We start from the raw sequence: 49,564 nt of genomic DNA, 5'->3' as shown, positions 1-49,564 counted from the left end.
GAGTCGTCGGCAGCGTCATCTGACTATCCCCTGCGAGATGTGTATAAGAGACAGGTGGCGTACCGCCCGCGTCACGCAGCAGTACGCCACCGCACGGCCACGCCCACCGCACGGCCACGCCCACTGCACTGCCACGCCCGGCGCCCGCCCGCGCCTCGTCCCGCCCCACCGCCTCGGAGCCACCCCATGTCCTTGAAGACCGCCCCACCCCGGGGCGCGACCTCGCCGCCGCAGCCACCCGAAGGTCCGCGCCGGCCCCGCAACCCCCACCGACGCGCCTGGCAGGGCTGGGCGTACGCGAGCCCGACCGCCGCGCTCGTGCTGGTCTTCTTCGTCGTCCCGATCGTGCTCGTGTTCGTCATGGCGGGCTCCGACTGGACGCTGCTGGGCGGCAACCAGGGCAGCAACCTGCCCGAGAACTTCACCGCGGTGCTCGACCACCGCATGTTCTGGCCGGCTGTCACGTTCACGCTGAAGTACACGGCCATCGCCACCGTGCTGCTCATCGGCCTCGGTCTGGGCCTGGCGTTCCTGGTGCAGGAGAGCACCCGGTGGCGCGCGTTCCTGCGCACCGCGTTCCTGCTGCCGACCGCGCTGGGTCTGGCGTCCGCGTCGCTGCTGTTCTACGCGCTGTACTCCCCGCAGGTCGGCCCGATCACCCCGCTGCTGGAACGGCTGGGGCTGACCGACGGTCCGGTCAGCGTGCTCGGCACCGCCGACGGCGCCCTGTGGTCGACCGTGCTGCTGATCGTCTGGCGGTACGCCGGCTTCTACATGCTGCTGCTGCTCGTCGGGCTGCAGGGCATCCCCGGTGACGTGTACGAGGCGGCCCGGCTGGACGGCGCCGGCACCCGGCAGGTGTTCCTGCACATCACGTTGCCGCTGCTCAAGCCCTCGCTGGCCCTCAGCACGATCATGTGCGTCACCGGCTCGCTGCTGGCCTTCGACCAGTTCTACATCCTCACCAAGGGCGGCCCCGACGGTTCGACGATGACCCTCGTCCAGCTCGTCTACAACCTGGCCTTCGAGTCCAAGCGCGACATCGGGATGGCCGCCGCGCTGTCCGTGATCGTGCTGTTCGCCCTGGTCATCATCAACGTCGTCCAGCTGCGCATGATGCGCCGCAACCCGGACGAGTGAGGGACACCCCGTGAAGAACTTCTCCCGGGTCGTCGGGCGGACGCCGTACTACGTCGTCACCGGTGGCCTCGCCATCCTCTTCCTCTACCCGCTGATCTGGACCGCCGTGAGCTCGGTGTCGCCGCAGCCCGGTTCGGCCCAGGTCGACGGCTACGGCTTCGGCAACTACGTCACGCTCGCGCACTACCAGGCCGGCGTGCTCACGTACCTGGGCAACTCGCTGGTCATCTCGGTGACCGCGGTGGTCGTCACGGTGCTCACCGCGCTGCTCGGCGGGTACGCGTTCGCCAAGTTCGTGTTCCCCGGCAAGGACGCCCTGTTCCTGCTGACGCTCGCGATCCTCATGGTCCCGTACGCCACGTTGCTGATCCCGCTGCTCATCTGGCTCAAGCAGATCGGCCTCAACAACACCCTCGTCGGCACCGGGCTGGTGCTCGCCGTGTTCCAGCTGCCGTTCGCGATCTTCATGATGCGGATCTCGTTCGAGTCGGTGCCGCGCGAGCTCGAGGAGGCCGCCCTCGTGGACGGCTGCGGCACGCTCAGCGCGCTGCGCCGCGTGCTCGTGCCGGCCGTGAAGCCCGGGCTCATCACGGTGGGCCTGTTCGCGTTCCTCGCCGCGTGGAACGACTTCATGGTCCCGCTGTACCTGCTCGGCGGCGACAACCAGCCGCTGCCGCTGGCCCTGGTGAACATGCGCCAGCAGGTCATGGGGGTCATCGACTACGGGGCCACGCAGGCCGGGGTCGTGGTGCTCACCGTCCCGTGCGTCGTGCTGTTCCTCGTGCTCCAGCGCCACTACGTCAACGGCTTCATGTCCGGGGCCCTGAAGGGATGACCAGCACCATGGACCGACAGATCGTCGCCCCCGTCCAGCCTGCCCGGGGTGCGCTGCGCCCCCTGGGCCTCGACGAGGTGCAGATCACGGGTGGCTTCTGGGCCGGACGCCAGCAGGTGAACGGCACGGTCTCCATCCAGCACTGCGACCACTGGGAGACCCGCGTCGGCTGGATCGACAACTTCCGTCGTGCGGCCGCCGGCACGCTGCCCGAGGGCCGCACCGGGCGGGAGTTCTCCGACTCGGACGTCTACAAGATGATCGAGGCGATGGCCTGGGAGGTCGGCCGCACCGGTGACCCGGCCCTCGAGGCCCGCATCGGCGAGCTGACCGCGCTGATCGGCGCCGTGCAGGAGCCCGACGGGTACCTCAACACCCGGTACGGCCGCCCGGGGCAGGGCGCGCGGTACTCCGACCTGGCGTGGGGCCACGAGCTGTACTGCTACGGCCACCTGATGCAGGCCGCCGTCGCGCGGCTGCGCACCGGTCACGACGACGAGCTCGTGGCCATCGCGCGGCGTGCCGCGGACCACGTGTGCGAGGCGTTCGGTCCGGAGGGCATCGCGAGCGTGTGCGGTCACGCCGAGATCGAGGTCGCCCTCGTCGAGCTGGCGCGGGCCACGGGGGAGCGGCGCTACCTCGACCAGGCAGCGCTGTTCGTCGAACGCCGCGGGCACGGCACCCTGCCGGACATCGAGTTCGGCCGCGAGTACTACCAGGACGACGTGCCGGTGCGGAAGGCGACCGTGCTGCGCGGGCACTCCGTGCGAGCGCTGTACCTGGCCGCCGGTGCCATCGACCTGGCCGTCGACACCGACGACGAGGAGCTGCTGGGCGCGGTCGAGCAGCAGGTGCGCACCGCGCTCGCCCGGCGCACCTACCTGACCGGTGGCATGGGCTCGCACCACCAGGACGAGGCGTTCGGCGACGACTACGAGCTGCCACCCGACCGTGCGTACTGCGAGACCTGCGCAGGCGTCGGCTCGGTGATGGTCGCCTGGCGGCTGCTGCTCGCGTCCGGCGACGTCCGCTGGGGGGATGTCGCCGAGCGCGCGCTGTACAACGTGGTCGCGGCCTCGCCCGCGCAGGACGGCCGCGCGTTCTTCTACACCAACCCGCTCCACAAGCGGGTCCCCGGTGAACCTGCGGCCCCCGACGAGGTCAGCCCGCGGGCGCTCGCCCGGCTGCGGGCACCGTGGTTCGAGGTGTCGTGCTGCCCCACGAACGTGGCACGCACCGTGGCCCAGCTGGCGGCGTACCTGGCCACCGCCTCGGACGACGGTGTCCAGCTGCACCAGTACGCCCCGGCGCGCATCGCCACCAGGTTGGGTGACGGCAGCGAGGTCGGGCTCGAGGTCCGCACCCGCTACCCCGACGAGGGCACGATCACCGTGCGGGTCACGAATGCCCCCGGGCGCGCGTGGGAGCTCGCGCTGCGCATCCCCGCCTGGGCGACGGGCGCCACCCTGGACGGCGAGCCGGTCGAGGGACCCGTCGCCCGGGTGCGTCGGGTGTTCGCCGTCGGGGACGAGGTCACCCTCCACCTGCCCGTGCGCCCGCGCGTCACGCTCCCCGACGAGCGCATCGACGCGGTGCGCGGCTGCGTGGCCGTCGAGAAGGGGCCGGTCGTGCTGTGCATGGAGTCGACCGACCTGCCCGACGGGCTGCAGGTCGACCAGGTGCGGCTCGACCTGTCCGGCCCCGTGGTGGACGACCCCGCCGGGGCCGTCGGCCTGGGCGTGCGGGTGCAGCAGACCGACGACGCGTGGCCGTACCGCGAGGTGTCGGCGTCGACGGTGGGCGAGCCGTTCGCGGTGCGCCTCGTGCCGTACCACTCGTGGGCCAACCGCGGGCCGAGCACCATGCGGGTGTGGGTCCCGGCCGGGTGACACCGCCGGGGGGTGGCTGCGCGAGAGGTCTCGCACCCACCCCCGGGCGGCACCGGATCACGGCGCGAGCGTGAACCGTCCGACCAGGCCGGCGAACTCCTCGCTCATCGTCGCCAGGTCACGCGCGATGGCCTGCGTGCCGACCACACCGTCCGACGTCGTCCCGGCGGCCGCCGCCACACCGTCGATGGCTGCCGCGATGCTGCTGGCACCGTCGGCGGACTGGTTCACCGCACGGGACATCTCCTGCGTGGTCGCGGTCTGCTCCTCGACCGCCGAGGCGATCGTCAGCTGGTAGTCGTTGATCTGCGAGATGACGTCGAGCACGCCCACGATCGCTCCGGCCGCCGACGAGCTGTCCGCCTGGATGGCCTCGACCTGCGCGGCGATCTCACCGGTGGCCTGAGCCGTCTGCTGCGCCAGCTCCTTGACCTCACCGGCCACCACGGCGAACCCCTTGCCGGCCTCCCCGGCGCGCGCCGCCTCGATCGTGGCGTTCAGGGCCAGCAGGTTGGTCTGCTCGGCGATCGAGTTGATGAGCTTGACGACCTTGCCGATCTGCTGGCTGGAGTCCGCCAGTCGCGCCACCGTGTCGTTGGCCGATCCGGCGTCCTTCACGGCACGCGCGGCGACCTCCGCCGCAGCCGAGGCGTTGCTGGCGATCTCCTGGATCGAGGCGCTCATCTGCTCGGCGCCGGCGGCCAGGGCGCCGACGGACTGCGAGACCTGCGTGGCACCCGCGGCCGCCGTGGTGGCCAGACCTGTCGCCTCCGTCGCGGACCCGCCGATGCTCTCGGCCGTCGCGGTCAGCTGCTCCGCACCGGCGGTCAGGGTGTCCACGCTGCGCGCCGTCCGCACCAGCGTGTCGTTGATGGTGGCGACGGCCTCGTCGAGCCGACGCGACATGACGCCGATCTCGTCGCGGCTGTCGACACCCGCGCGCTGCGTCAGGTCACCCACGGCCAGTGCGTCGACGACGCTCATGACCCGCCCGAGCGGCGCCCGCACCGAGCGGCGCACGTACCAGCCGAGCACCGACCCGGCCACGAGCGCCACCAGCAGGAACACGGTCATCTGCGTGATGGCACGGCTCACGGTGGCCTGCGTGTCGGCCACCAGCTCGGCGGACAGGGCCTGGTGCTCGTCGGCCTCGGCCTGCAGGTCCTCGACGATCACGGCCATCCGCGGGGCGGCCTCCTCGTCACGGAGCCGCTGCACGAGCGCCAGGTCACCGGCCTCGCTGGCCGGCAGGTACTGCTCGTCGATCAGGGCGCGGTAGTCGTCCACCAGCACCCGCACCTCCTCGATCGCGGCACGCTCCCGTGGGTCGGCCTGCGCCACGAACGCGTCGAACGCCTCGTCGGTGACCACGCGTGCGGCCAGCAGGCCCTGCGCGTGCTTGTCCTTGGTGGCGGCGTCCACGGACGAGGCGTGCGACAGGATCGCGATGCGCTCCTTCAGCAGCCCCGCGCTCGCGGCGTTCAACGACACCATCGGTTCCAGCGCCTCGGACTCCAGGCGCTCGACGTCGGAGCGGGCGGTCACCAGGCTGAACCCGGCCGTGACGGTCAGGGCGGCGGAGACCGCCAGCAGCACGGCGGCCAGGACGGCGATCTTGGCACCGACCGACAGGTCGGCGAAGCGGCGACGAGACATCGGCGATCCGTTCACGAGGTGGGCCCCTGTGCTCCATCCATCGCGGTGCAGGTCGCGGCGCTGAGGCCTCACGTCGACCGTGACCGGGGTCATACCGACAAGACGTCGGGATCCCTCCGCGCGGACACCTGGCACCCCTGACCTTCGTCCCCGTCATCGGGTGAACTCCGGGTGCGGGTGGGGTTGTCCCCCCGAGAGGCCCGGGGGCGCCCTGCATTCACCCGAGGTCGTCGGGTCCGCGACGGTGGACGTGCCCACCCGCACGACCTGTCGAGGAGAACCCATGCCCGTCCTCTCACCGCCCCGGCGCCCCGGTCCGACACGCGACGCCGCCTGCGGACCAGGGGCCGGGCACCGCCTGCCCGCCGCCCGCCGGCTCGCCCGCTGGAGCGCCACCCACCGGTGGACCGCCGTGCTGCTGTGGCTGCTGCTCGTCGTCGTGGCCGTCGGCGCGGGTGGGGCGGTCGGCATGCGCACGCTCACCGGTGCCGAGTCCGGGGCGGGCGAGTCAGGGAGGGCCGACCTGCTGCTCGAGGACGCCGGGTTCCCCGCCGACGCCACCGAGCACGTGCTGATCCAGGCGCCCGTCGGGCACACGCTGGCGCCGGCCGAGGCCGAGGCGGTCGCCGCCGAGCTGCGGGACGGCTTCGGGCGGCTCGACGAGGTCGGTGCGGTCGGCGACGTGGTGCTCGCCGAGGACGGCCGCTCCGCGATGCTGCCCGTGACCATCGACCTCGGTGACGCCACCGGCACCGCGGCCTCCGACCTCGCCGGCGAGCGGGTGCCGGCGCTGCTGGCCGTCACCGCGCAGGTCGCCGACGACCACCCGGACCTCACCGTCGCGCAGGCCGGCGACGCCTCGGTGAACGTCGGCATGAACGACCGTGTCGCCGGCGACTTCCGGCGCGCCGAGCTGCTCAGCCTGCCCATCACGTTCGGCATCCTGCTGCTCACCTTCGGTGCCCTGTTCGCCGCGGGTGTGCCCGTGCTCCTCGCACTCTCGGCGGTCGGCACGGCCATCGGCCTGGCCTCCCTCGTCTCGCAGGTGATGCCGGCCACCCAGACGCTCAGCAGCGTCGTGCTGCTCGTCGGCATGGCCGTCGGCGTCGACTACTCCCTGTTCTACGTGCGGCGCATGCGTGAGGAGCTGGCGCACGGTGGCACCCGGTCCCACGCGATCGACGTCGCCGCGGCCACCAGCGGACGCGCGGTCGTCACCTCGGGCATCGCCGTGGTCGTCTCCATGTGCGGTCTGCTGCTGTCCGGGCAGGCCGTGTTCACCTCGATGGCCATCGGCACGGTCCTCGTCGTCGCCGTCGCGGTGCTCGGCTCGCTCACGGTGCTCCCGGCCGTGCTCAGCCTGCTGGGAGACCGCATCGACCGGCCACGCATCCCGTTCCTGCACCGCAAGGCCACCGGCGACAGCCGGTTCTGGGCCACGACGATGCGCGTCGTGCTGGCCCGCCCCGCGATCTCGCTCGCCGTGGCTGTCGGGGCGTTGCTGGCGCTCGCGGCCCCGGCGCTCGGCATCCGCCTCGGGGAGTCGAGCATCGACTCCATGCCGGCCGCCGTGCCCGCGGTCGCCGCCTACCAGGGCCTGACGGAGGCGTTCCCGCAGACCGGCTCGTCGCACACGGTCGTCGTGTCCACCGGCGACCGTGCACCGCTCGACCAGGACGCCGTCAGGGTGGCCGTCGACCACCTGCTCCTGACCGCCCAGGCCAGCGGGCGGTTCGCCGACCTGAGCGCCACCACGACCGTGTTCGCCCCCGACGGCGCCACCGCCACCGTCGACCTGCCCATCCCCGACGCGTCCGGCGACACCCGGGCCGAGGGGTCGCTGACGTTGCTGCGCGACGAGCTCGCACCCCAGCTGCGGAGCGACCTGCGCGAGACCGCGCCCGACGCGGACGTCCTGGTCACCGGCGGCACCGCGTGGGCTGTCGACTTCAGGGACACGCTGCGCGAGCACCTGCCGTGGGTCGTCACGTTCGTGCTCCTGGCCACCTTCGTGGTGCTCGTCCTGGCGTTCCGCTCGGTCGTCGTCGCCGGGACCGCCGTGGTGCTCACCCTGCTGTCCGTCGGTGCCGCGTACGGGCTCCTCGTCCTCGTGTTCCAGCACGGGTTCGCCACCGGCCTGCTCGGCGTGCAGCACAGCGGGTTCGTCGTCGACTGGCTGCCGCTGTTCCTGTTCGTCATCCTGTTCGGCCTGTCCATGGACTACCACGTGTTCGTCGTCAGCCGGATCCGCGAGGCCGCGCAGGAGGGCCTGCCGACCCGGGCCGCCGTCGCCCGCGGCGTCACCCGGTCCGCCGGGGTCGTCACCAGCGCGGCCGCCGTCATGGTCGGGGTGTTCGCCATCTTCGGCTCGCTCTCGCTCGTCGAGTTCGAGCAGCTCGGTGTCGGCCTGGCCGCCGCGGTGATCCTCGACGCGACCCTGGTCCGCGCCGTCCTGCTTCCCGCCGCCATGGCCGTGCTCGGCCGCTACAACTGGTGGCTGCCCGGCTGGCTCGACCGCGTGCTCCCCGCCGCACACGGCGAGCAGGTGCCCGCCGCGGTCTGACACCCGCACCCCGGTGCCGTCCGCCCCTGTCCCCGGGGCGGACGGCACCGGTGCATCATCGGGGGATGACCCGTGCGCTGATCGTCGTCGACGTCCAGAACGACTTCTGCGAGGGCGGTGCCCTGGCTGTCACCGGGGGTGCCGCGGTGGCCGGTGCGATCACCGGGTACCTGCGCGAGCACGCCGACCGGTACGCCGCGGTCGTCGCGACGCGCGACTGGCACCACCCGCTGCCGGACACCAACGACGGGCACTTCGCGGCCGGGGCCGACCCGGACTACGTCTCGACGTGGCCGGAGCACTGCGTGGCCGGCACTCCCGGCGCCGAGCTGCACCCTGAGCTGCAGCTGCCCGACGGGGCGCTCGCGGTGGTCAAGGGGGAGGGTCGGCAGGACTACTCGGGGTTCTCGGGCCGGGTCGTCGGCGCGGCGCAGCCGGACCTGGCGGAGACGTTGCGGGCGGCGGGTGTGACCGACGTGGACGTCGTGGGGCTCGCCACCGACCACTGCGTCACGGCGACCGCGGTGGACGCCCGCGCGGCGGGGTTCGACGTGCGGGTGCTCACCGACCTGACCGCGGCGGTGGCCGCGCCGACGGCCGTCGCAGCGCTGACGCGGCTGGCGCAGGACGGGGTGGAGCTCGCGACGAGCTGACCGCCGGGCGCCTCATACCTGACGCCCAGGTGCGGCCCAGCGCACCTGCAGGTCGGCGCGCCACGATGCCTGGGCCGACCCGCCCCGGTGCCGCAGCGATGCGCCCGGCCGTCCCTCTGGAGGGGCACCCCCGCCATGAGCTACTCCACCGCGAAGAAGCACGAGCGTGCCCGCAAGCAACGCCGGGCGCTCGCCCGCGAGCAGGAGAAGCTCGAGCGGCAGCGGCGCGCCGCCAGACGCAAGCGGCGTCGGGTCGTGCTCGGCGTGGGGCTGCCGCTGGCCGCCGTGGCCACGGCGGCGGGTGTCGTGCTCACCGTCCGTTCGCGGGCCGAGGCAGCCGAGGCGGCCGAGCGGGCGGCGATCCGGGCCGCCGCGGTCGGCCCGCAGAACATGCTCAGCGACGGCATCGTCCTGGCCGGTGACGGCACCACCATGGCCGCGGTGCCCACGGCAGCGATCGACGCGGACGCCGCCCCCGTGGCGACCACCGTCGACCGGACCAGCGGAGTCCTCGACATCGTGATGTACGCCGACTACCGCTCGGCGGACGCGGCCACGTTCTGGACCGCGGTCTCCACCGACCTCGAGTCCTGGGTCACGGGAGGCCAGGCGACCCTGGAGCTGCACCCCCTGGCACTCGACGGCGACGACTACGCGCTGCGCGCTGCCGGCGCGATGGGCTGCGTCGCGGACACCACACCTGACAGTGCGTTCGTGGCGCACGCCGCGCTGCTCGCCGCGCAGCCGGACCTCGACGAGGACGGGCTCGACACGGCCGGTCTCGAGACGCTCCTGTCGGGTGTGGGTGTCGACACGAGCCTGGTGAGCGACTGCCTCGAGCAGGGCGACTTCGCCGACTGGGCGAGCGAGGCGACCGCCCGCGCGGCGGCCTCCGTGCCGTACGACCAGGTCGGGCAGGTGACGACCTCGCCGGTGGTGCTCGTCGCAGGCGTGCCGTACACCGGCGACCTGGCCGACGCGGACGCGTTCGCGGCGTTCGTCAGCCAGGTGTACTCCGACCTGTCCACCGGCGGCTGATCAGCGGCCGTCCTGCGGTTCCGCCGTTCGAGTGGTCCGTTATGTCCGATCTTGTGCGCAGGCGCGCTCGGCCGGACGATGGGCAGATCGCGTGCCGCCACCGGGTACGTGGTGATCCGCCCACGGCCCGAGGAGAACCGCCATGCGCGACACCGACGACCCTCGCCCGCCCGCGACGGAACCCGCCACCGATGCCGCCGCAGCACCCGGCCGGGTGACGGGCGGGCACGACGTGGCCGCCGATCGCGAGCGCATGCGCCGCCGACGTGTCTACCGGGCCGCCGCCGTGGTGCTGCTGCTCGAGGCGTACGCCATCGGTGCCGCCCTCACGGGTCGGCCGCTGCTGCCCGTGCCCACGATCGACCCGATGCTCGCCGTCCCCATCCTGTTCTTCGCGGCGTTGCTGGCCATCCTCATCGGCACGCAGATCGGCACCGCCCGCTCACCGCACCTGACCTACCGGCCCGAGCAGATGGACGTGAGCCTGGACGACGTCATCGGCATCGAGCCCGTCAAGGAGGACGTGCGCCGCTCGATCGACCTGTTCCAGACCCACCGGCAGTTCGCCGACCTGATGGGCGGCACCCCGCGGCGCGGCCTGCTGTTCGAGGGGCCTCCCGGCACCGGCAAGACGATGACCGCCAAGGCGATGGCCGCCGAGGCGGGTGTGCCGTTCCTGTTCGTGTCGGCCACCTCGTTCCAGTCGATGTACTACGGCGCGACGGCCAAGAAGATCCGCGCGTACTTCAAGGCGCTGCGCAAGGCCGCGTGGGCCGAGGGTGGGGCCATCGGCTTCATCGAGGAGATCGACGCGATCGCGATCCGTCGCGGAGGGGTGGCCGCGGCCGTGACGGGGCCGAGCGTGGCGGGGTTCGGGCTGGGCTCGTCGTGCTCGTGGTCGTCGGGTGCGGCGGCAGGTGCGGTGCTCGGGGCGGTGCCCGGAGCTACGCCCGGGGTCGTGACCAACCAGGTGATCAGCGAGGGCACCGGGGGTGTTGTCAACGAGCTGCTCGTGCAGATGCAGTCGTTCGACGAGCCGACCGGGTTCGACCGGCTCTACAACCGTGTGGTCGCCCGGATCAACCTGCTGCTGTCCGCCGACCGGCAGCTCCGCCTGCGTCGCCCCGGCCGTGCACCGATCCTGCTGATCGCGGCGACCAACCGTGCCGACTCGCTGGACCCGGCGCTGCTGCGGCCGGGCCGGTTCGACCGTCACCTGACGTTCTCCGCCCCGGACGCCCAGGGTCGGCGGGCGCTCGTCGACCACTTCCTGACGCGGCGGGCCCACGAGGCCGACCTGGACGAGCCGCACACGCGCGACCGCATCGCCGCCGCAACCAACGGCTGGACCCCGGTGATGGTCGAGCACCTGCTGGACGAGGCGCTGGTCAACGCGTTGCGCCGCGGGTCGCAGGCCATGTCGTACGCGGACGTCGAGCACGCCCGCATCACCGAGATGGTCGGCATCGGGCAACCGGTCACGTACACGCGCGCCGAGCAGGAGCTCATCGCGACGCACGAGGCCGGGCACGCCACCGTCGCCTGGCTCGTCGCGCCGAACCGCACGCTGGAGGTGCTGACGATCATCCGGCGCGGTTCCGCCCTGGGCATGCTCGCCCACGGGGACTGCGAGGAGGTCTACACGCACACCCGCTACGACCTGGGTGCGCTGGTGCAGATCGCGATGGGCGGTTGGGTAGCCGAGGAGCTGTTCTTCGGGCAGACCACCACCGGCCCGGCCAGCGACCTGGCGGCCGCCACCCGCACCGCCGCGCAGATGGTCGGAGCCACCGGGATGACGGGTTCGCTCATCTCGTTCGCCGCGACCGGGCACGAGCTGGTGTCGGCGGTCCTGTCCGACCGGGTCGCCAGGGACCAGCTCGAGCAGGTGCTCGACGACGCGCGCAGCACCGTGCGGCGCCTGCTCTCCCGCAACAAGCACCTCGTCGAGGCGCTGCGCGACGCCCTGCTCGAGCGGCACGAGCTGCTCGGTGAGCAGATCACCGACGTGCTGGAGCAGGCGCGCGACGCCCACGACGCGCGCGCCGAGCAGCCGCCCGTGCCGAGGCTGCAGCCCGTCTGACGGACCCCTCACGTACCCTCGGCGCGTGCCCGAGGGTCATACCGTCCACCGCATCGCCCGTCAGCTGACGCTCGACCTGGCTGGTCGCGCGCTCGCGGTCAGCTCGCCGCAGGGCCGGTTCGCCGCAGGGGCGCGGCGGCTCGACGGGCAGATGATGGTCGGGGCGGACGCGGTCGGCAAGCAGCTGTTCGTGACGTTCGCGTCGGGTGACGTGCTGCGCGTGCACCTGGGCCTGTACGGCGCGTGGGACCTGTACGGGAGGGTCACGCCGGTCACCGCCGGGCAGGGCGCTGTCGGCAGCATGGGTGCGCCGCGGCTGCGTCGGGCCGTGCGGATCGGCGAGCAGGAGCGCGCCCTGCCCGGTGCCGACGACGGTCCGGGCGGCGCGTTCCCACCGCCTCCCGTCGGTCAGGTGCGGGTGCGGCTCGCGACGGACGAGACCGTGGCCGACCTGCGCGGACCCTCCGCGTGCGAGGTCCTGGACCCCGATCAGGCTGCTGCGGCCGCGGCCCGGCTCGGCCCCGACCCGGCCACGGTCGACGACCTGCCCGCCGCCCGGGCCACCGTGGTCGACCGCATCACGTCGCGCGTGGTGCCGGTCGGCCAGCTGCTCATGGACCAGTCCGTCGTGGCCGGGATCGGCAACATCTACCGCGCCGAGCTGCTGTTCCGCGCGCGACTCGACCCGTGGACGCCCGGCCGTCAGGTGCCCACGGAGGTCGTCGGCGCGCTGTGGGACGACTGGGCGGTGCTGCTCGCCGACGGCATCCGCACCGGCGTGATGCTCACCCGTGAGGACCTCGACGAGGACGGCCGCAGCCGGGCGCTCGCCGACCCGACGGAACGGCACTGGGTGTACGGACGCCCTGGGCTGCCCTGCCGGGTGTGCGCGACCCCGGTGCTCGTCGAGCCGATGGCGGCCCGCAAGCTGTACCGCTGCCCGTCCTGCCAGCGCTGAGCGCGCGCCGTCAGTCCGTTGCCGTGACGGGGTCGGCGGCGGCCAGCAGTGCACGCTGACCGGCCTCCCAGCCGCTGAGCTCGTCGATCACGAAGCAGAACTCGTTGTCCTCCGGGTCGGCGAGCACCACGTAGCCGTCGCCCTGATCATCGAGCGTCGGCCCGCTCAGCACCCGTGCCCCGAGCGCCACGGCCTGCGCGACAGCAGCCCGGGCATCGGGCACCTGCACGTCGAGGTGCAGCCGGTTCTTCGGCGACGACTTGGGCTCGGGCACGCGCTGGAACGCGAGCATCAGAGGCCCGGCGTCGACGGTCGCCCACGACTCGTCGCGCGCGGCCCACCGGGTGCCCATCACCGCCGCCCAGAACGCGGCGAGCGCGGCCGGCTCGGCACAGTCGACGACGACTTCCTGGATGCGGATCGGCATGTCAGGACCATAGGCGCCCCCACCGACACCCGGGCGGGGTGCCGGCTCACGGCCTACGCGTCGAGCCCGAGCAGGGCCCGCCAGGCCCGATGGTGCTCGACGGTGACGCCCTGGTATCCGGTGAGCCCGCCGAACGCGTCCGCGACCAGCGCGGTCTCCTGCTCGAGCACCGCCGGTCCCTCGTCGACGAACGTGTACTGCGCGCCGCCGGCTACCTCGGCGGTGTCCGTCTCGACCCCGACGGTGAACGGCCGCCCCGCCATGCTCGCGGCGACGACTGCCGGCCCGGCCAGGGCGATGATGCCGTCGGGCCCGTCCGCGTGGTCGATGAACGCGACGACACCCACCCGGTCGCACCGCGCGAGCACGGCGTCGAGCAGCGTCGCCCCCGTGCCCGTCGGGTCAGGCTGGTACGCGAGCCACCACGGCGCGTCGACCCCGAGCCCGACGCCGGAGGGCAGCGAGGCACGCACGGTCTCCAGCACGCCCAACCAGCGCAGCGTGACGCCCGTGCGGTCCTGCTCCCATGCGGTGGTCGTCCACGGCTCCACGTCCAGCTGCACGGCGTCCGGTGCAGCGCCGGCGACGTGCGCGGACGCGAGCGCGGTGGTCGCCCAGGTGACCGCGAGCGACGGCTGGTCGATCCACGGCGGGTCACCCCCGAGCACGCTCACCGCGACCCCGGCCTGCTGCAGCGCCAGGCACGCCGCCCCGAACCACGTGCCCACCGGGCCCTCGTCGGCGGCCCACGGCGCCCCGAGGAACACGCGGTCGAGGCCGCGGTCCAGGCAGAACGCGGCCAGCGCGTCGGGCTCGGCGGGGGCGTAGGAGCGCCCGCGCGCGTCGAGCGCCGGGTCGACAGGGTTGTGCCACGCCCACATGGACGTCAGCGCCGACGTGCCGGTCATCGCATCCCCCTCGGCCCCCGTGAGCGCCGGGCCACCGGCGCACGCCGCCGACGTTACCGGCGTGTCGTGCTGCCGGCCCGCCGCCGTGCGACCCGGTCGCCGCCGCGTGCGAGGGTGGGGCCATGGATCTGCGCATCTTCACCGAGCCCCAGCAGGGCGCGACGTACGACGAGCTGCTCACGGTGGCGAAGGCCACCGAGGACCTCGGCTTCGACGGCTTCTTCCGCTCCGACCACTACCTGGCGATGGGCTCGGGCGACGGCCTGCCCGGCCCCACCGACGCCTGGACCACGCTGGCCGGCCTGGCCCGCGAGACCAGCCGCATCCGCCTGGGCACGCTCGTGTCGTCGGCGACGTTCCGGCACCCGGGCGTGCTGGCCATCCAGGTCGCGCAGGTCGACCAGATGTCCGGCGGGCGCGTCGAGCTGGGCCTGGGTGCCGGCTGGTTCGAGCAGGAGCACACCGCGTACGGCATCCCGTTCCCGCCCAAGCGGTTCGACCTGCTCACCGAGCAGCTCGAGGTCGTCACCGGGCTGTGGGGCACGCCCGTGGGTGGCCGGTTCGACCACGCAGGCGAGCGGTACACGCTCACGGACTCCCCGGCGCTGCCCAAGCCCGTGCAGACCTCCGCGCTGGACGCGTCGAAGGCCGGTGTGCCGGTGATCGTCGGCGGCCTGGGTCCGAAGCGCACGCCGGCGCTCGCGGCCCGGTTCGCCGCCGAGTTCAACCTGGCCTTCCCGCCCCTGGCCGATGTCGCCGACCACGTGGCCCGCGCACACGCGGCGTGCGAGGCGATCGGCCGTGACCCGCGCTCGCTGATCATGTCGGCGGCGCTGGTGCTGTGCGTCGGCCGCACGGACGCCGAGGTGGACCGTCGGGCCGCCGCGATCGGCCGCGACCCGCTCGAGCTGCGCGAGGTCGGCCTGGCGGGCACCCCGTCGGCGCTCGTCGACCGGATCGGCATGCTGGCCGAGCAGGGCCTGCAGCGCGTGTACCTGCAGGTGCTCGACCTGCACGACCTCGACCACCTCGAGCTCGTGGCGAGCGAGGTCGCCTCACAGCTGGGCTGAGGCCTCCACGAGGTGGTGCGTCGCGGGGCGGCGCACCACCTCACGGACCAGCTCGCGGGCGCTGTGCACCAGCAGCACCACGAGCGCGACGTTGCGGGCCACGAGCACGAGCGTCACAGAGGGTGTCCCGCCCAGGATCCAGTCGTACCCCCACGGGAAGACGCCCTGCGTGGCCGCCGCGATCCCCAGCACCAGGGCCGCGGTGCGCCGCCAGCCCGGCAGCCCGAGCGCGAGCGCGACGGCCACGGGTGGTCCGAGCCAGCCGATGTACTGCGGCGACCCGACCTTGTTGAGCACGATGAGGGCCGTGGCGATCAGCATCGCCCCGCGCACCACGAACGCCAGGCGCAGCTCGTCGTCGGCCCAGAACGCCGCACCGGCCCGCCGCCGGACCCACCACAGCAGCGCCGCGCACGCCACGAGCCCGAGGGCGAACAGCGCACCCAGCACGTCGGCCATGCCCTGCGCGCCGGGCCCGTGCAGCTCGAACGTGACGATCTGCGCGTTGTAGGCGCGCTCCACCTGCGGTGTCCACAGCGCGGCGATCAGCCACGGCGTGCCACCCACGGACTCCAGCTGCAGGCCGCGCCCGTCCTGCTCGCCCAGGAACGACAGCAGGTGCGAGCCGCCCCCGCCGACGAGCACCGAGCCGACGACCACGGTCGAGACGACCGCGGCGGGCAGCACCACGTCGCGCCACGGCCGCCGGGCGGCCAGCACCACCGGCAGCAGCAGCGGCCCGGGTGCCACCTTGATCCACGCGCCGGCGGTCAGCAGCGCCGAGGACGTGCGGGTCGAACGCAGCGCGAGCACGAGCGCGACGACCACGAGCGGGGCGACGACCGCGTCGAGCCGACCGATGGCGACCGGTCCGAGCAGCACGGTCACGCCGAGCCAGCACCAGGCCCCGCCGCTCGGGTGGGGCCCCCGACCTGGTCGGGGTGCGTGCAGCAGGACCGCCAAGGCGACCGCGTCGAGCACGGTCACCATGACCGACCAGGCGATCGCGTACCCGGACCCCTCGGTCGTGCCGCCGACGGCGGCGGCGAGCATCGGCACGGTCGCCCCGGCCGGGTACACCCAGTCGCCGGCGAGCGCCGGCCACTGGCCCTGCTCGAGGCCCTGCCACATCCAGTACCGGTAGAGCGTCAGGTCCCAGAACGCCTTGTCGGGGATCGCCACGACGCCGAGCCACACGATCCAGGCGTGCACGGCCACGAACGCCGTCCACACCGTGGACGGCCGGCCGACGAAGCGGTGCAGGAGGACCTCCGGGTGGGATGCGGGGGGTGCTTTCGTCGCTACCCTGCGGTCGGAACGAACCGTACCGCCGATCGGACGGCGGGCGGCCACGTCGCTCAGGCGGCACTCGTCGAGGAGGAACTGGTGAGCAGCATCGGATGGCGCGTGCACGGCGACGGGCGCAGGGTCACGCCCGGCGAGGTCGTCTCGCCCGACGAGCGGCTGACGTGGCCGCGGACCGTCGGGATCGGCCTGCAGCACATCGTCGCGATGTTCGGGGCCACGTTCCTGGTGCCCCTCATCACCGGGTTCTCGCCGCAGACCACGCTGTTCTTCTCGGCCATCGGCACCGTCGGGTTCCTGCTCATCACGGGCAACCGGCTGCCCAGCTACCTGGGTTCCAGCTTCGCGTTCCTGGCCCCGATCGGGGCGGCCACCGCCTCCGGCGGGCAGTCCGTCGCGGTCGGCGGCATCCTCGTGACGGGCATCGCGCTGGCCCTGGTCGGTCTGCTGGTGCACGTGGTGGGCGGTCGGTGGATCGACGTCGTCATGCCCCCGGTCGTCACGGGCACGATCGTCGCGCTCATCGGCTTCAACCTGGCCCCGGCGGCGTGGACCAACGTGCAGGCCGCACCGGTCACGGCGACCGTCACGCTGGCGTCGATCATCCTCATCTCGGTGCTGTTCCGCGGCATGCTCGGGCGCCTGGCGATCCTGCTCGGTGTGCTGGTCGGCTACGCCGTGGCGCTGGTGCGCGGCGAGGTCGTGTTCGACAAGGTCGAGGCAGCGTCCTGGTTCGGCCTGCCGGACTTCGTGACCCCGACGTTCGACGTGACGGTGCTCGGCCTGTTCCTGCCCGTGGTGTTCGTGCTGATCGCCGAGAACGTCGGCCACGTGAAGTCCGTGGCGGCGATGACCGGCAAGAACTACGACGACCTGACCGGCCGGGCCCTGCTGGCCGACGGCCTCGCCACCACGCTGGCCGGTCTCGGCGGCGGTTCCGGGACGACCACCTACGCGGAGAACATCGGCGTCATGGCCGCGACCCGCGTGTACTCGACGGCCGCGTACTGGGTGGCCGCCGGTGGGGCGTTCGTGCTGGCGCTCTCGCCGAAGTTCGGCGAGCTCATCGCCACCGTGCCGGTCGGTGTGCTCGGCGGTGCCGGCACCATGCTCTACGGGATGATCGGCATCCTCGGCGCGCGCATCTGGGTGCAGAACAAGGTGGACTTCTCCGACCCGGTGAACCTGACCACGGCCGCCGTCGCGCTGGTCATCGGTGTCGCCAACTTCACGCTGCAGGCCGGTGACCTGCAGTTCGCGGGCATCGCGCTGGGCACCGGCGCCGCGATCGGCATCTACCACCTGATGCGCGTGATCACCCGCTGGCGCGGCACCGGCCACGAGCCGGCGAGCCCGGCGTCCGTGCCGGGCGGCGACGAGCTGGTGCACTGAGCCTCCCGCACCTCCACGGTGTTGCAGGGGTGGGGTCGGCTGCGGTCGGCACCACCCCTGCGCCGTCGGACCGTCGGACCGTCGTGCCGCCCGGTTGTCCGGGGCGTGCGGGCTCAGCCCTCGGCGGCAGGCGTCTCGACCGGGGTCTCCGCCGTCGTGGGTGCGGTGGTCGCCTCGGCCAGCAGCTCCTCGACCGGCTTGCAGCCCTCGGGCCCGGTCAGTGCGACCGCCGGGTCCAACGTGACCGCCTCGACCGCCACGAGGCCCTGGAACGTGGAGCCGACGGTCACGTCGACGGCCGCGTCGTCACGGGCGACGAACGTCAGGATCGGGTCGGTGAACTGCGCCGCCAACGTGTACGCGGCTGCGATGCCGTTCACGCCGAACGACAGGCGCACGGTGCCGTCCAGCTGGGTGGTGGCGTTCCCCGTGCCGGCGATCACGAAGCCCCGGGTGGCCAGTTCTTCCGCCGTCTGACCGGCCACGCCCGCGGCACCCGAGCCGTTGAGCACCGTGACGGTGATCTGGTCGTAGCCGACGGGCAGTGCGCCCGCAGGCGGGCACACGACCTGGTCGGCCGTGGTGGCGGTCGGTGACGGCGAGCTGAACCCCCGGTCGAACGCGCCCAGGTCGATCGTGTCGGTGTAGACCGCGGCGGCGCCGACCCCGGCGACGGCAAGCCCGGCCAGCAGCACACCGAACACCACGGCCTGCCGCTCGTGCATGTGACGGCGGCGCAGCTGGCGCCCCCGGTTGCTGTCGCTCACTCGATCACCAGGACCCTCGCGTGCAGGATCGGCCGCTGCTGCAGTGCCGCGCGCACGGCACGGTGCAGGCCGTCCTCCAGGTACATGACGCCCTTGTACTGCACCACGTGCGCGAAGAGGTCGCCGTAGAAGGTCGAGTCCTCCGCCAGCAAGGCGTCGAGGTCCAGCGTGCGCTTGGTGGTCACGAGCTCGTCGAGCCGCACCTGGCGCGGCGGGACCTCGGCCCACTGCTTCACCGTCACGAGCCCGTGGTCCGGGTAGGGCCTGCCCTCGCCCACCGCCTTGAAGATCACGGGGCGAGTCTAGGTGCAGCGCCGGGCGGCTGGCCCCGCAGGCACGCGGAGCGGATGTGAGCGACCTGTGCATGTCCCGGACGCACGAGAGCCCCGGTCCACGGGGGACCGGGGCTCTCGTTCAGACGCGTGCGTCAGGCCTGTTCAGGCCGAACGACAGGTCAGAGAGGCGTGATGTTGGACGCCTGCGGGCCCTTGGGGCCCTGCGTGACGTCGAACTGCACACGCTGGTTCTCCTCGAGCGAGCGGTAGCCGCTCGTCGCGATGGCCGAGTAGTGGGCGAAGACGTCGGGCCCGCCGTCCTCGGGGGCGATGAAGCCGAAGCCCTTCTCGGCGTTGAACCACTTCACGATGCCAGTAGGCATGGGTACTCCTTCTACGGAAAACGGGACGACCCCGATGTGGCCGGGACCGGTGAATCACGGTGGTCGTCGTCCGTTCCGGAGGAACGTGGGTGCCCGGTCTGGCCGAGCGTGACAAGCGAAACACAATGACTACGCGAGCCAGCGTACGCGACGGAGGCGCTCAGGGCCATGGCAAACGGGCGAAGAAACCCCTCGGGGTGTCGCGGAGGGGGGTCTCACCCCTGGTGAGGGGCCCCCTCGGGGTCGCCCGACGGGTCCGAGGACCGCCGGGAACCGGTCGCACCCTCCGCACGGTCGCGGATGCCGCGCAGCATCCGCTGACTCATCACGAAGCTCACCAGCGACACGGGCTCGACCACCAACGCCGACCAGCCCGAGCGGTACGCGTACCGCTCGCGGACCACCAGACGGGTGGTCCGGTCGGGGGCGGCCTGCAGCACGAACGCCCAGGTGAAGTCGTACGGCGCCCCCGGGCCGCCACCCTGCGGGGAGCGCAGCACCAGGGCGTGCCCCGGGTCGGCCACGGCCACCTGCAGCGGTGCGCCCGGGGCCAGCAGGACCTGGTCGCCGACCGTCAGGTCCTGCCACGCCGGCTCGATCCGGTCCGCGCTGTGGATGCCCAGGCCGAGGAGGTTCTCCAGCGCGTCGTAGCTGTAGAAGCCCCCGCGGTCCTGCCCGAGCTGCACGAGCCACGGCCACACGTCCTCGGGCGGTGCCAGGATCGTCACGGCGCGCGTGGACCGGTGGTCGACCGCGGGCAGCAGGTCGTCGCCGGGCAGGGCCGCGTCCAGCTCGGCCTCGCGGGTGCCCCACTGCAGCGACCAGGTGCGCAGCACGGGCAAGGACGCCAGGACGGCCGCACCGGCGAGGAACGCCCGGGTGCGGGTGGACGGGTGGCGCGGCGTCATGCCCTCAGCCGAACAGGCGTCACCGCCGACCCGACAGTGACCAATGTCCCGAGGTGTCGCTCGGGTCGGCCGGGCGTTCGCAGGCCTCGCGCCGCGCGGTGTACCGGTCGTACAACGTGACGACCAGGGCGACCAGGTAGCCGAAGAACAGCACGTCGCCGACGGACACGGTGCCCCGCCGGCCCGTCGCGAACGCCGCGAACACCAGGATGGCGACCACGGAGATCGCCGTGTTCGCGCCGACCTGCACGCCGAGCGGCAGGCGTCCCACGCGCGGTGCGTGCCCGCGTGCCCGCCACACCGACACCCCGGCGTGCGCGACCACCGTCGCGCCCACCACCAGGGCGACCGTGGTCGGCGAGCTGTCGATCCGCGGGTACGACTCCACCATGATCATGGTGACCAGCGCGGCCAGGGCGACCTTCTCCAGCAGGTGGCCGACGCCGCGCGGTGCCACCGCCACCGGGCCGCGCGGCACGAAGCCCGTGAGGGTCGAGACGCGGTCGGCGTCGAGCGTCAACGGCCAGTCCTGGGCGGGCAGGCGGCGCCGCAGCCACCGCCAGCCGAACCACAGCGCCACGACCAGCACGAGCAGCAGCACGACGACCCACGGACGGTACGCGAACCCTTCCGACCACGTGTCGGTCGGGTCGACGCCGAGCACGACGCGCTTGAACTCGTCGGTGAAGTCCAGCTGGGCGACGTGGATCCACCACTCCTGCGGCAGCTTGACGACGACCCAGATGAGCGCGGCGGTCCACACCAGCGCCCTCCGGGACAGCCGGCCCGCGTCCCAGCGGGTGCGGACCACCTCGATCGCGATGACGAAGTACTCGAAGGTGTTGGGGAACACCATGAGCAGCCACCGCTCGCCGGTCAGCTCGAACGCGAGCACGCCGACCAGCCGGTAGTACCAGAGGCCCGCCGCGAGCCGCAGCGAGAACGTCGACCGCCAGTTCCGGATGACCGCCAGGTAGGCGATCGTCAGGTAGTAGATGTCCAGCGCCTTGTCGTACGACTGGTAGTTGTCCAACGGCAGGTCCGTGAACGTGGCGAACACGGTCTGGTCGACGCCGTCGATCACCAGCGCCGCGATCAGCGCAGGCAGCGGGAACCGCGGGATGAACAGCGGGACCACCAGGCGCAGCCCGAGGACCAGCACGAACACGGCCAGGTCGAGCTGCGAGGCGTCCCCCATGGCGCGCACTCTAGGGCCGGTGCGCGCGCAGCGCGTGCGGAGGCAGCCGGGTCGGGCCACCATCTGTGCAGCACGTCGACGGCGACGGGCACCCACGGAGAGGCAGGGCCGGTGGAGCGCATCACGCACTGGATCGGTGGGTGCGCCGACGACGGCGGGTCCGCAGCCGTCGAGCCGCCGGACGGCGCCGGCCCTGCACGGACGATCCCGGTGGTCGACCCGGCGACGGGGCGGCAGCGGGCCGAGCTGGCCATGGGTGACGCACAGACCGTCGACCGCGCCGTGCAGGCCGCGACGCAGGCCCAGCGCGCGTGGGGTCGCAGCTCGCTGGTCACACGGACCGCGGTCATGTTCCGGCTGCGCCAGCTGCTGATCGACGAGACCGAGACGCTGGCACGGGTCATCTCGGCCGAGCACGGCAAGACCGTCGAGGACGCCGTGGGCGAGATCCGGCGCGGCCGCGAGACCGTCGACTTCGTGTGCGGCATCGCGGCCGCCAGCAAGGGCGAGTTCACCGCCGAGGCGTCCACCGGGGTGGACGTGCACCAGTTCCGCCAGCCGCTCGGCGTGGTCGCAGGCATCACACCGTTCAACTTCCCGGCGATGGTGCCGCTGTGGATGCACCCGGTGGCCATCGCCACCGGCAACGCGTTCGTGCTCAAACCTTCCGAGCGGGACCCCTCGGCGTCGATGGTCGTCGCCGACCTCTACCGGCGTGCCGGGCTGCCCGACGGCGTGTTCTCGGTGGTGCACGGCGACAAGGAGGTCGTCGAGGCGATCCTCGACCACCCGGGGATCGCCGCGGTCTCGTTCGTCGGGTCGACGCCCGTCGCGCGGTCCGTGCAGCAGCGCGGTGTCGCCGCCGGCAAACGCGTGCAGGCGCTCGGCGGGGCGAACAACCACGCCGTGGTGCTGCCCGACGCCGACATCGCGTTCGCGGCCGCGCAGATCGCCTCGGGGGCCTTCGGCTCGGCAGGGGAGCGGTGCATGGCCGTCCCGGTGGCCGTCGCCGTGGGCACGGCCGCGGACCCGCTGGTCGAGGAGCTGGCGCGGTTGGCCTCGGCGGTCGTGGTCGGGCCCGGGGACCGGCCCGGTGTCGAGATGGGCCCGCTGATCACCCGGGCGTCGCGGGACCGGGTCGTCGAGCTGGTCTCGCAGGCCGTCGACGGCGGTGCGCACACCGTGGTCGACGGGCGCGGGCTCGTCGTCGAGGGGTACGAGGACGGGTTCTTCGTCGGCCCGACCGTGCTCGACCGCGTCACCCCGCCGATGCGCGTGTACCGCGAGGAGGTGTTCGGGCCGGTGCTGGCCGTGGTGCGGGTCGAGACGTTCGAGGACGCCCTGGACCTGGTGAACGCCTCCCCGTTCGGCAACGGCGCCGCGGTGTTCACCGCGTCGGGCGAGCACGCCCGCCGGTTCACCCACGAGGTGCAGGCAGGCATGGTCGGGGTCAACGTGCCGATACCCGTGCCCGTCGCGTACTCCTCGTTCGGCGGGTGGAAGCAGTCGCTGTTCGGCGACCACCACGCGCACGGGCCCGAGGGGGTGCGGTTCTGGACCCGGCAGAAGGTCGTCACGACCCGCTGGCCGCAGCAGCACGGCGCGGGGGGCGACGGGGTGGGCGCCACCTCGCCGGTGGTGGCCGACCTGACCTTCCCGCACGGGCCGGCCTGACCGCCCGCCCGGTCACTCGTCCTCAGTCCGCGGTCCGCACCTGGTCGCGGCCCGCTGCCTTGGCGCCGTACAACGCCCGGTCGGCCGCCGCCATGGTCGCCGGACCGTCGCGGGTGCCGTCGTGCGCGGCGATGCCCGCCGAGAAGGTCACCGCCGGGTCCCGGGCCAGCCACGCCATGCGCAACGTGTCGACGGCGTCGAGCGCCTCCTCGGGCGAGGTCTGCGCGAGCACCAGCGCGAACTCCTCTCCGCCGTACCGGGCTGCGTAGTCGTCGGTCAGCAGCACCCGGCTGACCGTCGAGCCGAACAGGGCGATCATCTCGTCGCCGGCGGCGTGCCCGAACGCGTCGTTGAGGTCCTTGAACCGGTCGAAGTCGCAGATGACGACGCAGTCGCCGGGCGCCAGGCGGGACAGTCGCGCCTCGAGGCCGCGCCGGTTGCCCAACCCGGTCAGCGGGTCGATCCGGCTCAGGGCGGCCAGCCGGGCGCGCGAGACGCGCTGGTGCGCACGGAGCGTCGCCAGGGCCACACCGCTGAACGACCAGGCGATGCCGTGCACGAGCAGGCGGTACACCTCGGTGACGGACAGGTCCCGGAACCCGCTGCTCTCGGCCCACCAGGCCAACGGCAGCAGGGCCAGCGACGCCCATCGCTGGTGGAACAACCCGGTGTAGGCGAAGGTCAACGGGATCAGGCCCGACCACAGACCCTCGTCGTGACCGATGGCCGCACCGGCGGCACCGAGCGCGACCAGGGCGCCGGCCGGGTACAGCATCGTGCTCCACCGCTCCCATGCCCGCCCCGAGAGGTGCACGAGCAGGGCGGTGACCACGAGCGCTGCGGAGATCCACCACGCGCTGAAGTCCGGGGGAGGCTCGGGCGCGTCCGGCGGGTGCTGCCGGGCGAACGGCAGGCTGGTGAGGACGACCACCCCGACGAACGCGCACAGCAGGCGTCCGGCTGCGATCGCCGGCCCGCGGGCGTGCACCCACCGCGGGGTGTGCCGCAGCAGTGGCGCGACGAGGAGGTCGTCCGCCCACGCCGAGCCCGCGTCCGGCTCCGTCGGCGTCGCCCGCACCCTGGGCGCCGGGTCGCCCGCACGGGCGCCGGTGCCGGGGGCGGCGTGGCCGGAGGAAGGGGTCACCCAGTCCTCATCGGCGGGCGACGACCACCTCTGAGGGCTCGGGCTTCTGCGGGTCGGGCGGCGAGCCCCCGTGCGGCGTAGCGTCGGTGCCGGCGGCTGGTCGGCGACCGCCCGCACCGACGACGCAGGAGGGGACGATGGGGAACCACCGGCAGTGGAAGGACCTCGGCGCAGGCCGCAAGGTCGGGATCGTGGTGATGTCGGCCGCGCAGGTCGCGCTCGCCGGGGCGGCCTTCCGGGACCTCGCGCGGCGCCCCGCCGACGAGATCGACGGACCGAAGCTCGCGTGGGGGCTCGCGCTGCTCGTCAACTGGGTGGGGCCTATCGCGTACTTCCTGAAGGGGCGTCGACCGGCCGCGTGACGGCCGGCGCGTCGGGCGGCAGGAGCCTGCCGCGGACCGCCAGCACGATCGTCTGCACCACCAGCGCCAGCAGCAGCGCCGTGGACGCGGCCACGAGCGCGACGGCGAGCACCTGCAGCCCGGTCGTGCTCGTCGCGTGGTCGAGCCGCAGCGCGGTGTTCGCCATCGCCGCCAGCCCGAACGAGAACGCCCACAAGCCGGGGCTGAACCCGCCCTGGAAGAACCACGGGACGAGCCGGGCGAGCAGCACCAGCTGCAGCAGGCCGTACCCGAACAGCACCAGCGCGAACGCGTCGAACCGACCGCCGTTCACCGACAGGTACGCATAGCAGGCGACGAACGGCGGAGCCAGCTGCACGCCGATCACGGCCCGCGCCTTCGGGGGCATCTCCGGGCCCGTGCGCAGCCGGTGCGTCACGAGCGGCTCGAGCGTCAACCACGAGATCAGACCGGCACCGAAGAACATGTACCCGAGCTCGGGGTGCCCCGCCGGGCCGAGGGCGATCGCGCAGATGAAGTTCGCGGCGACCGTCGGCAGGTAGAAGCCAGGGGTGGTCGCGTCGAGCGGCTGCGTGCCCCGCCACAGCGGCGCGCACCGCACCGCGGAGAACGTCAGCTGCCCGAGGATCCCGCCGACGAGCAGCACCCCGGACACCACGGGCACGTACGGGCGCACACCCGCCGAGACCAGCACCGCCCCGGCGGGCAGCAGGCTGATGAACGCGAACTGCCCGGCGTCGCGCCACTCGGCGAGCACGCGCTCGCGGGCGGTGAGGAACCGGTAGGCGTAGATGAGCGCCAGCACGAGCCACACCGCGCAGCCGGCCAGCACCCCGACCTCGCCCACCCAGTGGGGCACCAGGCCGATGGTCCCGGCGTACCGCCAGGCCGAGCCGAGGCCGAACACCCCGAGCACCATGCCGAAGAACCCCACGGGCACCCGCTGCAGCGTCCTCATCAGTCCCGGTCCTCCGTCGTCCCGACGCCGCGCCGACGTCGTCGGGACGACCGTAGCGGGGGTGGCCCGGTGCACGCGGCCGCCGGCCGGCCCGGCCCGCACCGGGCCGGAGTAGTCTCGAGGAAGCCCGGCTCCGCGACCTCCCGCACGAGGTGGTGGCCCGGATCCAGCACCGGAGGGCACCATGCCCGTCCAACCCACCCCGCCGTCACGCCGTGCAGCGGGCGGTGCACGAGATCCCAGGACGGCCTCCATGGCCCCCGCCGTCGCGATGCCGCTCATGTCGTCCGCCTCGTTGCGCACGGGGGAACGCCTCGACAGCAGACGGTCGGCGGGCGCCTGGTTCGGGATCCTGCTCGCCGCCGGGCTGGTCATCGCACTGGTGGTTGCCCTGGTCGTGCTCGTGCTGCAGAACCCCGAGCCGGTCGATGTCACGTTCCTGGCGTGGACCGGTTCCGTCCCGCTGTCCCTCCTTTTCCTCGGTGTGGCCGTGGGAGTGGGTATCGTCGCGTCTGTCATCGGGTCCCTCCGGACCGCGCAGCTACGCCGCCGTCTGGCGGAGGAGCGCACGATCACGATGCCCGGGCGCCTCCCGCGCCGATGAACCGCCCCACCGGGGCCGGCAAGGAAGTGGGACGACGATGACGGCGACCGATCCGACCTCACCGCAGGTCAGCGCCACACGCACCGCGCCACGGCGCGAGCAGTACGTCAGCGACTTCACGGCCCTGACGCAGCGCGTGCAGCAGGCCGGGTACATGCGTCGCGCCTACGGGTACTACTGGACGAAGCTGATCGGTCTGACCGCTGCGGGCCTGGCCCTGGCCGTCGCGTTCGTGCTGATCGGCGACACGTGGTGGCAGCTGGTCACCGCGGCCGTGCTCGCCGTGCTCATGACCCAGATCGCGTTCCTCGGCCACGATGCCGCCCACCGGCAGATCTTCGTCTCCGGCGGCTGGAACGAGTGGGTCTCGCTCGTCGTGGTCAACCTGTACGCCGGCATGGGCCTGGGCTGGTGGCAGCACAAGCACACCAAGCACCACGCCGCCCCCAACATGATCGGCACCGACCCCGACATCGACCCGGGGATCGTCGCGTTCACCCCGGAGGCCGTCGAGGCGCGCCGCACCCCGGTGACCCGGTGGCTGACCGCGCGGCAGGGCTGGTTCTTCTACCCCCTGCTGCTGCTCGAAGGCCTCAACCTGCACGTGCAGGGCCTGCGGCGGGTGCTGGGCCGCCGTCCGGTCAAGCGGCGCGGCGTGGAGCTGACGTTCATCCTCGTCCGGCTCGTCAGCTACGTCGTGCTCGTGTTCCTGGTGCTGCCCCCTGGCAAGGCCGTCGCGTTCATCGGCGTGCAGCTGGCGGTCTTCGGGCTGACCATGGGGCTGGCCTTCGCGCCCAACCACATCGGGATGCCCGTGGTGCCGCGAGGCATCAAGGTCGACTTCCTGCGCCGCCAGGTGCTCATGAGCCGCAACATCTCCGGCGGTCGCTGGGTCGACACGCTCATGGGTGGCCTGAACTTCCAGGTCGAGCACCACCTGTTCCCCTCGATGGCGCGCCCGCACCTGCGCCGGGTGGCCCCGCTGGTCCGGGCGCACTGCGAGGAGATCGGCGTGCGGTACACCTCGACGACCCTCGCTCAGGCCTACCGGGCCGTGACCAGCCACATCAACCAGGTCGGCCGCGGGGGCACCGACGTGTGGGCCTGCCCGGTCACCGCGCAGCTGCGCGTCTGAGGCCCCCAGAACCGGACTCACCCTCCGCACGTCTTCATCGCGGGCCGGCCCTCAGGCATCCTGACGGGCGTGCTCGACCACTTCGACCAGGTGCTCGCGCGGGCGCGCGCCGGGTCGGGTGACGCGTTCACGTTGATCTACCAGGACCTCGCACGCCCCGTCGCGGCGTACCTGCGCGCCAAGGGCGTGCCCGAGGTCGAGGACGTCACCAGCGACGTGTTCCTCGCCGTGTTCACCGGTCTGGGTCGGTTCACCGGCGACCAGGCGCAGTTCCGCTCGTGGGTGTTCACGATCGCGCACCGCCGCGTGGTCGACGGCTGGCGACGAGGCGGGCGGACCCCGACGCAGGTGCCCTACGAGGCGGCGGACGACACCCGCACCACGGTCAGCGCCGAGACCGACGCGCTCGCCGGCCTGGGCACGCAGCGCGCGCTCGCGCTGCTGGCCACGCTCACCGAGGAGCAGCGGGAGGTCCTGGTGCTGCGCATCGTCGCGGACCTCACGGTGGACGAGGTGGCGGAGGTCGTGGGCCGGCGCGCAGGGGCGGTCAAGGCCCTGCAACGTCGGGGGCTGGCCAGCCTGCGACGACAGCTCGAGTCGGAGGGCGTACCCCTGTGAGCCCTCTCGACGATGACCTGGACGTGCAGGCACGGATGGACGAGCGCCTTCTTGCGGGTCGCCCGAGCGGCGAGGACCCGGCCCTCGTCGACCTCGTCGCAGCCCTGCGCGCGTCCGTCGACCCCGCGACCAGCCCTCTGCCACGCCCGAACCCGGCGTTGCAGGCCGTCCTGCGCGACGGGCTGACCGCGGCGGCCGCGCCGGTGCCCGTACCGTCACGGGCGGAGCGGGTCGCGGTCCTGCGGCGGCGGGTCGTGCGCTGGGTGCTCGGCCTGGGGCTGACCGCCAAGCTCGCGCTGGGAGCCGGGGTGGCCTTCGCCGCCGTCGGTGGTGCCGCCGCGGTGGACGCCGTGCCCGACGTGGTCCAGGTACCCGCCTCGACCGTGGTCTCCGGTGTGCTGGACCTGCTCGGGCTCGACCCCGGTGCGGCGCCCGCCCCTGCTCCGTCGACCGGTGCACCTGGCGGGTCTCCGACGGAACCCGGTGACCAGGGTGGTCAGGCGGTGGAGCCCGACCCGGGTGCCACCACCGCACCGTCCGACGGCGGCGCGACCGGCGGTACCGGCACCGAGCGGGCGCCCGGCTCGCAGCGGTCGCAGAGCGGCGAGCAGCACTCGTCGTCCGCGGGGTCGGCAGCTCCCGCCGACCCCGCGAACCCGGCCGGTCCGGCCACCCGAGCCGTCCCCGCGACGCCCGGAGAGGGGTCGCAGGCGACGCCGGCGACCCCTGCCGTCCCCGCGGACCCCGCCCGGGGATCGGGGACGGGGAACCAGGGCGACGAGGCCGCAGCGCCCGGGCAGCCGACCGCTGAGCCCGGCGCACCGGGGCGCTCCGCGGCCGCCGCCCAGAAGTAGTCCGCAACTCGTCCACCCCCGGCCGTACCCCTGGGCGGGGGCCCGGCGATGACCACACCGGGTGCGGCGCTCGGGCAGCACCCGTGGGGCGTCTCCGGCCCCGACGAGGAGGTGTTCCATGAGCGTGACCGCACTGACGACCGTCCTGGCCAAGTTCGCCGGCCTGCACGTCGCCGCCAAGGCCGGCGTGGGTCTGGCCGTCGCCGCCGGTGCCGTCGGCGCGGCCGCCGGCACACCTGTGGTGATCGAGGAGCTGACCGGCCCGCAGGACGTCCAGGTCGCCCCGGCTGCGACCGTCTCGCCGAGCAGCGAGTCGACTGCCGAGGCCACGGCGGAGGCCTCCGCGGCGCCGACCGACACAGCGACCGAGCCGACGGGCGCGCCCACCGTCGCGCCGTCGGGCGACCCCACCACGTCGTGGCAGGACGCCGAGACCTTCGGCGCGTGGGTCTCCCAGGACGCCCGCGACGGCGGTGTGGACGGCCAGGAGATCTCCGCGGCCGCCCGCGAGCGCGCGGCCCTGCGGCACTCCGGCGGCGAGCAGACGGCCGCACCCGTGCCGACGGCCGAGCCGACCTCGGAGGCGGACGTGCCCGCCGAGGACGCCCCCGAGGTCGAGCCCCCGGTCGAGGCACCTGACGCGGGTGCCGCCGAGGTCGTGTCCCGGGGCAACGGTGCGGCCGCCCCGGGCCGCGACAAGTAGACGTGCTGCCTCCCTTCAGGTAGCTCGACGGGCGGCCCTGCTGCTCTTGAGGCCCGTGGTCCGGTGCCGACCGGACCGCGGGCCTTCTTCGTCCCAGCAGGCCGGTCCGCGTCGGGTGCGTCCGCGTCCGGGGTGCCGTGGTGGGCGGCACCTGACCCGGTTTCACCCGCCCTGCGCGTACCCGTGGGCGCGCGCGGGGCGATGACCGAGGTGAGTGCGGCGCATGGGCCGCACCGACTGGTCGGGGCAGGTCGAGCGCGGTCTGCCACTCGGGAGGGGTCCGACGTGAACGCTGCTGTCCTGACGACCGTGCTCACCGGGTTGCACGGCCTGGTGGACGAGCCGACCGGTGGTCCGTCGCCGGCGGGGGAGGCCGGGTCCGAGGTGCGGGTGTCGGTCTGCGAGGCACGGAGGATCGCCGGCGAGCGCCGCCCCACCAGCAGGGGCGTGGGTCAGGGCATCATGGGCCGGTGAGCCCGTCGCCGTCGGAGGTACGCACCGCGCGGCTGCTCGTCGCCGCGCAGGGGGTGCTCCTCGTCGGGTGGGTGCTGCTGCCGGGCGGGGACGCGTGGCCGGTGCCCGGGTGGCTCCGGGTGGTGTGCATGGTCGCGGTGGCGGTCGGGCTGGTCGTCATGGTGCTGGCCGGCACGGCGCTGGGCCGCGGGCTGACGGCGGTGCCGTTGCCGAACCGGCATGCGGTGCTGCGCACGGGCGGCCTGTACCGAGCGGTGCGGCACCCCATCTACAGCGGGCTGCTGCTCACGACGGGCGCGTTCACGGTGGTGTCGGGCAGCGTGCCGCGCCTGGTCGTGTTCGCCGGTCTCGTGGTGCTGCTGCAGGTCAAGGCCCGGTGGGAGGAGACGCGGCTGACGCGTGCCTTCGCCGGGTACCGCGCGTACGCCGCCCGCACGCCCCGGTTCGTGCCGGGACTCGTGCCGGGGCTGGTGTCGCGCCGTGAAGGTCGGCCGCGGGGTCGCCGCGGCTGACGTCAGGCCTTGGTGGAGACCGTCACCGTGAACTTGCTGTTCCTGGCTGCCTGGCGGGTCGGGCCGACGGTCCGCTCCAGGGCGGGCCGGTACAGCAGGTGCGAGTTCCACACGGTCCACAGCTCGCCGCCGGGTCGCAGCACGCGGGCGGCGGCGGCGAACAGCTTGTGCGCGACGCCCGTGTGCACGGACGCCCCCACGTGGAACGGCGGGTTGAGCACCACCAGGTCCACCGAGGAGTCGGGCAGCGTGGAGGCGGCGTCGTCCCGCACCACCTCGACGCGGTCGGCCACCCCGTTGGCCCGGGCGGTGGCCAGGGCGGAGGCGACGGCTGCGGCGGAGTCGTCGGTCGCGACCACGTGCAGCGTCGGCCGGGCGAGGGTGAGCGCCGCGGCGACCACCCCGGTGCCGCAGCCCAGGTCGACGGCGCGGGCAGCCCGCGGCGCCATCGCGTCGAGCGAGCCGAGCAGGAACCGGGTGCCCAGGTCGATGCGGGTGCCGGCGAATGCCGAGCCGTGCGCGCAGACCGTCAGGCCCAGGTCGGCGTGGTGCTCGGACGCCGGCCAGGTGCTCGTGGGGCGTTCGCCGGCCGGGCGCGGGCCAGTGGCGACCAGCACGCGTGACTTCTGCCGGGCGAGCCGCGCCTCGACGGTGGCCAGGTGGCGGCCCAGCACCTCGTTCATCGCGATCGACATGTGCTTGACCCGGCCCCCGGCGACGACCACCACGTGCGGGTCGGCGTGCTCGGCGACCAGGGCGGCGATCTCGTCGAGGGCGTCCAACGACCGCGGCAGCTGCAGCAGGACCACCCGCGCACCGGACAGCAGCGTCGAGTCGAGCGGGTGCGAGGTGAACGTGCCGGTCAGGTCGCAGCGTTCGGCGTTGGCGGCCAGCGCCTGCTCGCCGGTCAACGCGTCCTGGTGCGTGCGCACGGCACCCGCCCCGTGCAGGGCGATCGCGCCGAGCGTCAGGGCGCCGTACCGGTCGCCGATGACGACCACGGTGCCGGTGGGGGCGGAGGAGATCGCCGCGGCGGCCTCGTCGAGGATCAGCCGGTCGGAGGCGTCGACGGCCACCAGGTTGGGCGCCTCGACGTCGGGGTAGCGGCGCAGCGCCTCGAAGGTGAAGTCGGCCATGTGATGCTCCCAGTCGTCTGTCCGCCCGGGTCGGACATCGACACCTGGCGCCCGAGAGTACCCGTCCGCCCTGACCGGCCGGCGGGCGGCGGAGCTCCTCCGGGACGGTTCGCCACCGCCCGGGCACCCGAGGATGCTGGTCCCGTCGTACGCATCCGCACCTCAGGAGGGGTCGATGACCTCGAAGGACGATCGCCGCCGCTCGGGCGCGGGCCGGCGTGCCGGGTACGCCGTGGCGCTGCTGGTGAACGTGCTGCTGCTGGTCGGCATTCACGTGGTCCCGGGGTGGCAGGTGCTGCCGTTCCTGACGGACGAGCTCACCGAGGTGCTGCCGCTGATCGACGCCTCGCTGGTGGCGGGGGCCGTGGTCAACCTGCTGTACCTGGTGCACGACGGTCCGGCGTTCAAGGCGTTGACGCAGGCGGGCGTGGACGTCATCTCGCTGCTCGCCTCGTTGCGGCTGCTGCAGGTGTTCCCGTTCGACTTCACCGGCTCGACGTTCCCGTGGGAGCCGGTGGTGCGGGTGGTGCTCGTCGTGTCGGTGGTCGGGACGGCGATCGCGGTGCTGGTCGAGGTCGTGCGGTTCTTCCGCGCGCTGTTCGGCTCGCGCACCCAGCCGTGAGCCCGGCCGCTCAGCCGCCGGTGACGGTGCGGGTGGGGTTGCCCGGACCCAGCGAGCGCAGCGTGGACCGCAACCGGAGCGGCAGCCCGCTGACCACGTTGTCGTAGGAGTCCTCGACGAGCTCGGCTGCGAGGGCACGGTCGCCGCCGGGGGCGAGCACCACGCTCACCCAGTGCTTCTTGTTCATGTGGTACCCGGGCAGCACACCGTCGTGCTCGGCGACGAGCAGCGGCACCTCGTCGGGTTCGGCCTTGAGGTTGACGATCAGGTGCTCGCTCACGTGCGGCACGTGCATGAGCAGGGCGAACACCTTGCCGTGCACCCGGAACACGTCGGTCTGCGGCCCGAACGGGTTGTCCTGCGTGGCACCGGGCAGGGCCAGGCAGGTGCGATGGCACCAGTCGGCGGCGTCACGCTGGGTGGGGTGCACCCGGACATCATGCTCGGGGCCACCCACAGGCGCACTAGCCTGCGCGGGTGCGCACGCTCACGATCGCCGTCGTCCAGCACGCTCCGACCTGGGGTGACGTCCCCGCCGCGGTCGCCCACCACGTGGCCGCGGTCCGCGGGGCCGCCGAGCAGGGGGTGCGGCTGGCGCTCTTCCCGGAGCTGTCCCTCACGGGGTACGACCTGGCCTTCCTCACCTCCGACGCAGGGGCCGGTGCGTGGCTGCACCCGGACGACCCGCGGCTCGACCCGCTGCGGGCGGTGTGCGCCGACACGGGGGTGACGGCGCTGGTCGGAGCCCCCGTGCGCGTCGGGTCGCAGAGGGTGCTCGCGGCCGTCCGTGTCGAGCCCGACGGCGGCCTGCACGTGCACGGCAAGACGCACCTGCACGGCGCCGAGCACGCCGTGTTCGACGCGCAGCCCGCGTCCGCGCCGTTCGACCTGGACGGCTGGCGCGTCGCCGCCGCGATCTGCTTCGACCTGGCGACCCCGGCGCACGCGGCCGCCGCGGCCGAGCGCGGCACCGACCTGTACGTTGCGGGCGTCGTGTACGACGCGGGCGACGAGCGCCGGTTCGACGTGCACGGTGCCGCCAGGGCGATGGACCACCGCATGGTCGTCGCAGCCGCCAACACCGTCGGCGACCGGCCCGGGGCCACCTCGTGCGGGGCGAGCGCCGTGTGGCACCCCGACGGTTCCGTGCTGGCCCGAGCGGACACCGCCGCGCAGACGCTCGTCGTGGAGCTCGACCTCGACGAGGTGCGCGCCTACCAGGCCCGGGACCGCGCGGTCCGCGCATGACCGCCATGGCGCCCCCCGGGTCTGCCGACCCGTGCCCGTGCGGGTCGGGCGACCCGTGGTCCGCCTGCTGCGGCCCCGCGCTGGACGGGTCGCGCCCCGCCGCGACGGCGGAGGCTCTCATGCGCTCGCGGTACAGCGCGTTCGCGGTCGGGGACGCTACCTACCTGCTCGCCACCTGGCACCCCTCGACGCGCCCGGGTGACCTCGACCTCGACGACGACGTCGAGTGGCGGCGGCTGACGATCCTGGGCACGACGGCCGGGGGGCCGTGGGACCAGGTCGGCACGGTCGAGTTCGTCGCCGCGTACCGCACGGCGGACGGGCGCGGCCGGCTGCACGAGCTCAGCCGGTTCGTCCGCGAGGGTGGTCGGTGGCTGTACGTGGACGGGGGCGTGCAGGCCTGACGCGGGTCCCTGCCCCGGTGCCCGACGCCGGGTCAGGTGTCGATCGGGCGGGTGAGGACGAGCACGGCGCGGGCGAGCGTCCCGCTGAGGATCTCGTCGTCGGCGTCCTGTCCGGCGAGGACGGCGCTGCGCAGCGCGTCGTCGTAGATCGCCGTGATCATCTGCAGCGCCTGCTGGGTGTCGAGCACGAACTCGCGGCCGGCGCGGTCCAGGGCGCGGTGCACGATCGGCACCAGGGAGGCCCGGAACCGGTCGCGGTAGGTGAGGAACTCGGTGGAGACGGCCGGGTCACGCATGGCCAGCAGGGCGAACTCTCCGGTGACCAGGCACCACTGCCGGTTGTCGAACGGGCCGCGCATGAGGGCCAGGACGAGCGAGCCGATGGTCGGTTCGTCGAGGGGTTGCACGGCGGCCTCGAGCTGGGGTCGCAGCGCGTCGACCTGCTCGTCGAGGCTGGACAGGCGCAGCGTGTGCTCGCGTTCCATGAGCGCGAAGAACAGCTCTTCCTTGGTGGAGAAGTTCGAGTAGAACGCGCCGCGGGTGAACCCGGCGCGTTCGCAGACCTGCTCGACGGTGGCCGCATGGACGCCCTGCTCGGCGAAGACCTCGTACGCTGCATCGAGTAGGCGTTCGCGCGTGCGTCGGCGGCGTGCCGACTCGGGGGGCGCGACGGGGGAAGCAGCAGGGGGAGTGGCAGGGGAACCGGCAGGGTCGCCGGTGCCGGCGTCGTCGTGGCCGGTCATGTCCTGCACCTCGATCCTCTGACGGAGGCTCCTCGGTCGCGTGACCCGCCCCCTGCTCGTCCCGCCCCGCGTGCTGTCGCGTCGGCACCGTCAGTCTAGTTGCCGATGCACGAATGTATCGGATACGTTCCCGTATCGGATACGACGGCGTATCGAACAGGGGGTCGCCGTGCGGCCCCGCCTTCCTCACACCGGGAGCAACCGTGTCCTCCGTGCTCTACCGCCTCGGCCGTGCGGTGTTCCGTGCCAGGCGCAGGGTCGCCGCCCTGTGGATCGTCGTGCTCGTCGTCGTGGGGGCCGGTGCCGCGCTGTTCAACCAGGGCACCGACAACACGTTCTCCATCCCCGGCACCGAGTCCGGCGAGGCGCTCGCCCAGCTCAGCCGCACGTTCCCCCAGGTCAGCGGCACCTCGGCGAGCCTGGTCGTGGTGGCCCCCGACGGGCAGGACGTGCGCGAGGACGCCGTGCAGACCCCGGTCGAGACCGCCGTCACCGCCTACGGCCAGGTCGACGGCGTCTCCGCGGTCACCGACCCCTACGGCGACACTGTCACCGGCACCATCTCCGACGACGGCCAGGCCCTGGTCGTCACCATCCAGGTCGACGGGCAGAGCAACACCGTCAGCACCGAGCTGCTCGACTCGGTCTCCGCGATCACCGACACGCTCGAGGGCGAGCTGCCCGACGGCTCCCAGGTCTCGCTCGGAGGCGACCTCTACGGCAATCAGGTGCCGACCGTGAGCATCACCGAAGGCCTCGGCGTGCTCATCGCGCTCGTCGTCCTCATCATCACGTTCGGCTCGTTCCTGGCCGCGGGGATGCCGCTGCTCACCGCGCTGCTGGGCGTCGCACTGTCCATGTCCGCGATCTACCTCGCCACCGCGTTCGCGACGATCTCCTCCACGACCCCGCTGCTCGCGCTCATGCTCGGCCTGGCCGTCGGCATCGACTACGCGCTGTTCATCATCTCCCGGCACCAGGGCCAGCTGCGGGCCGGCATGGACCCCGAGGAGTCGACCGCCCGGTCGTTGGCCACCGCAGGCTCCGCGGTCGTGTTCGCCGGGCTCACCGTGATGATCGCGCTGGTCGGCCTGGCCGTCGCGCGCATCCCGTTCCTCACCGTCATGGGCGTCGCCGCCGCGGTCGGGGTCGGCGTCGCCGTGATCATCGCGCTCACCCTCACGCCCGCGCTGCTGGGCTTCGCGGGCGACCGGCTGCGACCGGGGTACCGCCGCGACCGCAAGGCCGCCCGACGGGCGCAGCGGGCCGCCGCCCACAAGGCCGCGGGATCCGCAGCGGCCACCGAGGCGTCGCCAGGCACCGCGGCGGGAGCTGCGCCCGTCGACCACCGGCACGACCCCGTCGTCGCGCCCGAGGGGCACAACCGCTTCTTCCTCGGCTGGGTGCGTGCGGTCACCCGCTGGCCCGTCGTGACGATCCTGCTCGTCGTCCTCGGGCTCGGTGCCCTCACGCTGCCCGCCCGCGACCTGCGCCTCGCGCTGCCCGACGCCGGCTCCCAGCCCGAAGGGTCGGCCGCCCGCGTCACCTACGACCTGCTCGCCGAGCACTTCGGCCCCGGCTACAACGGACCGCTCATCGTCACCACGACGATCGTCGGCTCCACCGACCCCCTCGGGCTCATGGCGGACCTGCAGTCGGAGATCGAGCCGATGGACGGCGTCGCCGCCGTGCCGCTGGCCACGCCCAACCAGAACGCCGACACCGGCATCGTGCAGGTCATCCCCGAGGGGGGACCCGACTCGCCCGAGACCAAGCAGCTCGTGCAGGACATCCGCGACCGGCACGACGAGTTCCGGGAGAAGTACGGCGTCGACATCGCCGTCACGGGTATGACGGCCGTCGGCATCGACATCTCGACGCTGCTCGGCGCGGCCCTGCTGCCGTTCGCGATCTTCGTCGTCGGGCTCTCGTTCGTGCTGCTCACGATGGTGTTCCGGTCGCTGTGGGTGCCGCTCAAGGCGACCGTCGGCTACCTGCTGTCCGTCGGTGCCGCGTTCGGCGTCATCGCGCTCGTCTTCGAGCAGGGCTACGGCGCCGACGCGCTCGGCGTCGACCGGCTCGGACCGGTGATCAGCTTCATGCCGATCGTGCTCATGGGTGTGCTGTTCGGCCTCGCCATGGACTACGAGGTGTTCCTCGTCTCCCGGATGCGTGAGGACTACGTGCACGGCGGCGACGCGCGCCGCGCCGTGACCACCGGGTTCGTCTCGTCGGCCAAGGTCGTCACGGCCGCCGCGATCATCATGTTCTCCGTGTTCGTGGCCTTCGTGCCCGAGGGCGACGTGAACATCAAACCCATCGCGCTCGGCCTGGCCGTCGGCGTCGCCGTCGACGCGTTCATCGTCCGCATGACGCTCGTGCCCGCCGTGCTGCACCTGCTCGGCGACCGGGCCTGGCACATGCCGCGCTGGCTCGACCGTCTGCTGCCCTCGTTCGACGTCGAGGGCGAGAGCCTCGCGCGCGAGATCACGCTGGCCGACTGGCCCGAACCCGGAGCCACCGACGCCCTGGCCGCCGACGGGCTGCGGCTCGACGCCCCCGACGGGCACCCGCTGTACGCCGACGTGTCGTTCCGGGTGCCCGAAGGTGGGGTGCTCGTGGTCGCCGGGCCGCACCGCAGCGGACGCACCGCGCTGCTGCTCACGCTCGCCGGACGCGCCCACGCCGACTCCGGGACGCTCAAGGTCGCCGGGTTCGTCGCCCCCGAACGGGCACCTGCCATCCGGGGACGGGTCGCCGTCGCCCCCCTCGCCCGGGCGCTCGACCCCGTCGGCGTGCTGCACGAGGCGTTCGCCACGACCGCGCCGATCGTCGTCATCGACGACCTCGACACCGTCGCCGATCCGGCGCAGCGGCAGGACGTGGCACGGGTGCTCGACGCCGCACGGGTCGATGCCGCAGCTGCCGACCGCCCCCTCACCCTCGTCGTCAGCTGCCTGGCACCCGACGGCCTCGCGGGCCTGCTGCCCGCCGACGTCCGCCCGACCGACGTCGTCCTCGTCGACCGCACCGACCTCGCGAAGGCGCTCTGATCCCCATGCCGCAGCTGTCCACGATCCTCATGCAGCCCGAACGTGCACGGACCCACGGCCGCGCCGGCTGGGTGTCCCTCCTCGGGCTCGTCCTCGTCCCGCTCGTCGTCGGCGGGCTGCTCACCTGGGCGCTCTGGCAGCCCACCGAGCACCTCGACCGCATGCAGGCGGCCGTGGTCAACCTCGACACCCCCGTGCAGCTCAACGGGCAGACCGTGCCGCTCGGGCGGCAGCTGACCTCCGCCCTGGTGACCTCGACCGGGTCCGGCGCCAGCGAGGACACCGACGCGGTGCCGGACGTCGCCGGATCGAGCTCCACCGAGAACTTCACCTGGGTCATCACCGACGAGGAGGACGCCGCCGAGGGCCTCGTCGACGGCCGCTACGCCACGGTCGTGACCATCCCGTCCGACTTCTCCGCCGCGGCGACCTCCGCCGCCGGCGGGGACGCGTCGGCCGCCGTGCAGGCCACGATCGACATCGCCACCAGCGAGCGCTCCCGGCTGGTCGACAGCGCGGTCTCGCAGGCCGTGACCAGCACGGCCGTCAGCCTGCTCAACACCCAGCTGACCAACGCGTCCCTCAACAGCGTGTTCCTCAGCTTCACCACGCTGCACGACAGCCTCGGCCAGGCGTCCGACGGCGCCGCCCAGGTGGCCGACGGTGCCGGGCAGCTCGCCGACGGCACGACCCAGCTGGCCGCCGGCACCGTCTCGCTCGCCGACGGCATGGCGCAGCTCGCCTCGGGTGCCGACGGCCTCGCGCAGGGAGTCGGTGCGCTCACCAACGGCGCCGACGACCTCGCCGACGGGCTCGACCAGATCGCCGCGCAGACCTCGTCGTCCGCACAGACGGCGACCGCCGCGGTGCCGCAGGCCCAGCAGCTCGGTGCGGGCATGGACGCGCTGAACGCGGGGATCAACGGGAGCCCGGGGGTCGCGACAGGGGTCAGTGGGTTGGCCCAGGGCACCGCAGGCGTCCAGCAGACCGCGGCCGGCGTGCTCGACGCCCTGCACGCCGCGACCCAGGCCTGCCTGGCTGGGGTGCCGGACACCTGCCAGGCCGCCGCGAACATCGTCGTCGCCCAGCAGGGCACGACGCCCGTCGACGGGCACGCCACACTCACCGCGCTGTCCGCCCAGGTCGCGGCGGGTGCGGCAGCCCTCAACACCTCGGTGAACGTCGGCTCGGCGACGACCCCGCCGCTGACCAGCAGCGTCACCCAGCTGACGGCTGGCGTGCACCAGCTCGTCGACGGCGTGTCCGCCTCCGCCACCGGTCTGGGCACCCTCAGCGGGTACCTGCAGCAGTCGGCCGACGGTGCCGGTCAGCTGGCCGACGGTGCCGGTGAGGCCGCCGAGGGTGCGGCGCAGCTCGCCTCGGGCATGCACGCCGCCGCGACCGGTGCCACCGACCTGTCGACGGGTGCCGCCCAGCTCGGCTCGGGTGCGAGCGACCTGTCGTCCGGCACCGACGAGCTCGCCTCGGGCCTCGACCAGGCCGTCGAGCAGGTGCCGACCTACACCGACGACGAGGCGCAGACAATGGCCGACGTGCTCGGCACCCCCGTCGTCGCCGACGACGGCGAGCAGGACCAGGCGTCCCTGTTCGGCTCCACGAGCGTGCCGTTCCTGGCAACCGTCGCCCTGTGGCTCGGCGCGCTGGCCACGTTCGTCGTCATCGGTGCGGTGGGCCGCAAGACCCTCGGATCCACCCAGCCTTCGGCCGTCATCACGCTGCAGCAGTTCGCCCCCGGCGCGCTGGTCGGCATCCTGCAGGGGCTGGCGATCACCGCCGTGATGGCCGGTGCCCTCGACCTGACCCCAGGGGGGTGGGTCGCGTTCGCCGCGGTGGCGGTGCTGGCCGGAGTCGCGTTCGCCGCCGTCAACCAGGGGCTCGTCGCGGTGCTGGGCGGGATCGGCCGGTTCGTCTCGGTGGTGATCGCGGTGGTCGGCCTGGCCACGGCCGTGATCTCGACCGTGCCGCCGGTGCTCGTGGACGTCGCCGGCGTGCTCCCGCTCAACGCCGCCCTCGACGGGTTGCAGGGCGTGGTGCTCGGCGACGGCGGGGTCGGTGGCGCGATCGTGCTGCTGCTCGTGTGGATGCTGTTCGGGCTCGCCCTGACGATGTCGGCCGTCGCCCGGCGTCGTGTGGTCCCCGCCGGTCAGCTCGCCCGCTGGACCCGCGCCGCCTGACCCTCGTGGCCGGACGACCGGTCCGGGCTGCGTCCGCCCAGGTCACGGACACATCCCGATCCTCAGTTCGCGCACAGGAACGCGCGCGCGTCGTTACGCTCGCCCCATCCGCGAGGGTCTCGACCCTCGTCCGAGCGCGCTCCAGGGGGTCGTCGTGGGTGTGGGTCCGATGTCGTCGGCAGGGGCCTGGTGGGCCTCGTGGATGGTCCGGCTCGTCGCTGTCGTCGGGGCGTTCTGCCTCCTGGTGACGGTGGCCGCGGGGTCGCCGGCCCGGGCGCACGAGCGGCACGCGTCCGCCGCGACCGGCGGGAAGATCGTCGGTCGCATCACCGACACCGCCCGGCACGGGGTCGCCGGTGCCCGGATCGAGGTGCTCGAGCTGCTCGACCCAGACGGCGAGACGCGCCTGGTGGCGTCCGCGACCACCGGCAAGGACGGCCGGTACGCGGCGACCGCCGTGCCGGCCGGGACGTACCGGGTGCACGTCGTCCCCCGCACCGGTTCGGGTCTGGCCGCTCAGTACCAGCCCGCTGCATCGAGTGTGCTGGAGGGCGACGAGGTGGTGGTCCGTGCCGGGCGGACCGTCCGGCACGTCGATGGCGTGCTCCCGCCGGAGTCGATGATCGTCGGGTTCGCGCAGGACGCGTCGGGTGCCGCTGTGCCGGGCATCCAGGTGACTGTCGAGCTGTTCCGGGACGGCGTCGGTGTGTGGCTTCCGACAGGGACCGCCACGACGAGCGTCCACGGCACGTACACCGTGCGCAGTCTTCCCGCAGGCACCTACCGGATCGGGTTCACGAGCCTCGCGACGCCGCCGGCGTTCTCCGCCCAGTACTACCCGGGCGCCGGCACGCAGTGGCAGGCGGCCGCGGTCGAGGTCGGACCGGGGCAGGCGGTCACCGGCATCGACGCCACGCTCACGGCACCGGCGCGGATCACCGGGACCGTCACCGACGAGCAGGGTCTCGTCGTCCCGGGCACGCACGTGACCGCGTCCGTCGAGGACGGCGGCTACTTCTCGACCGTGGCGCAGACGACCACCGCCGAGGACGGCACCTACGTCATCGACGGGCTCGCGCCCGGCGCCTACCAGGTCTCCTTCGCCCCGCCACCGTCGGGGTCGTACAGCCAGCACTTCTACCCGGGCGTGACCGACCCGCACGAGGCGACGACGCTGGCGGTCACCGCCGGTGCGCACCTGACCGGGATCGACGTGGTTTTCCGGCCGTGGGACTGGGGCACCGACGATCCTGGTGAGGAGCCCGACGGCCTCGGCGCGCTGTCGGGCACGATCACCGACCTCGACGGTCTCCCGCTCACCGGCATCGGCGTCACCGTGTTCCGGGCCGCCGAGACGGAGGTCGGCGTTGTCCTGGAGTACGCCGGCTACGCCTCGACCACCGCCGACGGCACGTACACGATCGGTCTCGCGGACGGCACGTACCGGCTCTGCGCCAGCGACATGGCAGGGGCGTACGTGAGCACGTGCTTCCCGGCGGTACCCGACCTCGAGTCGGCGGTCTCGGTCGGGGTCGTCGACGGCGCGGTGGTCTCCGGTCTCGACCTCCGACTGGCCACCACCATCGTCCCGACCCCATAGCGCCCAGCCACCCCAAGCCCCCGGAGGAGCGACGTGCACCAGATCAGACCCGCGCTGGCATTCGGCAGGCGACGGCGAACGGCTCACGTGACGATGGCGCTGCTCGTCGTGTTCGCGTTCGTGTGGTTCACCGGGTCCCTCGTCGCGCTGGTCGTCGAGATCGGGCATGGCGCGACCGGCACGGCCGAGTACCGCGGCAGGACGTTCCCGGCGTGGGTGGTGTACGCGGTCGGCATCGTGCTCGGCGGGTGGTTGGTCGTCGATGGTGTGGCCGGGTGGCGTGCGACCGGTCCGCGGCACGGGGTGCTGGACCAGGTGCTCGAACCGACCGGTGTGCGACTGCTCCGACCGCGCAAGTGGGGTCGACCGCAGGAGCTGCTGGTCGAGCGGCGTGAGCGGCTCCTGATCGAGGCCGAGCTGGTCTACTCGGGCAGGGCCGGGCAGGACCGCTCCTACCGGTTCACGGTGTCGGGCGCGGCCGGCACGCTGCGCTTCGACCAGTCGGTGCACATCGAGGCGCTCACGCTCGCACCGCTCGAGGACACGGCGCGGGCGCTCGGCATCGAGATCGTCACGACGGGTGCTGCCGAGGAGATCCAGCGCGGGGCGGCGACAGGCGTCCTGCGGTACTGACCCTCGTCGCGGCGCCGCGCGCTGCTCGCGCGCCTGGGGGCGGGCCCGCACCGCCGGAGCCCGCGCCGGTAGGGTTTCCTGCCGAACCGCACGAAGCGGACATGCCCGGCGCGTCCGGTGCCCGGGTGCGACCACAGGAGGTAGCCAGTGATCGACTTCGAGAACGCCTCGTTCAAGAAGCTGACCGAGTGGGACGCGGACAAGGCCCGTGAGGACCTGCAGGACCTGCTGGTCGCCGACGAGGTCGTCCAGCTGGCGTTCAAGGGTGTGCGCGACTCGGTGACGTTCACGAACCGGCGGATCATCGCGATCAACACCCAGGGCATGACGGGCAAGAAGAAGGACATGACCTCGCTGCCCTACGGCAAGGTCCAGGCGTTCTCCATCGAGACGGCCGGCACGTTCGACCTGGAGTCCGAGCTCGAGCTGTGGTTCAGCAGCCTCGGGCGGGTGCGGCTCGAGTTCGGCCGCGGTGTCGACATCCGCGGGGTGAGCCGCATCCTCGGCGAGCACGTGCTCTGATGCCCGACCGGTCCGTGCCGCCGGCGGTGCCGTCGAACCCGTACGCCGCCCCGCACTCCCCGGGGGTGCTGCCGCAGCGACCGGCGCCGGGGTCGCAGCCCGGCCAGCCGTTCGTGCCGGGTGTGGTGTTCAACGGTGCGAACCTGCAGGCCCCGCCCCCGTCGGCGCAGACGCCGTGGGGGTGGGGTCGGGCGCGTTGGTGGTGGGCCCTTGCGGTCGTGGCCCTGCTGGTCCCCGCAGTCGGCGGGCTCCTGCAGCTCCCCCGGCTGGTGCAGACGGCCGACGTGTCCGACCTGGTCCAGGAGCAGCCGTCGGACACCTACTCGATCACCGACCGCCCCGGGTGGAACCCGCTCGTGGAGCACGGTCAGCGGCTCAGCGACACGTACCTGGCCAAGATGGACGACGGCACGATCTTCGAGATCGTCCCGCAGACGCAGGAGGGCGTGAACTACGCCCACGACTTCCTGGTGCTGCTCGCCGACGAGAACAGCGCGCTGCTGTTCGCCACCCAGACGAGCGACGACCCCGCCGAGCTGGACGCCGTCATCCAGGAGACCCGCGACCGTTTCGACGAGCTCGAGCGCATGTTCCTGGCGGGCGAGGACTTCGACGTCGACATCAGCATCACCCGTTCCGATGGCACGACGTACACCTCGGACGGCAACAACCACGCGGACGACGACGCCAGCACGCCGTAGCCCCTGGGGTCGTCTCTCGGCTCAGCCTGGCGGGCGTCGAGCCTGCGCAAGGTACTCGACGCAGCCGTCGATCGTGACGATGCGCCCGTAGTCCTGTTCGGGGACCTCCACGCCGGTGGCCTGGAAGAGCCCGATGGCCAGGTTGAGGATGTCCATCGAGTCCAGGTCCAGCTGGTCGCGCAGGTCTTCGGCCGGGTCCACCGCCGCCACGTCGACCTCGGGCGCGACCTCCCCGAGGATGCGCAGCACGGTCGCCCGCAGGGCACGTGCGTCCATCACCTCGTCCATCACAGGGCCTCCGGTTCCTGAAGCAGGCGGTCGAGGGCGGTCAGGAGCACCGCGCCACGGTGCCCGTCGGTGACCCGGTGGTCCGCCGCGAGGGTCGCGGTGACGACCGGGCGGACGGCGAGCATGCCGTCGACCGCCCACGGACGCGGGCGCACCCTGCCGAAGCCGACGATGGCGACCTGCGGCGGGTAGATCACCGGGTGCACCACGTCGACCCCCTGGTCGCCGAGGTGGGTCACGGTGATCGTCGGGTCGGAGGCCTCGGACGACCGCAGCCGACCGGTGCGGGCCCGGGCGACCAGGTCGCGCAGCCCCTCCATGAGGTCGTCGAGCGGACGGCGGTCGGTGTCGTGGAGCGCCGGCGCCACCAGACCACCCCCGCGCAGGGCGATCGCCACGCCGACGTGCACCGCCTCGGCGGGGCGGAACGCGTCGGCGTCCCAGAACCCGTTCAGGTCGGGTGTCTCGTGCAACGCCAGGGCTGTGGCCTTGAGCAGGACGACGACGGGCAGCAGGCGTTGCGTGACGGGGACGTCGGCGTTCCGGGCGTCGAGCCAGCGCACCATGCGGGACAGGTCGATGTCGGTGGCCAGGTAGTAGTGCGGGATCTCCCGCTTGGAGCGGGCCATCGAGGCCGCGACGGCCCGCCGCACGGCCTGCCGGCGCTCGGGACCGCTGGGCGGCGTGGGCGTCGGCGCAGGTCCCATCGCCGGTGGCGGTGGCGGTGGCGGTGGCGGCTCGTCGGCCGGTGCGGCGTGCGGCGGGGGTTCGGCGTGCGACGTCGCGTGGTGGTCGACGTCGCTGGTGGTGATCGCGCCACCCGGCCCGGTGCCGGTCACGGCCGACAGGTCGACCCCCAGCCGTTCCGCGTGGCGGCGCGCCAGCGGCGAGGCGAGCAGGCGGTCCGCGGAGGCCGGCGCAGCAGGCGCGGCCGTCGTGGCAGGCCCCGCACCGTCCTCGGCGATGATCGCCAGCGGTGTACCGACGGGCACGCGCGAACCCTCCTCGACGAGCAGCTGCTCGACGGTGCCGGTGGTGAAGCACTCGACGTCGATCACCGACTTGTCCGTGTCGACCTCGGCGACCACGTCCCCGCGGGCCACCCGGTCACCGACCGCGACGTGCCACGCGACGACCGTGCCCGACTCCATGTCGGCGCCCAACGACGGCATCCGGAACTCAGCCACGGCTGCTCACCAGTTCCCGGGCGACCCGTGCCACGACGTCGGGCTGCGGCAGGGCCGCCTGCTCCAGCTGTCGGGCGTACGGGATCGGCACCTCGGCGCTGCACACCCGGGCGACCGGGGCGTCGAGCTCGTAGAAGGCGCCCTCCATCACGCGGGCGGACACCTCCGCCGACAGGCTGCCGCTGCGCCACCCCTCGTCGACGACGACCAGCCGGTGGGTCCTGGTCACCGATCGCATGACCGTGTCGATGTCCAGGGGTCGCAGCGTGCGCAGGTCCACGACCTCGGCCTGCACACCGTCCGCGGCGAGCAGGTCCGCGGCGGCCATCGTGCGCGGGAGCGAGCCGCCGTACGTGACGAGGGTGATGTCGTCGCCCTCACGGCGCACGGCCGCGTGGTCGATCTCCACCGGTCCGGCGTCGGGTGCCAGCTCGCCCTCGATGCCGTACGACGCACCGTGCTCGAACAGCAGGACCGGGTCGGGGTCCTGCAACGCCGTCCAGAGCATCCCCCGGGCGTCCTCGAGGGTGCCGGGTGCGAGCACGCGGATGCCGGGGATGTGCGCGTACCAGCCCTCCAGGCTGTGGGAGTGCTGCGCCCCGAGCTGACGGCCCGCGCCGGTCGTCATCCGGATCACCAGGGGGACGTTGATCTGACCGCCGGACATGTGCAGCATCGAGGCGGCGTTGTTCATGATCTGGTCGAGCGCCAGCAGGCTGAAGTTGACCGTCATGACCTCGACCACCGGGTGCATGCCGTTGATGGCCGCACCGATGCCTGCCCCCACGAACCCCGACTCGGACAGCGGGGTGTCACGGACGCGTTCGGGGCCGAACTCCTCGAGCAGGCCCTGGCTGACGCCGAAGCACCCGCCGTAGCGGCCGACGTCCTCACCCATGAGGAACGCCAGCTCGTCGCGGCGCAGCGCGTCCCGCAGGGCTTCGCGGTACGCGGCGCGGAACGTGGTGGTGGTCATGGCAGCGCTCGCTGGTAGACGAACCGGGTGAGGTCCTGGACGGGTTCGAGGCTGCCGGCCTCGGCGAACGCGACCGCGTCGTCGATCTCGGCGGCGACCTGGTCCTCCAGCTGCTCGAGGTCGGTCGCGGTGAGGAGCCCGGCGTCGGTCAGCCGGGTGCGCAGCGCCTCGATCGGGTCGCGGGTCTTCCACCGGTCGACCTCGTCCTTGCTGCGGTACAGCTCCGGGTCGTACATCGAGTGGGCGCGGAACCGGTACGTGCGGTACTCGACGAAGCACGGGCCGCCCCCGGCGCGGGCGATGTCGACCGCCCTGCGGGACGCGTCCCGGCAGGCCAGGACGTCCATGCCGTCGACCGCCCAGGAGGTCACCGCGTACGCGGAGGCCTTGAGCGCGAGGTCGGTCTGCGACTCCGAGCGGGCCAGGGCGGTCCCCATGGCGTACAGGTTGTTCTCGCAGAGGAACACCACGGGCAGCGACCACAGGGCGGCGAGGTTCATCGACTCGTGGAACTCGCCTTCGGCCATGGCGCCTTCGCCGAAGAAGCAGGCGGTGACGCGGTCGAGGCCGCGCATCCGGTCGGCGAGCGCCAGGCCGACGGCCACGGGCAGGCCACCGGCGACGATGCCGTTGCCGCCGTAGAACCGCTTGTCGACGTCGAACAGGTGCATGGAGCCGCCGTGCCCCCGGCTGCACCCCTCCACGCGGCCGAACATCTCGGCCATGACCGAGCGCGCGCTCAGCCCGTGCAGGAGCGCGTGGGCGTGCTCACGGTAGGTGGAGACCACGGCGTCGTCGGGGCGCAGCGCCCGGCTCGCACCCACGGCGACGGCCTCCTCCCCGATGTACAGGTGCATGAACCCGCGGATCGCGGAGGCGCTGTACAGCTCGACGCAGCGCTCCTCGAACCGGCGCACGCGCAGCATGTCGCGCAGCAGCTCGGGGCCGTCCGCCAGCTGTGGCACGGCGAGGGTCGAGGTCATGTCGGGTCCTCTCCTTCGAGGGTGGACAGGTCGCCGATCGCCAGGCCGAGCTCCCGGGCGCGCAGCAGGCGGCGCATGATCTTGCCGCTGCGGGTGTGCGGCAGGTCCGCCACGAAGCTGATGGTGCGCGGGGCGACGGCCGCACCGAGCCGTGCGCGGGCGAACCCGACGAGCTCGCGGGCGAGCGCGTCGTCGGCGATGCTGCCGGGCCGCAGCACGACGAAGGCCTTGACGACCTCCCCGGCGAGCGGGTCGGGTGTGCCGATGACCCCGGCCTCCGCGACGGCGGGGTGCTCGAGCAGCGTGCTCTCCACCTCGAACGGGCCGATGAGGTGCCCGGAGGACTTGATGACGTCGTCGGAGCGGCCCAGGAACCACAGGTACCCGTCGGCGTCGCGGGTGACCAGGTCGCCCGTCAGGTACCAGCCGCCGACGAAGCAGCGGCGGTAACGCTCGTCGTCGTGCAGGTAGCCGCGGAACATCGACGGCCATCCGGGTCGCAGCGCCAGCTCGCCCTCGACGCCCGGAGGCACCTGCTCGACGGCACCGTCGGTGGCGGTCACGCCCTGCGGTCCGCGGCGCAGTACGGCGGCCTCGACACCGGGCAGCGGCAGACCCATCGAGCCGGGGCGGATGTCCGCGGCGATGGTGTTGGCGATCATGATCCCGCCGGTCTCCGTCTGCCACCAGTTGTCGTGCACGGGCAGCCCCAGCACGTCACGGCCCCACTCGACGGCCTCCGGGTTGAGCGGTTCGCCGACGCTGGCCACGAAGCGCAGGGCGCTCAGGTCCGCCTGCCGGGCCAGGTCGTCACCGAGGCGCATGAGCCGCCGGACGGCCGTCGGCGCGGTGTACCAGACGCTCACGCGCTCGCGCTGCAGGATGCCGTACCACCGTTCGGCGTCGAACTCGGCCTCGTCGACGATGCTGGTGACCCCGTGCGTGAGCGGCGCGACGATGCCGTACGACGTCCCGGTGACCCAGCCCGGGTCGGCCGTGCACCAGTAGACGTCGTCGGGGTGCAGGTCGAGGGCGAACCGGCCGGTGGCGTGGTGCATGACGACGGCCTCGTGCACGTGCACCGCGCCTTTGGGGGTGCCCGTGGTGCCGCTGGTGAAGTGCAGCAGCGCCGGCTGTTGCGGGTCGGTGGGCCCGATCACGTACGTGTCGGGGGCGTCGGCGAGGAGCGCGGCCAGCGACAGCGTCCCGGGGGGTGCCGAGGCCGCGTCGGGGACGTCGGTCAGCAGGACGTGCTCGAGGTCGGGCAGGGCGTCCCGGATGCCGGCGATCTTGCGCTCGTAGGCGGGCAGGGTGGTGACGAGCACGCGCCCCTGACCGATCGCGAGCCGCTGCCGCACGGGTTCGGGGCCGAACGCGGAGAACAGCGGGCTGAGCACGGCGCCGGCCTTGAGGGTCCCGAACGCGACGGCGTACAGCGCCGGCACCCGGCCGGTGAGCGTGAACACGGCGTCGCCCTGGTGCACCCCGAGTCGTTCGAGGGCGTGCGCGAACCGGTTGGTGCGACGCCGCAGGTCGTCGTAGGTGACGTCCTCCCGTGCACCGTGCTTGCCGAGCCAGCGGATCGCGGTGCGTGTGGCCGTGGGGCCGACGGCGTGCCGGTCGACGGCCTCGTGGGCGATGTTGAGGCCTTGGCCGTCGGGCAGCCCGTCGAGCCACGACCGGGCCACGTCCCACGAGAACGACGTGCGTTCGGGTGCGTCCCGGGGCAGCCGTGGCGGCACCCGCCAGTCGGCCGGGCCCTTGTGGATGGTCGGGTGGCTCATGGCAGCTGCTCGATCCTGCGTGCGGTCGGGGTGGCGACGACGACCGCGAGCGCGTGCGTGGTGTCGTGGCTGAGGCTCACCGCCCACCGGTCGAGCCCGCGCGCGTCGGCCAGGGCGCGGGCGGCTCCGGCCAGGGTCAGGTGCGGTGCGCCGGACGGGCCGGTGCGGACCTCGACGTCGCGCCAGCCGACGGGGCCGATCCCGGTGCCGAGGGCCTTGGCGGTGGCTTCCTTCGCGGCGAGACGGGCGGCGAGGCGGGGCACGGAGCCGTGGCACTCGCCGAGTTCGCCCGCGGTGAAGACCTGCCCGCCGAGCGTGGGTCCGCGCAGGCGCAGCACCCGGCGCAGCCGTGCCACGTCGACGACGTCGACCCCGAGTCCGATCTCGGGGTGTCGCACGGACTGGGGCTTCGCCATGGTGGCGCCTCCTGCACGGGCCTGCTCCCCACGTTCCCGGTCGGGGCACCGGTGCGCAACTCAGGACGCAGCTCGGTGCGCGACTCGGTGCGTGACTCAGGGCGCGGCACGAGGGGCGGGGGGCACGGGCACCACCAGGACGGGCACCGTCGCGAACTCCAGGACCCGCTCGGTCTGGCTGCCGAGGTACGGCAGGGCGTGCCCGGGCCGGTCGACCCTGGCCATGACCACGAGCGTCGCGTCGACGGCGCGCACCTCGGCGAGGACCTGCTCGGCCACGTGCCCGCGCCGACGGACCGCGGTGCACGGCACACCCGCCGCGGCGCACAGGGCAGAGACGTGGGTGAGGGCGGCGGTCGCGGCGAGCACCCGTCGGTCGTCCGTGTCGGGGGTGGGTCCAGAGGTGGTGCCAGGGGCCGGCCCGTGCGGTGCGTCGAGCCGCAGGCGCAGGTCGGAGTCCTCGACCACGGACACCAGGTGCAGCCGTGCGCCCCACCGCAGGGCGTGGGTCACGGCGACCGCGGCGGCACCGAACGCCGCCGCGGAGTCGCTGACCGCCACCACGAACGTGGGTGTCACGGTGCGGC

The 49,564-nt window shown here is 73.4% G+C and carries 50 protein-coding genes (2 of these 50 only partly in view); 28 read left to right on the top strand and 22 right to left on the bottom strand.

Features of this window, described 5'->3' with window-relative positions; genetic code table 11:
* Window positions 1-186 precede the first annotated feature (186 nt).
* Genes ACTHAM_RS15520 through ACTHAM_RS15510 form a run of 3 tightly spaced genes read left to right on the top strand, consistent with a single transcriptional unit; the run spans window position 187 to window position 3,864 of the window.
* Window positions 187-1,140: a carbohydrate ABC transporter permease gene (locus tag ACTHAM_RS15520; RefSeq protein WP_440689068.1), complete on the top strand. Its 954-nt coding sequence runs from the start codon at window positions 187-189 to the stop codon at window positions 1,138-1,140.
* Between the two features lie 10 nt (window positions 1,141-1,150).
* A complete protein-coding gene (locus ACTHAM_RS15515) occupies window positions 1,151-1,975 on the top strand; it encodes a carbohydrate ABC transporter permease (RefSeq protein ID WP_440689066.1) in 825 nt (274 codons plus the stop codon).
* A complete protein-coding gene (locus ACTHAM_RS15510) occupies window positions 1,972-3,864 on the top strand; it encodes a glycoside hydrolase family 127 protein (RefSeq protein ID WP_440689064.1) in 1,893 nt (630 codons plus the stop codon). The genes ACTHAM_RS15515 and ACTHAM_RS15510 overlap by 4 nt, the downstream gene beginning before the upstream one ends.
* A gap of 57 nt (window positions 3,865-3,921) precedes the next feature.
* On the opposite strand, the gene ACTHAM_RS15505 is transcribed toward ACTHAM_RS15510, so the two are convergent.
* Window positions 3,922-5,520, bottom strand: coding sequence for a methyl-accepting chemotaxis protein (locus ACTHAM_RS15505; RefSeq protein ID WP_440689062.1), 1,599 nt, complete (start codon window positions 5,518-5,520; stop codon window positions 3,922-3,924).
* A 283-nt stretch (window positions 5,521-5,803) separates the two neighbouring features.
* On the opposite strand from ACTHAM_RS15505, the gene ACTHAM_RS15500 reads away from it, so the two are divergent.
* The 5 genes from ACTHAM_RS15500 (at window position 5,804) to ACTHAM_RS15480 (ending at window position 12,815) form a co-directional block, all read left to right on the top strand.
* Window positions 5,804-8,083, top strand: coding sequence for an MMPL family transporter (locus ACTHAM_RS15500; RefSeq protein WP_440689060.1), 2,280 nt, complete (start codon window positions 5,804-5,806; stop codon window positions 8,081-8,083).
* A gap of 65 nt (window positions 8,084-8,148) precedes the next feature.
* On the top strand, window positions 8,149-8,736 hold the full coding sequence (locus tag ACTHAM_RS15495; protein ID WP_440689058.1) for an isochorismatase family protein: 588 nt from the start codon (window positions 8,149-8,151) through the stop codon (window positions 8,734-8,736).
* 135 nt (window positions 8,737-8,871) lie between these two features.
* Window positions 8,872-9,774 (top strand): DsbA family protein, encoded by a 903-nt coding sequence (locus ACTHAM_RS15490; protein WP_440689056.1) that lies wholly within the window; start codon window positions 8,872-8,874, stop codon window positions 9,772-9,774.
* Between the two features lie 142 nt (window positions 9,775-9,916).
* Window positions 9,917-11,857, top strand: a complete 1,941-nt coding sequence (locus ACTHAM_RS15485; RefSeq protein WP_440689054.1) for an AAA family ATPase — start codon at window positions 9,917-9,919, stop codon at window positions 11,855-11,857.
* 25 nt (window positions 11,858-11,882) lie between these two features.
* Entirely contained in the window at window positions 11,883-12,815 is a 933-nt protein-coding gene (locus ACTHAM_RS15480; RefSeq protein ID WP_440689052.1) for an Fpg/Nei family DNA glycosylase, read from the top strand.
* 10 nt (window positions 12,816-12,825) lie between these two features.
* Here the strand turns inward: ACTHAM_RS15480 and ACTHAM_RS15475 are convergent, their stop codons facing one another.
* Both ACTHAM_RS15475 and ACTHAM_RS15470 read right to left on the bottom strand, forming a co-directional pair.
* Window positions 12,826-13,242, bottom strand: coding sequence for a VOC family protein (locus tag ACTHAM_RS15475; RefSeq protein WP_440689050.1), 417 nt, complete (start codon window positions 13,240-13,242; stop codon window positions 12,826-12,828).
* A gap of 53 nt (window positions 13,243-13,295) precedes the next feature.
* On the bottom strand, window positions 13,296-14,150 hold the full coding sequence (locus ACTHAM_RS15470; RefSeq protein ID WP_440689048.1) for a hypothetical protein: 855 nt from the start codon (window positions 14,148-14,150) through the stop codon (window positions 13,296-13,298).
* A 122-nt stretch (window positions 14,151-14,272) separates the two neighbouring features.
* On the opposite strand from ACTHAM_RS15470, the gene ACTHAM_RS15465 reads away from it, so the two are divergent.
* Window positions 14,273-15,220: an LLM class F420-dependent oxidoreductase gene (locus ACTHAM_RS15465; RefSeq protein WP_440689046.1), complete on the top strand. Its 948-nt coding sequence runs from the start codon at window positions 14,273-14,275 to the stop codon at window positions 15,218-15,220.
* On the opposite strand, the gene ACTHAM_RS15460 is transcribed toward ACTHAM_RS15465, so the two are convergent.
* On the bottom strand, window positions 15,206-16,438 hold the full coding sequence (locus ACTHAM_RS15460) for a glycosyltransferase 87 family protein (protein WP_440689044.1): 1,233 nt from the start codon (window positions 16,436-16,438) through the stop codon (window positions 15,206-15,208). The genes ACTHAM_RS15465 and ACTHAM_RS15460 overlap by 15 nt on opposite strands.
* A gap of 168 nt (window positions 16,439-16,606) precedes the next feature.
* Between ACTHAM_RS15460 and ACTHAM_RS15455 the strand changes: the two genes are divergently transcribed.
* Window positions 16,607-17,917 carry a uracil-xanthine permease family protein gene (locus ACTHAM_RS15455; RefSeq protein WP_440689042.1) on the top strand — a complete coding sequence of 437 codons (1,311 nt, stop codon included), beginning with the start codon at window positions 16,607-16,609 and terminating at the stop codon, window positions 17,915-17,917.
* A 113-nt stretch (window positions 17,918-18,030) separates the two neighbouring features.
* On the opposite strand, the gene ACTHAM_RS15450 is transcribed toward ACTHAM_RS15455, so the two are convergent.
* The 5 genes from ACTHAM_RS15450 to ACTHAM_RS15430 form a co-directional block, all read right to left on the bottom strand.
* Window positions 18,031-18,684, bottom strand: a complete 654-nt coding sequence (locus tag ACTHAM_RS15450) for a LytR C-terminal domain-containing protein (protein ID WP_440689040.1) — start codon at window positions 18,682-18,684, stop codon at window positions 18,031-18,033.
* Window positions 18,681-18,977 carry a type II toxin-antitoxin system VapB family antitoxin gene (locus ACTHAM_RS15445; RefSeq protein WP_440689038.1) on the bottom strand — a complete coding sequence of 99 codons (297 nt, stop codon included), beginning with the start codon at window positions 18,975-18,977 and terminating at the stop codon, window positions 18,681-18,683. Before ACTHAM_RS15445 ends, ACTHAM_RS15450 begins: the two co-directional genes overlap by 4 nt.
* Window positions 18,978-19,138: 161 nt before the next feature.
* Window positions 19,139-19,342, bottom strand: a complete 204-nt coding sequence (locus ACTHAM_RS15440; protein ID WP_146953184.1) for a cold-shock protein — start codon at window positions 19,340-19,342, stop codon at window positions 19,139-19,141.
* Window positions 19,343-19,557: 215 nt separating this feature from the next.
* Window positions 19,558-20,250, bottom strand: a complete 693-nt coding sequence (locus ACTHAM_RS15435; protein WP_440689035.1) for an SRPBCC family protein — start codon at window positions 20,248-20,250, stop codon at window positions 19,558-19,560.
* 19 nt (window positions 20,251-20,269) lie between these two features.
* Window positions 20,270-21,448, bottom strand: coding sequence for a hypothetical protein (locus tag ACTHAM_RS15430; protein ID WP_440689033.1), 1,179 nt, complete (start codon window positions 21,446-21,448; stop codon window positions 20,270-20,272).
* 111 nt (window positions 21,449-21,559) lie between these two features.
* On the opposite strand from ACTHAM_RS15430, the gene ACTHAM_RS15425 reads away from it, so the two are divergent.
* A complete protein-coding gene (locus ACTHAM_RS15425; protein ID WP_440689031.1) occupies window positions 21,560-23,122 on the top strand; it encodes a CoA-acylating methylmalonate-semialdehyde dehydrogenase in 1,563 nt (520 codons plus the stop codon).
* Window positions 23,123-23,144: 22 nt separating this feature from the next.
* Here ACTHAM_RS15425 and ACTHAM_RS15420 read toward each other — a convergent pair whose 3' ends face one another.
* The gene (locus ACTHAM_RS15420; RefSeq protein WP_440689029.1) at window positions 23,145-24,266 is read right to left on the bottom strand and encodes a GGDEF domain-containing protein; all 1,122 of its coding nucleotides are present in this window, start codon (window positions 24,264-24,266) and stop codon (window positions 23,145-23,147) included.
* 137 nt (window positions 24,267-24,403) lie between these two features.
* On the opposite strand from ACTHAM_RS15420, the gene ACTHAM_RS15415 reads away from it, so the two are divergent.
* The gene (locus tag ACTHAM_RS15415) at window positions 24,404-24,628 is read left to right on the top strand and encodes a PLDc N-terminal domain-containing protein (protein ID WP_440689027.1); all 225 of its coding nucleotides are present in this window, start codon (window positions 24,404-24,406) and stop codon (window positions 24,626-24,628) included.
* On the opposite strand, the gene tehA is transcribed toward ACTHAM_RS15415, so the two are convergent.
* Window positions 24,588-25,586, bottom strand: coding sequence for a dicarboxylate transporter/tellurite-resistance protein TehA (gene tehA / locus ACTHAM_RS15410; protein ID WP_440689024.1), 999 nt, complete (start codon window positions 25,584-25,586; stop codon window positions 24,588-24,590). The two genes, ACTHAM_RS15415 and tehA, sit on opposite strands and share 41 nt — an antisense overlap.
* Window positions 25,587-25,839: 253 nt before the next feature.
* On the opposite strand from tehA, the gene ACTHAM_RS15405 reads away from it, so the two are divergent.
* The 7 genes from ACTHAM_RS15405 to ACTHAM_RS15375 all read left to right on the top strand — a co-directional run bounded on the left by ACTHAM_RS15405 (window position 25,840) and on the right by ACTHAM_RS15375 (window position 30,486).
* The gene (locus ACTHAM_RS15405) at window positions 25,840-26,190 is read left to right on the top strand and encodes a lipopolysaccharide assembly protein LapA domain-containing protein (protein WP_440689022.1); all 351 of its coding nucleotides are present in this window, start codon (window positions 25,840-25,842) and stop codon (window positions 26,188-26,190) included.
* 37 nt (window positions 26,191-26,227) lie between these two features.
* Window positions 26,228-27,325: a fatty acid desaturase family protein gene (locus tag ACTHAM_RS15400; RefSeq protein WP_440689020.1), complete on the top strand. Its 1,098-nt coding sequence runs from the start codon at window positions 26,228-26,230 to the stop codon at window positions 27,323-27,325.
* 69 nt (window positions 27,326-27,394) lie between these two features.
* Complete coding sequence (locus ACTHAM_RS15395; RefSeq protein WP_440689018.1) at window positions 27,395-27,943, top strand: RNA polymerase sigma factor; 549 nt, start codon at window positions 27,395-27,397, stop codon at window positions 27,941-27,943.
* Window positions 27,940-28,797, top strand: a complete 858-nt coding sequence (locus ACTHAM_RS15390) for a hypothetical protein (RefSeq protein WP_440689016.1) — start codon at window positions 27,940-27,942, stop codon at window positions 28,795-28,797. Before ACTHAM_RS15395 ends, ACTHAM_RS15390 begins: the two co-directional genes overlap by 4 nt.
* 118 nt (window positions 28,798-28,915) lie before the next feature.
* Window positions 28,916-29,500: a hypothetical protein gene (locus ACTHAM_RS15385; protein WP_440689014.1), complete on the top strand. Its 585-nt coding sequence runs from the start codon at window positions 28,916-28,918 to the stop codon at window positions 29,498-29,500.
* Window positions 29,501-29,785: 285 nt separating this feature from the next.
* Window positions 29,786-29,974 carry a hypothetical protein gene (locus ACTHAM_RS15380; protein ID WP_440689012.1) on the top strand — a complete coding sequence of 63 codons (189 nt, stop codon included), beginning with the start codon at window positions 29,786-29,788 and terminating at the stop codon, window positions 29,972-29,974.
* On the top strand, window positions 29,971-30,486 hold the full coding sequence (locus ACTHAM_RS15375; RefSeq protein ID WP_440689010.1) for a methyltransferase family protein: 516 nt from the start codon (window positions 29,971-29,973) through the stop codon (window positions 30,484-30,486). Before ACTHAM_RS15380 ends, ACTHAM_RS15375 begins: the two co-directional genes overlap by 4 nt.
* Before the next feature lie 2 nt (window positions 30,487-30,488).
* Here the strand turns inward: ACTHAM_RS15375 and ACTHAM_RS15370 are convergent, their stop codons facing one another.
* Window positions 30,489-31,622 carry a class I SAM-dependent methyltransferase gene (locus tag ACTHAM_RS15370; protein WP_440689008.1) on the bottom strand — a complete coding sequence of 378 codons (1,134 nt, stop codon included), beginning with the start codon at window positions 31,620-31,622 and terminating at the stop codon, window positions 30,489-30,491.
* A gap of 175 nt (window positions 31,623-31,797) precedes the next feature.
* Here ACTHAM_RS15370 and ACTHAM_RS15365 point away from each other — a divergent pair, with 175 nt between their 5' ends.
* Window positions 31,798-32,244: a hypothetical protein gene (locus ACTHAM_RS15365; protein ID WP_440689006.1), complete on the top strand. Its 447-nt coding sequence runs from the start codon at window positions 31,798-31,800 to the stop codon at window positions 32,242-32,244.
* A gap of 10 nt (window positions 32,245-32,254) precedes the next feature.
* On the opposite strand, the gene ACTHAM_RS15360 is transcribed toward ACTHAM_RS15365, so the two are convergent.
* Window positions 32,255-32,674, bottom strand: a complete 420-nt coding sequence (locus tag ACTHAM_RS15360; RefSeq protein WP_440689004.1) for an MmcQ/YjbR family DNA-binding protein — start codon at window positions 32,672-32,674, stop codon at window positions 32,255-32,257.
* 47 nt (window positions 32,675-32,721) lie between these two features.
* Between ACTHAM_RS15360 and ACTHAM_RS15355 the strand changes: the two genes are divergently transcribed.
* Together ACTHAM_RS15355 and ACTHAM_RS15350 are read left to right on the top strand one after the other, a co-directional pair.
* Window positions 32,722-33,492 carry a carbon-nitrogen hydrolase family protein gene (locus ACTHAM_RS15355; protein WP_440689002.1) on the top strand — a complete coding sequence of 257 codons (771 nt, stop codon included), beginning with the start codon at window positions 32,722-32,724 and terminating at the stop codon, window positions 33,490-33,492.
* Window positions 33,489-33,896 carry a YchJ family protein gene (locus ACTHAM_RS15350; protein ID WP_440689000.1) on the top strand — a complete coding sequence of 136 codons (408 nt, stop codon included), beginning with the start codon at window positions 33,489-33,491 and terminating at the stop codon, window positions 33,894-33,896. Before ACTHAM_RS15355 ends, ACTHAM_RS15350 begins: the two co-directional genes overlap by 4 nt.
* A gap of 32 nt (window positions 33,897-33,928) precedes the next feature.
* Here the strand turns inward: ACTHAM_RS15350 and ACTHAM_RS15345 are convergent, their stop codons facing one another.
* Window positions 33,929-34,639: a TetR/AcrR family transcriptional regulator gene (locus tag ACTHAM_RS15345; RefSeq protein WP_440688998.1), complete on the bottom strand. Its 711-nt coding sequence runs from the start codon at window positions 34,637-34,639 to the stop codon at window positions 33,929-33,931.
* A 203-nt stretch (window positions 34,640-34,842) separates the two neighbouring features.
* On the opposite strand from ACTHAM_RS15345, the gene ACTHAM_RS15340 reads away from it, so the two are divergent.
* From ACTHAM_RS15340 to ACTHAM_RS15315, 6 genes are all read left to right on the top strand, one after another.
* The gene (locus tag ACTHAM_RS15340) at window positions 34,843-37,692 is read left to right on the top strand and encodes an MMPL family transporter (protein WP_440688996.1); all 2,850 of its coding nucleotides are present in this window, start codon (window positions 34,843-34,845) and stop codon (window positions 37,690-37,692) included.
* Window positions 37,693-37,697: 5 nt separating this feature from the next.
* Window positions 37,698-39,887, top strand: coding sequence for an ABC transporter permease (locus tag ACTHAM_RS15335; protein ID WP_440688994.1), 2,190 nt, complete (start codon window positions 37,698-37,700; stop codon window positions 39,885-39,887).
* 169 nt (window positions 39,888-40,056) lie between these two features.
* Entirely contained in the window at window positions 40,057-41,487 is a 1,431-nt protein-coding gene (locus tag ACTHAM_RS15330) for an MSCRAMM family protein (RefSeq protein WP_440688992.1), read from the top strand.
* A gap of 87 nt (window positions 41,488-41,574) precedes the next feature.
* Window positions 41,575-42,120, top strand: a complete 546-nt coding sequence (locus ACTHAM_RS15325; protein WP_440688990.1) for a hypothetical protein — start codon at window positions 41,575-41,577, stop codon at window positions 42,118-42,120.
* Window positions 42,121-42,267: 147 nt separating this feature from the next.
* Window positions 42,268-42,642 (top strand): PH domain-containing protein, encoded by a 375-nt coding sequence (locus tag ACTHAM_RS15320; RefSeq protein WP_440688988.1) that lies wholly within the window; start codon window positions 42,268-42,270, stop codon window positions 42,640-42,642.
* Window positions 42,642-43,343 (top strand): hypothetical protein, encoded by a 702-nt coding sequence (locus tag ACTHAM_RS15315; protein WP_440688986.1) that lies wholly within the window; start codon window positions 42,642-42,644, stop codon window positions 43,341-43,343. The genes ACTHAM_RS15320 and ACTHAM_RS15315 overlap by 1 nt, the downstream gene beginning before the upstream one ends.
* Before the next feature lie 21 nt (window positions 43,344-43,364).
* On the opposite strand, the gene ACTHAM_RS15310 is transcribed toward ACTHAM_RS15315, so the two are convergent.
* On the bottom strand, window positions 43,365-43,619 hold the full coding sequence (locus ACTHAM_RS15310; protein ID WP_440688984.1) for an acyl carrier protein: 255 nt from the start codon (window positions 43,617-43,619) through the stop codon (window positions 43,365-43,367).
* A gap of 11 nt (window positions 43,620-43,630) precedes the next feature.
* A complete protein-coding gene (locus ACTHAM_RS15305) occupies window positions 43,631-44,818 on the bottom strand; it encodes a dihydrolipoamide acetyltransferase family protein (protein ID WP_440688982.1) in 1,188 nt (395 codons plus the stop codon).
* Window positions 44,811-45,794, bottom strand: coding sequence for an alpha-ketoacid dehydrogenase subunit beta (locus ACTHAM_RS15300; RefSeq protein WP_440688980.1), 984 nt, complete (start codon window positions 45,792-45,794; stop codon window positions 44,811-44,813). The genes ACTHAM_RS15305 and ACTHAM_RS15300 overlap by 8 nt, the downstream gene beginning before the upstream one ends.
* A complete protein-coding gene (pdhA, locus tag ACTHAM_RS15295) occupies window positions 45,791-46,777 on the bottom strand; it encodes a pyruvate dehydrogenase (acetyl-transferring) E1 component subunit alpha (RefSeq protein ID WP_440688978.1) in 987 nt (328 codons plus the stop codon). The genes ACTHAM_RS15300 and pdhA overlap by 4 nt, the downstream gene beginning before the upstream one ends.
* Window positions 46,774-48,561: an acetate--CoA ligase gene (gene acsA, locus ACTHAM_RS15290; protein WP_440688976.1), complete on the bottom strand. Its 1,788-nt coding sequence runs from the start codon at window positions 48,559-48,561 to the stop codon at window positions 46,774-46,776. Before acsA ends, pdhA begins: the two co-directional genes overlap by 4 nt.
* Window positions 48,558-48,977, bottom strand: a complete 420-nt coding sequence (gene acpS, locus ACTHAM_RS15285; RefSeq protein WP_440688974.1) for a holo-ACP synthase — start codon at window positions 48,975-48,977, stop codon at window positions 48,558-48,560. Before acpS ends, acsA begins: the two co-directional genes overlap by 4 nt.
* A gap of 96 nt (window positions 48,978-49,073) precedes the next feature.
* Window positions 49,074-49,564 carry the 3' portion of a universal stress protein gene (locus ACTHAM_RS15280; protein WP_440688972.1) on the bottom strand. It continues 7 nt past the right edge of the window, so only the last 491 of its 498 coding nucleotides appear in the window; its start codon lies off the right edge, out of view; its stop codon occupies window positions 49,074-49,076.
* Window positions 49,553-49,564, bottom strand: partial view of a V-type ATP synthase subunit D gene (locus tag ACTHAM_RS15275; protein WP_440688970.1) — the 3' portion only. It continues 573 nt past the right edge of the window; the window shows 12 of its 585 coding nt (coding positions 574-585); its start codon lies beyond the right edge, outside the window; the stop codon is at window positions 49,553-49,555. Before ACTHAM_RS15275 ends, ACTHAM_RS15280 begins: the two co-directional genes overlap by 19 nt.

The organism is Cellulomonas soli (assembly GCF_052036975.1).
In the GTDB taxonomy this organism is placed as follows: domain Bacteria; phylum Actinomycetota; class Actinomycetes; order Actinomycetales; family Cellulomonadaceae; genus Cellulomonas; species Cellulomonas soli_A.
Note: the sequence above shows the minus strand (reverse complement) of the source record. Positions and strands in the feature narration are given on the sequence as shown.

What these genes read in the sequence shown, in the direction of transcription:
- ACTHAM_RS15520 (WP_440689068.1), top strand. Translation starts at nt 187, where the DNA reads ATGTCCTTGAAGACCGCCCCACCCCGGGGCGCGACCTCGCCGCCGCAG.
- ACTHAM_RS15510 (WP_440689064.1), top strand. Translation starts at nt 1,972, where the DNA reads ATGACCAGCACCATGGACCGACAGATCGTCGCCCCCGTCCAGCCTGCC.
- ACTHAM_RS15505 (WP_440689062.1), bottom strand. Translation starts at nt 5,520, where the DNA reads ATGTCTCGTCGCCGCTTCGCCGACCTGTCGGTCGGTGCCAAGATCGCC.
- ACTHAM_RS15500 (WP_440689060.1), top strand. Translation starts at nt 5,804, where the DNA reads ATGCCCGTCCTCTCACCGCCCCGGCGCCCCGGTCCGACACGCGACGCC.
- ACTHAM_RS15495 (WP_440689058.1), top strand. Translation starts at nt 8,149, where the DNA reads ATGACCCGTGCGCTGATCGTCGTCGACGTCCAGAACGACTTCTGCGAG.
- ACTHAM_RS15490 (WP_440689056.1), top strand. Translation starts at nt 8,872, where the DNA reads ATGAGCTACTCCACCGCGAAGAAGCACGAGCGTGCCCGCAAGCAACGC.
- ACTHAM_RS15485 (WP_440689054.1), top strand. Translation starts at nt 9,917, where the DNA reads ATGCGCGACACCGACGACCCTCGCCCGCCCGCGACGGAACCCGCCACC.
- ACTHAM_RS15475 (WP_440689050.1), bottom strand. Translation starts at nt 13,242, where the DNA reads ATGCCGATCCGCATCCAGGAAGTCGTCGTCGACTGTGCCGAGCCGGCC.
- ACTHAM_RS15470 (WP_440689048.1), bottom strand. Translation starts at nt 14,150, where the DNA reads ATGACCGGCACGTCGGCGCTGACGTCCATGTGGGCGTGGCACAACCCT.
- ACTHAM_RS15465 (WP_440689046.1), top strand. Translation starts at nt 14,273, where the DNA reads ATGGATCTGCGCATCTTCACCGAGCCCCAGCAGGGCGCGACGTACGAC.
- ACTHAM_RS15440 (WP_146953184.1), bottom strand. Translation starts at nt 19,342, where the DNA reads ATGCCTACTGGCATCGTGAAGTGGTTCAACGCCGAGAAGGGCTTCGGC.
- ACTHAM_RS15435 (WP_440689035.1), bottom strand. Translation starts at nt 20,250, where the DNA reads ATGACGCCGCGCCACCCGTCCACCCGCACCCGGGCGTTCCTCGCCGGT.
- ACTHAM_RS15430 (WP_440689033.1), bottom strand. Translation starts at nt 21,448, where the DNA reads ATGGGGGACGCCTCGCAGCTCGACCTGGCCGTGTTCGTGCTGGTCCTC.
- ACTHAM_RS15415 (WP_440689027.1), top strand. Translation starts at nt 24,404, where the DNA reads ATGGGGAACCACCGGCAGTGGAAGGACCTCGGCGCAGGCCGCAAGGTC.
- tehA (WP_440689024.1), bottom strand. Translation starts at nt 25,586, where the DNA reads ATGAGGACGCTGCAGCGGGTGCCCGTGGGGTTCTTCGGCATGGTGCTC.
- ACTHAM_RS15405 (WP_440689022.1), top strand. Translation starts at nt 25,840, where the DNA reads ATGGCCCCCGCCGTCGCGATGCCGCTCATGTCGTCCGCCTCGTTGCGC.
- ACTHAM_RS15400 (WP_440689020.1), top strand. Translation starts at nt 26,228, where the DNA reads ATGACGGCGACCGATCCGACCTCACCGCAGGTCAGCGCCACACGCACC.
- ACTHAM_RS15385 (WP_440689014.1), top strand. Translation starts at nt 28,916, where the DNA reads ATGAGCGTGACCGCACTGACGACCGTCCTGGCCAAGTTCGCCGGCCTG.
- ACTHAM_RS15370 (WP_440689008.1), bottom strand. Translation starts at nt 31,622, where the DNA reads ATGGCCGACTTCACCTTCGAGGCGCTGCGCCGCTACCCCGACGTCGAG.
- ACTHAM_RS15365 (WP_440689006.1), top strand. Translation starts at nt 31,798, where the DNA reads ATGACCTCGAAGGACGATCGCCGCCGCTCGGGCGCGGGCCGGCGTGCC.
- ACTHAM_RS15350 (WP_440689000.1), top strand. Translation starts at nt 33,489, where the DNA reads ATGACCGCCATGGCGCCCCCCGGGTCTGCCGACCCGTGCCCGTGCGGG.
- ACTHAM_RS15345 (WP_440688998.1), bottom strand. Translation starts at nt 34,639, where the DNA reads ATGACCGGCCACGACGACGCCGGCACCGGCGACCCTGCCGGTTCCCCT.
- ACTHAM_RS15335 (WP_440688994.1), top strand. Translation starts at nt 37,698, where the DNA reads ATGCCGCAGCTGTCCACGATCCTCATGCAGCCCGAACGTGCACGGACC.
- ACTHAM_RS15330 (WP_440688992.1), top strand. Translation starts at nt 40,057, where the DNA reads ATGTCGTCGGCAGGGGCCTGGTGGGCCTCGTGGATGGTCCGGCTCGTC.
- ACTHAM_RS15315 (WP_440688986.1), top strand. Translation starts at nt 42,642, where the DNA reads ATGCCCGACCGGTCCGTGCCGCCGGCGGTGCCGTCGAACCCGTACGCC.
- ACTHAM_RS15310 (WP_440688984.1), bottom strand. Translation starts at nt 43,619, where the DNA reads ATGGACGCACGTGCCCTGCGGGCGACCGTGCTGCGCATCCTCGGGGAG.
- ACTHAM_RS15300 (WP_440688980.1), bottom strand. Translation starts at nt 45,794, where the DNA reads ATGACCACCACCACGTTCCGCGCCGCGTACCGCGAAGCCCTGCGGGAC.
- pdhA (WP_440688978.1), bottom strand. Translation starts at nt 46,777, where the DNA reads ATGACCTCGACCCTCGCCGTGCCACAGCTGGCGGACGGCCCCGAGCTG.
- acsA (WP_440688976.1), bottom strand. Translation starts at nt 48,561, where the DNA reads ATGAGCCACCCGACCATCCACAAGGGCCCGGCCGACTGGCGGGTGCCG.
- acpS (WP_440688974.1), bottom strand. Translation starts at nt 48,977, where the DNA reads ATGGCGAAGCCCCAGTCCGTGCGACACCCCGAGATCGGACTCGGGGTC.